Below are 57,671 nucleotides of genomic sequence, written 5' to 3' on the forward strand. Positions count from 1 at the left end.
GGGACCCTGTGGGAGAGTAGGACGCCGCCGAACAAATATTGAAGAAAACCCCCGTACCGGGGATACCGGTACGGGGGTTTTCTGCGTTGTACGTGCGCGATATTCAATAAAGGGGTGCCTCTGTCACAGAGGCACCCCTTTATCGCTTCTGTTGCTACAGGCGGCCGGCGGATTTCAGGGCCAGGTAGGCGTCGGCGAGAGTGGGGGCCAGGTCCTCCGGGGTGGCGTCGACGACCGTGACGCCGTGGCGGCGCAACTGGTCGGCGGTGCGACGGCGTTCCGTCTGGGCCTGAGCCGCCGCCGCTGCCTCGTACACGGCATCCGCTCCGCCTCTGGCGGTCGCCATTCGGGCGATGTGCGGGTCGGCCACGGAGGCAACGAGCAGCGTATGGCGCTGGGTGAGACGGGACAGTACGGGGAGCAGGCCTTCCTCGATGGGCGCCGCGTCGAGGCTGGTCAACAGGACGATCAAGGACCGGCGGGGAGCCGTACGGAGCGCTGTCGCGGTGAGGCCGCGGGCGTCAGTCTCGACGAGTTCCGGTTCCACGGTGGCCATCGCGTTGACCAGGGAAGGAAGGACGTCGCCCGCCGAGCGGCCCTGGACGAGGGCCCGTACGCGGCGGTCGTACGCGAGGAGATCCACGCGGTCGCCGGCACGGGAGGCCAGGGCGGCCAGGAGAAGGGCCGCGTCCATGGAGGCGTCGAGGCGCGGGGCGTCGCCGACGCGGCCGGCTGACGTGCGGCCCGTGTCGAGGACCAGAAGGATGTGACGGTCGCGCTCGGGGCGCCACGTGCGGACGGCGACCGTGGTCTGCCGGGCGGTGGCACGCCAATCGATGGAGCGGGTGTCGTCTCCGGGGACGTATTCGCGCAGGCTGTCGAACTCCGTTCCCTCACCGCGCGTCAGGACGCTGGTGCGGCCGTCGAGTTCGCGCAGTCGGGCCAGCTTGGAGGGCAGGTGCTTCCTGCTGGTGAACGGGGGCAGGACTCGTACGGTCCATGGGACCTGGTGGCTGCCCTGGCGGGAGAAGAGGCCCAGCGGGCCGAAGGAACGGATCGTGATCCGGTCCGCCTGACGGTCGCCGCGCCGGGTGGGGCGCAGCCGGGTGGTGACGCGGCGGCGTTCGCCCGCGGGGACCGTCAGGCGGTGCCGGGACGCCTCGACCTCGGTGCCGGGGGTCCAGCTGCTGGGGGGCCAGGCGTCACGGAGCTGGGCGCGCAGGGGGCGGCCGGACGGGTTGGTGACCGTGAGGGTGACGTCGGCGGTCTCCCCGAGGCGTACCGAGGTGTCGCCGGAGCGTGCCAGGCCCAGTTTGCGGACCGGCGCGGCGAGGGCGAAGTCGCACGCGCAGGCGAGGGCCAGCGGTGCGTTGACGGCGAGGATGCCCGTCCAGCCGGGTTCCCAGATGCCGACGGGCAGGGAGCCGAGAGCCGCCAGGAGCGCGGCGCGACCGGTGAGTGCCATCAGCGCGGGACGGGGACGTGGGTGAGGATCGCGTTGATGACGGAGTCGGCCGTCACACCCTCCATCTCGGCCTCGGGACGGAGCTGGATCCGGTGCCGCAGGGTGGGCAGGGCGAGAGCCTTCACGTCGTCCGGGATGACGTAGTCGCGGCCCGTCAGCCAGGCCCAGGCGCGGGCCGTGGCGAGGAGGGCCGTCGCTCCTCGGGGGGAGACACCGAGGGTCAGGGACGGCGACTCGCGGGTGGCGCGGCAGATGTCGACGACGTAGCCGGTGATCTCGGGGGACACGGCGGTCTTGGCGACGGCGTCGCGGGCGGCCTCCAGGTCGGCCGGGCCTGCCACGGGCCGTATGCCGGCGGCGCGCAGGTCGCGCGGGTTGAAACCCTCGGCGTGCCGGGTGAGGACGTTGATCTCGTCCTCGCGGGAGGGCAGCGGGATCGTCAGCTTGAGGAGGAAGCGGTCCAGCTGGGCCTCGGGCAGGGGGTACGTGCCCTCGTACTCGACCGGGTTCTGGGTCGCGGCGACCAGGAACGGCTCAGGGAGAGGGCGCGGCGTGCCGTCCACCGTGACCTGGCGCTCCTCCATGGCTTCGAGGAGGGACGACTGGGTCTTGGGCGGGGTGCGGTTGATCTCGTCGGCCAGGAGGAGGTTCGTGAAGACCGGGCCCGGCTGGAAGGAGAACTCTGCGGTGCGGGAGTCGAAGACGAGGGAGCCGGTGACGTCGCTCGGCATCAGGTCCGGAGTGAACTGGACGCGCTTGGTGTCGAGCTCCAGCGCGGACGCGAGGGCGCGGACGAGCAACGTTTTGGCCACCCCGGGGACTCCTTCGAGGAGAACGTGTCCACGGCAGAGGAGGGCGACGACGAGACCGGTCACGGCGGGGTCCTGGCCGACCACGGCTTTGGCGATCTCGGCGCGCAGGGCTTCCAGGGAGGAGCGGGCGGCGCCCGGGTCCCCGGCGTACCCGGCGTTGTCAGTGGTCGGGTCCATCATGAATGGCGTACCTCTCTTTCGAGGGCGTCGAGTTGGTCGGCGAGTGAGATGAGGGCCGCGTCGTCGCCGGGCGGCGGGCCGAAGAGCAGGGCGTGCAGGGTCTGTCCGTCGCCCAGGAGGTGGGCGGACAGAGCGGGGAGCAGGGCCTCGGGCGCGTGCGCCTGGGCGGGGGAGACACCGACGAGGGGGGCGAGGCGGGTGCGGGTGGTGGAGCGCAGAGCGTCGGCCGCGCGGTCGCGGGCGTCGGCCTTGCGGTAGAGGCGGGCGCGGCCTTCGACGGTCTCGGAGGCGCGGATCGCCACGGGGAGCCGCTCGGGTACGAGGGGGCCGAGCCGGCGTGCCCGCCAGAGGGCGGCGAGGGCTGCCGCGATGAAGAGCTGCAGTGTGCCCCAGAGCCAGCCCGAGGGGAGCAGGTCGAAGAAGCTGCGCTCGGCCTCGTCGTCGGCCGAGGTGTCCGAGAGTGAGGGGAGGTACCAGACCACATGGGAGCGGGAACCGAGCAGTTGCAGGGCGAGGGAGGCGTTGCCCTGCTCGTCGAGGCGGTCGTTGAGGAGGATGTCGGGGGCGCCGAGCAGGACGGTGTCGCCCTGGGCGGTCGACGGGACGCGCAGCAGGGTGGGCAGGCCCTCGCTGAGGTAGCAGGAGTCGGCGTCGAGATCGGTGCGGTAGCGCATCCCGCCGGTGTCGGCGGTGCCCGCGCGGCGGGCGGCGGGCAGGTCGCAGCCGGGGGAGAGCGTCGAGTCGAAGCTGGTCGCGAGGTCCGCGGTGACTCCGGGCACGAGGGTGCCGACGGAGGGCGGGCCGGGGGCGACCAGGACCGTGCGGCCACCGGAGTCCTCGGTCGCCCTGCGCAGCATGCTCTGCTGTTGCTCGGTCAGCAGGTCGGGGACGGCGACGAGGAGGGTGGTGTCGGGGCCGGCGGCGTCGCGGGCCTCACCCGCGGTGGTGACCACGCGCGTGGACACCCCGCGGTCGGCGAGGAGTTCGGCGACGGCGCGGCTGCCGTTGGTGTCTGCGGAGCGCGGGTCGAGGCGGCCGTGCTGGGCGTTCGAGCGGACGGCGGCGATCGCGACGGCTGCCACCAGGAGTGCCACGAGGGCGAGGACGACACCGCGCGAGCGGGTCCACACCTGGCTGGCGGTGGGCGAGACCGAGGTGGACGTGGGCATGGCCTCGGTGGTCATCCGGTGACCTCCTGGCCGGCGTCGTGGGCCGCGTTGCCGGCGAGGGCGGGTCTCGTGCGCTCCAGGTCGCCGTCGAGGGCCGCGAGCCGGCGGTACGTCGCTTCGGTGGCCGAGCGTCCGCCGTACGTGACGTCGTCGAAGTCCCGGGCGGCGGCGCGCAGTCGGTCGGTGTGCGAGGGCAGGGTGCGGCCCGCTTCCGCGGCGGCCTCGTCCGCGGTGCGGCCGGGGCGGGGGTCGAGCAGGGCGCGTTCCTCCAGGGAGCGGACGACGGCGCGCATGCGTTCCTGGACCGCCTGGTTCCAGTGGCCCTGGGCGGCGTGCGCCTCGGCGGCCGCGCGGTGTTCGGCGGCGCTGCGGGGACGGTCGTCGAAGAGCACGGCGGACGAGGTGGCGGCCCGGCGGGGGGTGCCCAGGCGCCACCACAGCGCGCCGACCACGGCCAGCACGGCGAGCACGATCACCACGAAGCCCAAGGCGCCTCCGGGGGTGGCGTCCGAGGTGGCGCCGAGCAGTTTGCCGAGCCACTCCCAGAAGGCGTCCAGCGCGCGCTGGAAGAGGCTCGGCTCGTTCTCGTGGTACATGCCCTTGGACAGCTCGCGCCGGGCGGCCTCCCGTGCGGGGTCCCGCTCGGTGGTCACCGGTGGTTCGCCGCCGGAGCGGGCCAGGGACAGGACGGCCCCCAGCCCGCCGCGCGGTGACGTGAGCACGCCCGTGTCGCCGGTGTGCGACAGGTACCGCAGGGCGGCGCCGGCGGTGCGTGGCAGCGCCGGCGCCGCTGTGAGAACTCCCCCCGTCGGACTCACCGCATCAGCTCCCCGCTGTCGCGCCGGGGGCGCCCGTGCCGTAGCCCTGGACGCCGGCCGCGCCGGCCAGGTGCATGTCGAGGGCCTCGCGGCGGATGCGCTGGTCGATGTACAGGAGCACCGTCACGCCTGCGGTGATCGGGAAGGTGAGCGTGGATCCGATCACCGCGCCGATGCCGCTGACGACGAGGAACGTCCAGCCGAGGTCACCGGTGCCGTTGACGAAGCCACCGATGCCGTCGCCGCTGAAGGCGGCGGCGAGGAGGGCGAAGGGGATCACGATGATCGAGGACACGATGTTCGCGATGACGCTCGCGAGGAGCTGGATGCCGAAGATCCGCCACCAGGAGCCGCGCACCAGCTTCACGGAGCGGTTCAGCGACTGCTTGACGGTGCCCTTCTCCAGCATCAGGGCGGGCGAGGCGAGCGAGAAGCGGACCAGCAGCCAGATGGCGAGGACGGTCGCCCCGAGGCCGCCGACGACGGCGAGAGCGGCGCCGGGTCCGGTGGCTCCGGCGACGGCGATCAGGATGCCGGGCAGGGTGCCCACGGCGACGATCCCGACTCCGATGAACAGCAGGAGGAAGACCAGGCCGAACAGCTTCGCCAGCCGGGGACGTGCATCGCGCCACGCCTCCGCCGTGGTCACCGACTTGCCGAGCACGGCGCGGCTGGTCACGGTCGTGAGCAGGGCCGTGGCGAAGACGGTGCCGACGAGGCTGATCAGGGCGACGGTCCCGGAGCTGAGCATGATGTCGCCGAAGGCGCGGCCGAGCTCCCCGGCGGTGGCGCTCGGGTCGTCCAGGACGTCGGAGCCGGCACTCTCGTCCAGGACGAGGCCCCGGAGCAGGACGACGATGATCTCGGTGACGACGGCGACGGTCAGGGAGATCCCGAGGACCGTGCGCCAGTACGTGCGCATGGTGGAGACGGCGCCGTCGAGGATCTCGCCGACGCCCAGCGGGCGCAGCGGGATCACCCCGGGCTTGGCCGCGGGCGGCGGGCCTCCCCAGCCGCCGGGTCCCGGGTAGCCGTAGGGGCTCCCGTAACCGGGGATGCCGTAGCCCGGGCCGCCGGGGCCGGGAGCGCCGTAGCCGGGGCCGCCGTGACCGGGACCGCCGTAGCCGCCGGGGCCCGCGGGGGGTGCGCCCCAGCCCTGGCCGGGCGGCGGCGGGGGCGGCGTGGGGCCCTGTGGCGGGCTCTGGGGGGCCGGAGCGCTCCACTGGCCGGGCGGGGGCTGCTCCTTGGACCAGTTGGACGGGGAGTCGCTCTGGTCCGCGCCGTTCTGGTCCGTGGGCCGCGCAGGGCCGGTACGGTCCGGCTCCTGCCCGTCGGAGGGGGCGGATCCGGGCGAGGCCCAGCCCGGAGTGTCGTTCATCGTCGCTCCTTCACGGTGCCCGTCCGCGGTCGCCGCGGCAGGTTGGCAGCCATCGTGCCACGGCGTGCGCGTCGGGGGACCGGGGGTCGTCTGGGCTGTACACCTTCAATAGTCGGCCGGGTACGGGGCAGACTGGGCGAATGGCTGATCAGTACGCGCACACCCGCGAAGACAACCGGCCGACGGAGATACCGGTGATCCGCTGGGAGGAACCACCGGAGGGCCCCGTGCTGGTCCTCCTCGACCAGACGAGGCTGCCGGCCGAGGAGGTCGAGCTGGTCTGCACCGACGCCCCCGCGCTGGTGGAGGCGATCCGTACGCTCGCGGTGCGCGGGGCGCCGCTCCTCGGCATCGCCGGGGCGTACGGTGTCGCGCTCGCCGCCGTACGCGGCTTCGACGTGGAGGACGCCGCCCAGGCGCTCGCCGGTGCCCGGCCCACCGCCGCGAACCTCGCCGTCGGGGTGAACAGGGCGCTGTCCGCGTACCGGGCCGCGCTCGCCGGTGGCGGCGGTCAGGTGCAGGCCGCCGACGCGGCGCTCACCGCGGCGCGGGCCGTGCACCAGGAGGACGCCCAGGCCAGTGCACGTATGGCCGCGCACGGCCTGGCGCTCCTGGAGGAGCTGCTGCCCGGCGGAGGGCACCGGATCCTGACGCACTGCAACACCGGGGCGCTGGTGTCGGGCGGGGAGGGCACGGCGTTCGCGGTCGCTCTGGCGGCGCACCGGGCCGGGCAGCTGCGGCGGCTGTGGGTGGACGAGACGCGGCCGTTGCTGCAGGGCGCGAGGCTGACGGCGTACGAGGCGGCGCGCAAGGACATGGCGTACACGCTGCTCACGGACAGCGCGGCCGGGTCCCTGTTCGCGGCCGGGGAGGTGGACGCGGTGCTGGTCGGGGCGGACCGGATCGCGGCGGACGGTTCGGTGGCGAACAAGGTGGGGAGTTATCCGCTCGCCGTGCTGGCCCGCTACCACCACGTGCCGTTCATCGTGGTGGCGCCGGTGACGACGGTGGACGTGGGGACTCCCGACGGTGCCTCCATCGAGGTCGAGCAGCGCGGGGGGCATGAAGTGACGGAGATCACAGCGCCGCAGGTGCCGGTGGCGGGCGTTGAGGCGGGAGGCGGGATACCGGTGGCGCCCCTGGGGACCCAGGCGTACAACCCCGCGTTCGACGTGACGCCGCCCGAGCTGGTGACGGCGATCGTCACCGAGGAGGGCGTGGTGTCGCCGGTGACGGGGGAGGCGCTCGCCGAGCTGTGTGCCCGCTCACGTCAGACGACGACCGGCTGAGGACGGCGCCGCGCTCGTCGACGTGTCCGGCCCTCCCTGTCGCGCTGCGGTGCCTCGCGGAGCGGGGGCCGGTCCGAGGGGGTGGGGCCGTCTGGCCCTAGGGGGCGAGTGCCCTACGGGGGCCGGGAGCGCGGCCGAAATCGGACTGTCGCGCGCGGAGAGGCGGGCCGGGCATGTTTGATCCGGTGCGGGTCGCCGGGGCCGGTGGCCGGGAGCGAGGGCAGACAGTGACGACCGGATACGACTATCGTCACAGGCCAGTGACCTTGTTCACCACTGCCTTCACCAATGTTACGAGAATGGGATGATGTCGTTTATGAAGGGACGAGTCCTTGTCGTCGATGACGACACCGCACTGGCCGAGATGCTCGGCATCGTGCTGCGTGGTGAAGGTTTTGAGCCGTCTTTCGTAGCCGACGGCGACAAGGCGCTGGCCGCTTTCCGTGAGACCAAGCCCGATCTGGTGCTCCTGGACCTGATGCTGCCCGGACGGGACGGCATCGAGGTGTGCCGCCTGATCAGGGCGGAGTCCGGGGTACCGATCGTGATGCTCACGGCCAAGAGCGACACCGTCGATGTCGTGGTCGGTCTCGAGTCGGGCGCCGACGACTACATCGTGAAGCCGTTCAAGCCGAAGGAGCTGGTGGCCCGGATCCGGGCGCGCCTGCGGCGTTCCGAGGAGCCAGCTCCCGAGCAGCTCACCATCGGTGACCTGGTCATCGACGTGGCCGGTCACTCCGTGAAGCGGGAGGGGCAGTCCATCGCCCTGACGCCGCTGGAGTTCGACCTCCTGGTGGCGCTGGCCCGCAAGCCCTGGCAGGTGTTCACGCGCGAGGTGCTCCTGGAGCAGGTGTGGGGCTACCGGCACGCGGCGGACACCCGCCTCGTCAACGTCCATGTCCAGAGGCTTCGCTCCAAGGTCGAGAAGGACCCGGAGCGGCCGGAGATCGTGGTGACCGTCCGTGGTGTCGGCTACAAGGCCGGACCGAGCTGACATGTCCAGGGACAGTGCCGCTTCGGCGCCCGGACAGCCGGGGGCTCGTGCGGAGCGGCCTGTCGGTCGGAGGACCGCCGGCTCCCGCTGGGGACGTCTCGTCCCGGGCGGGCTGCTCCAGGGCGGGGTCCAGGGCAGCCCGGTTCTCCGCCTGTTCATGCGCTGGGTGCGCAGGCCGCTGCTGCCGGTCATGCGGCTGTGGCGGCGCAACATCCAGCTCAAGATCGTGGTCACGACGCTGCTGATGTCGCTCGGCGTGGTGCTGCTGCTCGGCTTCGTCGTCATCGGGCAGGTGCGCAACGGCCTGCTCGACGCGAAGGTGCGGGCGTCGCAGAGCCAGGCCACCGGCGGGTTCGCCGTGGCCAAGCAGAAGGCCGACACGGCCGCGGCGTCGAGCGGTGGCGGCTCGGACGCCGAGGTCCGCTCCGCGCAGAGCGTCAGCCCGCAGTGGATGAGCAACCTCGTGGAGTCGCTGTCCAGCGGCGGCCAGGGTGCCTTCGACGTGGTGACGCTCAGCGCGTCCGGCGCGACCGGTGACGAGAGCGGGGGGCGCGGTCCGCGCGCGTCGGGCAACGTCGACCCGGCGGCGAGCGTGCCGGAGGACCTGCGGCGCCGCGTCGACACGAGCATGGTCGCCGCCCAGAGCTACACCCGTGTCGTCTACACGGACGAGAAGGACTCCCAGCCGGCGCTGGTCATCGGCAAGCAGGTCAACGACCCCAAGGGCGACCCGTACCAGCTGTACTACCTCTTCCCGCTGACGCAGGAGGAGAAGTCGCTGAGCCTGGTCAAGGGCACGCTGGCGACCGCCGGGCTGTTCGTCGTGGTGCTGCTCGGGGCCATCGCCTGGCTCGTGGTGCGCCAGGTCGTCACGCCGGTGCGGATGGCGGCGGGGATCGCCGAGCGGCTGTCGGCCGGGCGCCTCCAGGAACGGATGAAGGTCACCGGCGAGGACGACATCGCACGGCTGGGCGAGGCCTTCAACAAGATGGCGCAGAGCCTGCAGCTGAAGATCCAGCAGCTGGAGGACCTGTCGCGGATGCAGCGGCGGTTCGTCTCCGACGTGTCGCACGAGCTGCGTACGCCGCTGACGACCGTGCGGATGGCGGCGGACGTCATCCACGACGCGCGCGCGGACTTCGATCCGATGACCGCGCGCTCCGCCGAGCTGCTCGCCGACCAGCTGGACCGGTTCGAGACGCTGCTCGCGGATCTACTGGAGATCAGCCGCTTCGACGCGGGCGCGGCGGCCCTGGAGGCCGAGCCGATAGACCTGCGCGAGGTCGTGCGCCGGGTCATCAGCGGGGCCGAGCCGCTCGCCGAGCGCAAGGGCAGCCGCATACGCGTCGTGGGGGACCAGCAGCCCGTGGTCGCCGAGGCGGACGCCCGGCGCGTGGAGCGCGTGCTGCGCAACCTCGTCGTCAACGCCGTGGAGCACGGCGACGGCAAGGACGTCGTGGTCAAGCTCGCCTCGGCGGGCGGCGCGGTCGCGATCGCGGTGCGCGACTACGGCGTGGGCCTCAAGCCCGGTGAGGCGACCCGGGTCTTCAGCCGCTTCTGGCGGGCGGACCCGGCACGCGCGCGTACCACCGGCGGCACCGGACTCGGTCTGTCCATCGCCCTGGAGGACGCCCGGCTGCACGGCGGCTGGCTGCAGGCGTGGGGCGAGCCGGGCGGCGGCTCGCAGTTCCGGCTGACGCTGCCGCGGACGGCGGACGAGCCGCTCAGGGGGTCACCGATACCCCTGGAGCCCAAGGACTCGCGGCGCAACCGAGGACTGGTCGACGCCGGCCTGCCGCGCGGCGGGGGCGCCAAGCTGGCCACGGTGCCCGTCCAGCCGTCCGGCGAGAGCGCTTCGGCCCGTGCGGCCATGGCGGCGCGCCAGGGCGCAGCGACGCCCACCGCAGACCCGACGGCGCTCCCGGGCAACGGCGCGCGCGTGGTCCCGCGGCCCGCCCGCCGGCCGGACCCCTCGCGGCCGGCCGCGGGCGACGACGGGACAGCGTCCGGCGAGGGCCGCAGAACGGACGACGTCGAGGAAGGGAAGGCATTTCGTGGGCGCTGAGGGGGGAGGCCGCCGGCGCCCGCTGCGGGTCGGTGTGTACGTCGGCTGCGGTGCCGTACTGCTGGCCGGATGCGCCTCGATGCCGGACAGCGGGGACCTGCGCGACGTCGAGTCCACGCCGCGCCAGGAGGCGCAGGTGCGGGTGTTCGCCATGCCGCCGCGGGACGACGCCCGGCCCGAGGAGATCGTGCAGGGCTTCCTGGAGGCGCTGACCAGCGACGACCCGCAGTACGAGACGGCGCGCAAGTACCTGACCGAGAGCGCCCGGCGCACGTGGAAGCCGTACCAGTCGACGACCGTGCTGGCCGACGGCCCGAACACCGTGACGCAGCACAGCGGGGCCCGCGACGGCAGCCAGGACTACGTCTTCACGCTGACCGGTGCCAAGGTCGCGACCGTGGACGCGCAGCACGCGTACGCGCCCGACGGCGGCACGTACAAGAAGTCGGTGTACCTCACGCAGCAGAAGGACAGGCAGTGGCGCATCGACGGGCTGCCGCAGGGTGTCCTGATGGGCGCGTCCGACTTCCAGCGCAACTACCAGTCGGTCAACAAGTACTACTTCGCCTCGTCCGTGCCCGCCGGCTCGGGCGGCCGGCCGGGTGCCGTCGCCGACCCGATCTACGTGCGCAAGGAGGTCGACCCGATGACCGAGACGGTCCGGGCGCTCCTGCGGGGGCCCACGCGCTGGCTCGACCCGGTGGTGCGGTCGAGCTTCCCCTCCAGCACCGCCCTGAGGAAGGGCGTCCGCTCGCTCACGCCCGACGACCAGAACAAGCTGACGGTGCCACTGAACGCGAAGGCCGACCACGTCGGCCAGGCCCAGTGCACCAAGATGGCGGCGCAACTGCTGTTCACGCTCAAGAACCTGACGCCCACCGGGGTGGACGAGGTGGAGCTGGAGCGGTCCGACGGCTCGCAGCTGTGCGTGCTCGGTGACGACCGGGCCGGGACGGTCGCGTCGCACGGACCCGAGAAGCCGCCGGAGTACCAGTACTTCATCGACGCCAAGCAGCGGCTGGTGCGGCTCCTCGCCGCCGGAAGCGGCAAGGACCCGGAACCGGTGCCCGGCGCGCTGGGCGAGGGCGACAAGGCGCTGCGCGCCGCCGCGGTCTCGCGCGGCGAGGAGAGTGCGGCCGGAGTGTCGCTCGACGGGCGTTCGCTCTACGTGGGGTCGCTGGTGTCGGGCGGTTCGCTCGGCGAGGCGGTGCTGCGCAGCGAGGGCAAGACCGAGGACGAACGGCTGACGACGCCCAGCTGGGACGCGTCGGGCGACCTGTGGGTGGCCGACCGCGACCCGGAGAAGTCCCGGCTGTTCCTGCTGGAGGGCGGCGCGGGCGAGCCGGTCACGGTCAGGACGCCGCAGCTCGACGGTCGCATCAAGGCGGTGCGGGTCGCCGCCGACGGGGTGCGCATCGCCCTGATCGTGGAGAAGGACGGCCGGACGTCCCTGCAGATCGGCCGGATCGAGCGCGAGGGCAAGAACGGTGAGCGCCCCGGCGTCTCCATTCTCGAACTGCGTTCCGCGACCCCGCAGCTGGAAGAGGTCACGGCCATGTCGTGGGCCGCCGACAGCCAACTGGTCGTGGTGGGGCGGGAGTCGGGCGGAGTGCAGCAGATGCGCTACGTCCAGGTCGACGGGTCGACGCCGCTGCGCAGCCTGCCGTCGGCGCTGACCGGCGTGAAGGAGATCGCCGCGTCCGAGGACGAACAGCAGCCGCTGGTGGCGTACTCGGTGGACGGGATCGTGCGGCTGTCGTCGGCGTCGCAGTGGCAGAAGGTCGTCAAGGAGGGCTCGGCGCCCGTCTATCCCGGGTAGCGCACGCCGTCTCGTACCGGGCTGCGGACTCGTACGGGTGACGGCCGTGGACTGTCGCGCGACGTTGTCCACAGGGAGTTGTCCACAGAGCCCGCGGGCCCGCCCGGATGACGGCACAGTGGTGGGCATGCGGGGGTGGTGGCGGGATCTCACCGACCTGGTGCTGCCGGCCGAGTGCGGAGGCTGCGGACGACCTCGCACGGTGCTCTGCCCCGAGTGCCGTGCGACTCTCCGCGAGTCCGCGCCGTGCCGGGTGCGACCGGTGCCGGAGCCGGCGGGGCTGCCCGTGGTGCACGCGGCGGCTCCCTACGAGGACGAGGTGCGGGCCGTGCTCCTCGCCCACAAGGAGCGGGGCGCGCTCGCACTCGCGGGTCCCCTCGGGGCGGCGCTGGCGGCGGCCGTGCGGGCGGGGCAGGCGCAGCGGGAGCCGGAGGTGGGGCCCGCCGGGCTCCTGACCGGGCCGGGCGGCGCGCCGGCAGTCCAGGTCGCCGGCCGTCCGGGGGCGCTCCAGGGGCCCGTCCTGCTCGTTCCCGTGCCGTCCGCGCGCCGGGCGGTGCGGGCCCGGGGGCACGACCCCGCCCGGCGGATCGCGCTCGCGGCCGCGGGGGAGCTGCGCCGCGGCGGGACGGCGGCCAGGGTGCTCGGCGTGCTGCGGCAGCGGCGTCGTGTGGCCGATCAGTCGGGGCTCAACGCCAGGGAGCGGCTGGACAATCTGGCCGGTGCCCTGGAGGTGGTGCCCGGTGCCGCCGGGCTGCTCGCCGGGGCCGCCCGGGTCGTGCTCGTCGACGACCTGATGACCACCGGTGCCTCGCTGGCGGAGGCGGCGCGGGCGGTGCGGGAGGCGACGTCGGCGCGGGTGGGGGACGCACGCGCGTACGTCGCGGGAACACGGGCACGATCCGAAGTGCCGGTGATCCGCGAAAGGGCGGGGACGGCGGACCAGGAGGAAGATCGAAGGGTGAGCCGAAGAGAACCGACGGACGCCGGCCTGACCGCGGAACTCGCCGCGGGAGAGATCGGTGCGGCGGTGGTCGCGGCCTCACCGGACGCTTTCGAAATAAACCGGAACTGACTGGAAAGTTGCATCGTTGCAGCTAATGAGCAGGCCAATTCACCTGAACGGAGGTGTGCCGCAGTAGAGGGTGACGTCATCCGTCCGGGCGAGATATGTTCGGTTGTGAGGCAATGGCGCAGGCCGTACCTCGCCCATCCGAATGCCGTGCCGCGGGTTTTCCTCAATCACCCGCACCGGTGGGGTGGAGATCTTGTCCGCGGGGGAGGAGGAGGTGAAAGTCACCGAGTCCGAGGTTCCGGGACTTACCGGAGCCTGGTGCAAGAGGGAGAGGCTCCGCCGGCAGAGCGGGGCCATCCGGGAACGGAGTTCTGCGTGGACATCGTCGTCAAGGGCCGCAAGACCGAGGTGCCCGAGCGGTTCCGCAAGCACGTGGCCGAGAAGCTGAAGCTGGAGAAGATCCAGAAGCTCGATGGCAAGGTGATCAGCCTCGACGTCGAGGTGTCCAAGGAGCCCAACCCGAGGCAGGCAGACCGCTGTGACCGAGTGGAGATCACGCTCCGCTCGCGCGGTCCGGTCATCCGGGCGGAGGCAGCGGCAAATGATCCGTATGCGGCTCTCGATCTGGCGGCGGACAAGCTCGAGGCGCGGCTGCGCAAGCAGCACGACAAGCGCCACACGCGCCGTGGGGCCGGCAGGCTCTCGGCGGCCGAGGTCGCCGACACGGTGCCGGACGCGGCGACGTTGAACGGCGACGGCAGCGTCGTCCACGAGGAGCCGTCGGACGGTGTGCCGACCAAGAAGATCGGTTCGCTCGAGGTCATGGGCGAAGGCCCCCTCGTCGTACGCGAGAAGACCCACGTGGCCGCCCCGATGACGCTCGACCAGGCGCTCTACGAGATGGAGCTGGTCGGGCACGACTTCTACCTGTTCGTCGACTCCGAGACGAAGGAACCGAGTGTCGTCTACCGGCGGCACGCGTACGACTACGGCGTCATCCACCTCAACACGGACCCGATGGTCGCCCAGGCCGACTCGGCCGCGCCGGGCGGTGCGCTCGGCGGCTGACCTCCTCCGGTGACAGCCGATCCGGTGCCCCTGGTGAGCGCGTGCGCCCCCAGGGGCACCGGTGTGCGACCACTTCACGCCCCGCGCTGTGACCGCACTGCCGTCCGGGCATGGAATCATGGCCGGACCGGCCCAACCCGTGGGCCGCAGCCTTGGGTTGGCGATGGCACAGGAACGCAGGCCACGGCCTTCAGGGGGAGGATCGATGCCGGACAGCTTCGGACCGATGCGTGACGAGGACGCCGACGACGGCGTCGTCGGCATGGGCCCGGACGCGGGCCCTCCACGCAAGGAGCCCATCCGTGTCCTGGTCGTGGACGACCACGCCCTCTTCCGCCGCGGCCTGGAGATCGTGCTCGCGGCCGAGGAGGACATCCAGGTCGTCGGCGAGGCGGGTGACGGGGCCGAGGCGGTCGACAAGGCCGCCGACCTGCTGCCCGACATCGTGCTGATGGACGTCCGGATGCCCAAGCGCGGCGGGATCGAGGCGTGCACCTCCATCAAGGAGGTGGCGCCCAGCGCGAAGATCATCATGCTGACGATCAGCGACGAGGAGGCCGACCTCTACGACGCGATCAAGGCGGGCGCCACCGGCTATCTCCTCAAGGAGATCTCCACCGACGAGGTGGCCACGGCCATTCGCGCGGTCGCCGACGGGCAGTCGCAGATCAGCCCGTCCATGGCGTCGAAACTGCTCACCGAGTTCAAGTCGATGATCCAGCGCACGGACGAGCGGCGCCTGGTGCCCGCGCCCCGGCTCACGGACCGCGAACTCGAAGTCCTCAAGCTGGTCGCGACGGGAATGAACAACCGGGACATCGCCAAGCAGTTGTTCATCTCCGAGAACACCGTGAAGAACCACGTGCGCAACATTCTGGAGAAACTGCAGCTGCACTCCAGGATGGAAGCGGTCGTCTACGCGATGCGCGAGAAGATCCTCGAAATCCGCTGAGCCGACGGGCGCCGGGCCGGCGCCGCCCGCTCAGCCCAGTGCCCGGGCCAGCTCCGCCGCGAGCGGCGCCCGCAGCTCCGGTGCGTCGACCCGCTCCACCCGCACGTCCGTGCAGTCCACCCAGCTCGCGGCCTCCACCAGGGCCTGCGCCACCGACGGCACCGCTTTCGGGCCCTCCAGCGTCACCTGCTTGGCGACGAGGGTGCTGCCCGCGCGGGCCGGGTCCACGCGGCCGACGAGACGGCCACCGGCGAGCACCGGCATCGCGAAGTAGCCGTGGATCCGCTTGGGCTTCGGGACGTACGCCTCCAGGCGGTGCGTGAAGCCGAAGATCCGCTCCGTGCGCGCCCGCTCCCAGACCAGCGAGTCGAACGGCGACAGCAGCGTCGTGCGGTGCCGTCCCCGCGGGGATGTCTCCAGGGCGGCCGGATCGGCCCAGGCCGGCTTCCCCCAGCCCTCCACCGTGACCGGCACCAGCCCCGAGTCGGCGATCACCGCGTCGACCTGCTCGCCCTTGAGACGGTGGTAGTCGGCGATGTCCGCGCGCGTGCCGACGCCCAGGGAGCGGCCGGCGAGGCGGACCAGGCGGCGCAGGCACTCGGCGTCGTCCAGCTCGTCGTGCAGCAGTGCCTGCGGGACGGCGCGCTCCGCGAGGTCGTACACCCGCTTCCAGCCGCGCCGCTCGGTGCACACCACCTCGCCGTACATCAGCGCGCGCTCCACGGCGACCTTCGTGCCCGACCAGTCCCACCACTCGCTGGTCTTCTTGGCGCCACCCAACTCGGTGGCCGTGAGCGGGCCTTCGGTGCGCAGCTGCTTGATCACCTGCTCGTACGTGCCGTCCGGCAGGTCGTGGTTCCAGTGCGGGCGGGCGCGGTAGGCACGGCGGCGGAAGGCGAAGTGCGGCCACTCCTCGATGGGCAGGATGCACGCCGCGTGGGACCAGTACTCGAAGGCGTGCGTGTCGGTCCAGTACGCCTCGTCGACCGTCCTGCGCCCGACGGCTCCGAGCCGGGCGTACGGGACGAGTTCGTGGGAGCGGGCCAGCACCGAGATCGTGTCGAGCTGGACCGCGCCCAGGTGACGCAGCACGCCCCGCACTCCGCCCCTGCGGTCGGGGGCGCCGAGGAACCCCTGGGCGCGCAGGGCGATCCGGCGGGCCTCGTCGGCGGAGAGTGCGGTGGTGGGACGCGGCAGACTCGTCATGCCCCACACGGTAGGCGGTGCCACTGACACTCGTCCCGGGGGCGGGGCGGACCCGCCCCGCCCCCGGTCGCGGCCGCTACGACGGGGCGGGCAGGTAGGGGGCCGAGGACGCCAGCCCGAGGTCGGAGGGGAGCAGGGACGCCACCCAGCAGTCGCGCCGTACGCCCTTGTTGTTGAGGGCGGAGCGCAGGGTGCCCTCCACGGTGAAGCCCGCGCGTTCGGCGACCGCGCGGGAGGCCGCGTTGCCGACCTCGGCCCGCCACTCCACGCGGTCGATCGCCCGCTCGGTGAAGGCCCAGCGGGAGACGGCGAGGACGGCCTCCGTGATGTACCCGTTGCCCCGGTGCTCCTTGGCGGTCCAGAAGCCGATCTCGGCCACCCCCAGGGAGCGCATCGTGAGGCTGAGCATGCCCGCGAGGTCCCCGGCGGGGAGGAAGACCCCGAACGTGAACATCGAACCGTCCGCCCAGCCGTCCGGGACCAGCTGCGCGAGGAATCCCTCGGCGTGCTCGCGCAGATAGGGCGAGGGGATCGTCGTCCAGCGCTGGATGTCGGCGTCCTGCACGGCGGCGTACACGGTCTCGGCGTCCTGCGGGCCCACGGGGCGGAGCCGGAGACGGTCGGTGGTCAGCGTGACGGGTTCCATCGGCCGATTCTGCTCGGGCCGCCGCGGGGGCGCCATCGCTTTGGCGGCGCGTGCGGCCGGACGGGGACGAGGCGCCCGCGCGGGCGGCGGCCCCGGGACCGCCCGCACGGTCTTCCGGGGCAGGGGGCAGGCGGTCCCGGAACGGCCCGCACGGTGTGCCGGGACCGCCCGTACGGTGTGCCGGAACCGCCCCGCACGCTGCCCCCGGACCGCCTGCACTCTGCTCCGGGGCAGCGTGGGTGGGGCCGTGGGGCCGTCGGCGGTGGACGGTGGGTGAGGGTGCGGTCACATTTAGTTCATTTCGCGACCGGACGCGGCACCATCCGCGGTTCCCGCCCGTTGTCCTGGTAGCTGTCACGAGAGCAGACCTCCCGGCGTGGCGGGGTCCTCGCATACGATGGCCGTTGCTCAGTTGCATCAAGGAAAACCGACCGTCCCAGGCCCGACCGGCAAGGAGACCAACCCCCGTGTCCGTCCTCTCGAAGATCATGCGTGCAGGCGAAGGCAAGATCCTGCGCAAGCTGCACCGCATCGCGGACCAGGTCAACTCCATCGAAGAGGACTTCGTCGACCTCTCCGACGCCGAGCTGCGGGCCCTCACCGATGAGTACAAGCAGCGGTACGCCGACGGCGAGAGCCTCGACGACCTGCTTCCCGAGGCGTTCGCCACCGTCCGCGAGGCCGCCAAGCGCGTCCTCGGCCAGCGTCACTACGACGTGCAGATGATGGGTGGCGCCGCGCTGCACCTCGGCTACGTGGCCGAGATGAAGACCGGCGAGGGCAAGACCCTGGTCGGCACGCTGCCCGCGTATCTGAACGCCCTCTCCGGGAAGGGCGTCCACCTCATCACGGTCAACGACTACCTGGCCGAGCGCGACTCCGAGATGATGGGCCGCGTCCACAAGTTTCTGGGCCTGGACGTCGGCTGCATCCTCGCCAACATGACGCCGGCCCAGCGCCGCGAGCAGTACGCCTGCGACATCACGTACGGCACGAACAACGAGTTCGGCTTCGACTACCTGCGCGACAACATGGCGTGGTCCCAGGACGAACTCGTCCAGCGCGGCCACAACTTCGCCATCGTCGACGAGGTCGACTCCATCCTCGTCGACGAGGCGCGTACGCCGCTGATCATCTCGGGCCCCGCCGACCAGGCAACCAAGTGGTACGGCGACTTCGCCAAGTTGGTCACGCGCCTGAAGCGGGGCGAGCCGGGCAACCCCCTCAAGGGCATCGAGGAGACCGGCGACTACGAGGTCGACGAGAAGAAGCGCACCGTGGCGATCCACGAGCCCGGTGTCGCCAAGGTCGAGGACTGGCTCGGCATCGACAACCTCTACGAGTCGGTCAACACCCCGCTGGTGGGCTACCTGAACAACGCCATCAAGGCCAAGGAGCTCTTCAAGAAGGACAAGGACTACGTCGTCATCGACGGCGAGGTCATGATCGTCGACGAGCACACCGGCCGTATCCTCGCCGGCCGCCGCTACAACGAGGGCATGCACCAGGCGATCGAGGCGAAGGAAGGGGTGGACATCAAGGACGAGAACCAGACCCTCGCCACGATCACCCTGCAGAACTTCTTCCGCCTCTACGACAAGCTCTCCGGCATGACCGGTACGGCGATGACCGAGGCCGCCGAGTTCCACCAGATCTACAAGCTCGGCGTCGTCCCGATCCCGACCAACAAGCCGATGGTCCGCAAGGACCAGTCCGACCTGATCTACCGCACCGAGGTCGCCAAGTTCGACGCGGTGGTCGACGACATCGCCGAGAAGCACGAGAAGGGCCAGCCGATCCTCGTCGGCACGACGTCGGTCGAGAAGTCCGAGTACCTCTCGCAGCAGCTCAGCAAGCGGGGCATCCAGCACGAGGTGCTCAACGCCAAGCAGCACGACCGTGAGGCGCCGATCATCGCCCAGGCCGGCCGCAAGGGCGCCGTCACCGTCGCCACGAACATGGCCGGCCGCGGTACGGACATCAAGCTCGGCGGCAACCCCGACGACCTCGCCGAGGCGGAGCTGCGCCAGCGCGGCCTCGACCCCGAGGAGCACATCGAGGAGTGGGCCGCCGCCCTGCCCGCCGCCCTGGAGCGCGCGGAGAAGGCCGTGAAGGCCGAGTTCGAGGAGGTCAAGAGCCTCGGCGGGCTGTACGTGCTGGGCACCGAGCGCCACGAGTCGCGGCGCATCGACAACCAGCTGCGCGGTCGTTCCGGCCGTCAGGGCGACCCGGGCGAGTCCCGCTTCTACCTCTCCCTCGGCGACGACCTGATGCGGCTGTTCAAGGCGCAGATGGTCGAGCGCGTGATGTCGATGGCGAACGTCCCGGACGACGTGCCGATCGAGAACAAGATGGTCACCCGTGCCATCGCCTCCGCGCAGTCGCAGGTCGAGCAGCAGAACTTCGAGACCCGCAAGAACGTCCTGAAGTACGACGAGGTGCTCAACCGGCAGCGCGAGGTCATCTACGGCGAGCGCCGCCGCGTCCTGGAGGGCGAGGACCTGCAGGAGCAGATCCAGCACTTCATGGACGACACGATCGACGCCTACATCGAGGCGGAGACCGCCGAGGGCTTCGCCGAGGAGTGGGACCTGGACCGGCTGTGGAGCGCCTTCCGGCAGCTCTACCCGGTGAAGGTCACCGTCGAGGAGCTGGAGGACGCGGCCGGTGACCGGGCCGGTCTGACCGCCGAGTTCATCTCCGAGTCCATCAAGGACGACATCCACGAGCAGTACGCGGCCCGTGAGGAGCAGCTCGGCTCCGAGATCATGCGCGAGCTGGAGCGCCGGGTCGTGCTGTCGGTCCTCGACCGCAAGTGGCGCGAGCACCTCTACGAGATGGACTACCTCCAGGAGGGCATCGGTCTGCGCGCCATGGCGCAGAAGGACCCGCTGGTGGAGTACCAGCGCGAGGGCTTCGACATGTTCACCGCCATGATGGACGGCATCAAGGAGGAGTCCGTCGGCTACCTGTTCAACCTGGAGGTCCAGGTCGAGCAGCAGGTCGAGGAGGTCCCGGTGCAGGACGCCCCGTCGCTGCGGAAGGAGGACGCCGTCCCCGCGGGCGCGCGTCCCGAGATCCGCGCCAAGGGCCTCGACGCCCCGCAGCGGCCGGACCGGCTGCACTTCTCCGCGCCCACCGTGGACGGCGAGGGCGGCATCATCGAGGGCGACTTCGTGGACGGCGACGAGCCGGTGCGCTCGGAGGCGGACGGCCTCACGCGCGCGGAGCGCCGCAAGCAGCAGAAGGGCGGCCGTCGCCGCAAGAAGTAGCGGACTGGCGGACGTCCGTGCGGGCGTCGCGCGTGACCGCTGACGGTCGCTGAGGGCCGGGCACCCCGAGGGTGCCCGGCCTTCGCGTTGCCGCCCCGGGCGAGGGGGGGCGCGGGCTGGGCACTCGGGGTGGGCGAGGGGCCGGGCTCAGTTGTCGTCCGTGCGGTGACTCGGGGAGGGCGAGGGGCCGGGCTCAGTGGTCGTCCGGGCGGTGACTCGGGAAGGGTGAGCGGCCGGGCCCAGTTGTCGTCCGGGCGGTAACTCGGGGGAAGCCGGGCGGCCGGGTTCAGTCGTCGTCCGGGCGGGGCATCCGGGGGCCGCCCAGCTCCACGGCCGTGCAGCGCCAGCGCAGGTCGGGGCCCTGCTCCAGCCGGAAGGCCATGGCACGCAGTTGCTCACCCGCGCCGATGCGGGCGAAGACCTCGACGGCACCCGGGCGCGGCACGTAGTAGCCGAGGTCGCGGACGACGGGACGGGCACCGCGGGTGCGCAGCGGGTTGTGCTCCGCCAGCCAGGCCAGTTCGTCGTAGGCGCGGCCGGCGGTGTGGCGGAGCATCGAGTGCACCGGACGCCCGCCGCTGAGAACGGCCAGCAGCCGGTCGGCGAAGACGTCGGTCGGCCGCGGCCGGGGAGCGGGGGTGATCCCCGGCGGTCCGGCCGGTCGCGCGGAGGGCGTCGTCACGGGCACGGCCGCCGCTTGGCGGGAGGCGGCCCCGGCGGGCTCCGGGGCCTGCGGGCGGACGCCGCGGGGCAGGGCGCGCGGGGCGCCGCCACCCGGTGCGCGGGGCGGGGTGCCGCCGGGACGGCGCGTGTCGTGGCGGACGGGCGGACGGCCGCCGGCGCTGCGCCCGGCCCTGGTCATCACCTTGTTCATGTGGTGTCCCCGTTCCCTGGTACCCGGATGAATACCGGGCGGTAACTTGCTGGTGGGGATCTTGTACGGGCCGCCGGGACGCGGCGGCAAGGACCGGAAGAGCGCGTCGGCGGGGCCGGACCGGTTCACTTATCAGAGTGAGCGGGGGACCGCCGGAGCCCGGTACGGCCAGGGTGCTCCGGGTGAATCCCGGGACGCGGGTTGACAGCGGCCGGCGTACGGCCCGGACCCCGAAGGGGGACGCCCGCACGTATCCTGAAGACCCTCCCGGAGGCGCGGGAAGCGCCCTGGGGGCCCACCGACTACGAAAGCGGCCAGCCATGCGCGTCTACGTCCCCCTGACCCTTCCCGGTCTCGCCGAGGCGTACAAGACGGGAGAGCTGGGGACGGGACCGGTCACCGCGTACGCCGTCACCCCCGCGCTGCGCGAGTGGTACCTCTCGGACGACCTGGAGGAGCTGGAGTACGCGGCGCTGAACCGGGCCGCGCTCGCCTCCCTGCGGCTGATCGCGGTCGACCCGGGCGCTCCCCGGCGCCGGGTCGTCGTCGCCGTCGACGTGCCCGACGGGGCCGCGCAGGCCGACCCCGACCGGGGGCTCGACCCGGCGGCGCTCGGCGAGGTGCGGATCGCGGGGCCCGTACGGCTCTCCGACGCGGCCGCCGTGCACGTCGACTCCGACGAGGCCGAGGCGGACGTCGTCGCCGCCGCGCAGGCGCTGGGCGCGGCGGATCTCGGGGACGACGACGCCCAGTTCACCGTCGACGGCGCCGAGGACCACGAGCTGCTCTGGTACGCGACGCAGGAGATCCCCAACCTGGTGGGTCTCGGCGACTGACGGGCCGCGGGCGGCGTACGGAGGTTCGCCGCGTACATGTGTTCGTGGTCGGTTGTCGGTGCCGGCGGGTATTTTCTGGACATGGGGAAGCACGAAGCAGCGCACATCGTGTGGGACTGGAACGGGACGCTGTTCCACGACAACGCGGCGATCATCGGCGCGACGAACGCCGCGTTCGCCGAGCTGGGGATCCCGCCGATCACTCTGGAGCGGTACCGGTCGCTGTACTGCGTACCGGTTCCGAAGTTCTACGAGCGGCTGATAGGCAGGCTGCCGACGGAAGCCGAGTGGCTCGTCATGGACGAGATCTTCCACCGGTACTACGCCCAGCACCGGACGGCCTGCGCGCTCACCGAGGGGGTGCCGGACCTGCTCGCCGGCTGGCGGTCCACCGGCGGCAGCCAGTCCATCCTGAGCATGTACGGGCACGAGGAGCTGGTCCCGCTGGTGCGCGGCTTCGGCATAGAGCCGCACTTCCTGCGGGTCGACGGGCGCACCGGGCCGTCCGGCGGGAGCAAGGCGGAGCACATGGTGCGGCACATCGGCGCGCTCGCCCGGGTCGACCCCGCGCGCACGGTCGTGATCGGGGACGCCGCCGACGACGCGGTCGCCGCCCTGCACGTCGGGGCGCAGGCGGTCCTCTACACCGGCGGCTCCCACAGCCGCGCCAGCCTTGAGGTGGCCGGCGTGCCGGTGGTGGACACGCTGGAGGAAGCGGTCGAGGAGGCCCAGCGGATGGCCGCCTGACCTGCGGCGACGCGGCCTCCCGGAGACGCCGGGCGCCCTGACCGCGTCGGCTGGGTTGGCTGCGACCCGCGGGCCGACGTCCGCCTCCGTGTCCTGCGGCGGGGGACCAGGCGTCCGCTCCCGGGTGTTCCTTCGGAGACGCCGGGCGCACGGACCCGCGCCCGTCCCCGTGCGGGCTTCCGAGGCCGGGCAGCCCGCATCCGGCGACGATCGGACCTGCGTCCGGATCTCGTGGCGCGTGGCGGGGTGGCCGAGCCCCATCCCGGGGTTTCGCAACCGGCCGAGGCCGGCCGCGTAGCCCTGGGGCGGCTGGATTCCGCGCCGCCCACGTGGACCGGCATGCGACGATCGGACCCGCGTCCGGGTCTCGTGGCTCGTGGCGGGGTGGCCGAGCCCCATCCCGGGGTTTCGCAACCGGCCGAGGCCGGCCGCGTAGCCCCGGGGCGGCTGGATTCCGCGCCGCCCACGTGGACCGGCACGCGATGATCGGACCCGCGTCCAGGTCTCGTGGCGCGTGGCGGGGTGGCCGAGCCCGGTCCCGCGGTGTGCGACCGGTGACCCGAGGTCAGCCGGAGGTAGCCCTGGACGGCCGGATTCCGAGCCGCCCCCGGCCGGTGACGCGCCGGCCCGTGTCCGCTCCCCGGCGGGGTACGCCGCGTGCCGGAGCCCGCGCATGCGCAGGCGTACGGCTTTCGTCCCTGTGCAGAGTGTCAAAGTTCGACCCCCGCTTTTGTACACATACGGCTCATGACTCAGCCCGGGTGGGGAGCGATAGCCTGGTGGCGTGATCAGCGCGATATCTCGCGGGGGCATCGTCGCCCCTGCCCTGCGCCCGGAGAGCACGGACGACATCCGTGTCCGGGCGGCGCTCGCTGGTCCTCGCGGGCGGGTCGGGCGGGCCGGGACGGCAGAGGCGGCCAGGACGCCGTCCGCGCCCGGCGGCTCCCGTGCCCGGGGTACCCGTGGCGAACCGGCGCCGCCGAGAGCAGCGTCACACCCGGCAGGGGCGCCGAAAATGGCCGATAACCCCTCGCCCGTGTCTTCATGCGGCATAGCGTCGGAACAGACCGGACACCCCGCGTCTCGGCGTCACGTCGTAGAAGAGACCGAACTTCCTTCAACGTCACGCAACGGCGCGCGACAGGAGCCAGAGGACAATGCAGACCAAGCTGGACGAAGCAAAGGCCGAGCTGCTCGAACGGGCCGCCCGGGTAGCTGAGAACAGCCCGGTCGGGGGGCACCTACCGACCGGGACGACGGGCGAGGGCACCCCCGACCGGGACACCGTGCTCACGTTCCTCCAGCGCTACTACCTGCACACCGCCCCGGAGGACCTCACCGACCGCGACCCGGTCGACGTCTTCGGAGCCGCCTTCTCGCACTACCGGCTGGCCGAGAACCGCCCGCAGGGCACGGCCAACGTGCGGGTTCACACGCCGACCGTGGAGGAGAACGGCTGGACCTGCACCCACTCGGTGGTCGAGGTCGTCACCGACGACATGCCCTTCCTCGTGGACTCCGTGACCAACGAGCTCTCGCGCCAGGGCCGCGGCATCCACGTCGTGATCCACCCGCAGTTCGTCGTGCGGCGCGATCTGACCGGCAAGCTGGTCGAGGTGCTGCCGGGCCGCCCGGGCGGCGACCTCCCCCACGACGCCTCCGTCGAGTCCTGGATCCACGTCGAGATCGACCGCGAGACCGACCGCGCCGACCTGAAGCAGATCACCGCCGATCTGCTGCGCGTGCTGTCCGACGTCCGCGAGTCCGTCGAGGACTGGGAGAAGATGCGCGACTCGGCCCTGCGCATCGCCGAGGAGCTGCCCAAGGAGCCGACCGCGGACGACCTGCGCGACCAGGAGGTCGAAGAGGCCCGGGAGCTGCTGCGTTGGCTCGCCGACGACCACTTCACCTTCCTCGGCTACCGCGAGTACCAGCTGCGGGACGACGACTCCCTGGCCGCCGTGCCCGGCACCGGCCTCGGCATCCTGCGCTCCGACCCCCAGCACGGCGGCGACGAGAGCCACCCGGTCAGCCCGTCCTTCGAGCGGCTGCCCGCCGACGCCCGCGCCAAGGCCCGCGAGCACAAGCTCCTCGTGCTGACCAAGGCCAACAGCCGGGCCACCGTCCACCGGCCCTCGTACCTCGACTACGTCGGCGTGAAGAAGTTCGACGAGAACGGGAACGTCGTCGGTGAGCGGCGCTTCCTCGGCCTCTTCTCGTCCGCCGCGTACACCGAGTCGGTGCGCCGGGTGCCCGTCATCCGGCGCAAGGTCGAAGAGGTGCTCAAGGGCGCCGGTTTCTCGCCGAACAGCCACGACGGGCGCGACCTGCTCCAGATCCTGGAGACTTACCCGCGCGACGAGCTGTTCCAGACCCCGGTCGACGAGCTGCGGGCCATCGTCACCAGCGTCCTGTACCTCCAGGAGCGGCGCCGGCTGCGGCTCTACCTGCGCCAGGACGAGTACGGCCGCTACTACTCCGCCCTCGTCTACCTGCCGCGCGACCGCTACACGACCGGTGTCCGGCTGCGGATCATCGACATCCTCAAGGAGGAGCTCGGCGGCATCAGCGTCGACTTCACCGCCTGGAACACGGAGTCGATCCTCTCCCGCCTGCACTTCGTGGTGCGGGTCCCGCAGGGCACCGAGCTGCCGCAGCTGTCCGACAGCGACAAGGAGCGCATCGAGGCGCGGCTCGTCGAGGCCGCCCGCTCCTGGGCCGACGGCTTCGCGGAGGCGCTGACCGCCGAGTGCGGCGAGGAGCGCGCCGCCGAACTGCTGCGCCGGTACGGCAACGCCTTCCCCGAGGGCTACAAGGCCGACCACTCGCCGCGCGCCGCCGTCGCGGACCTGGTCCACCTCCAGCAGCTCACGCGGGAGCAGCGCGACCAGCCGAAGGACTTCGCGCTCAGCCTGTACGAGCCGGTGGGCGCCGCCCCCGGTGAGCGCCGCTTCAAGATCTACCGCACCGGTGAGCAGGTCTCCCTCTCGGCCGTCCTGCCGGCGCTCAACCGCATGGGCGTCGAGGTCACCGACGAGCGCCCCTACGAGCTGCGCTGCTCCGACCGGACGACCGCCTGGATCTACGACTTCGGCCTGCGCCTGCCCAAGTCGCAGAACGGCAGCGGCGACTACCTCGGCGACGACGGCCGCGAGCGGTTCCAGGAGGCGTTCGCCGCCACCTGGACCGGGCAGGCCGAGAACGACGGCTTCAACGCCCTCGTGCTGAGCGCCGGGCTGCACTGGCGCCAGGCGATGGTGCTGCGCGCGTACGCCAAGTACCTGCGCCAGGCCGGTTCCACCTTCAGCCAGGACTACATGGAGGACACCCTCCGCAACAACGTCCACACCACCCGGCTGCTCGTCTCGCTGTTCGAGGCGCGCATGTCGCCGGAGCGGCAGCGGGCCGGCGTCGAGCTGACCGACGCGCTGATGGAGGAGCTGGACGCCGCCCTCGACCAGGTCGCGTCCCTCGACGAGGACCGCATCCTGCGGTCCTTCCTGAACCTCATCAAGGCGACCCTGCGCACCAACTTCTTCCAGCACGCGGTCGGCGGCAAGCCGCACGAGTACGTGTCCATGAAGTTCGACCCGCAGGCCATCCCGGACCTCCCCGCGCCGCGCCCGGCGTACGAGATCTGGGTGTACTCGCCGCGCGTCGAAGGCGTGCACCTGCGGTTCGGCAAGGTCGCGCGCGGTGGTCTGCGCTGGTCCGACCGGCGTGAGGACTTCCGCACCGAGATCCTCGGCCTGGTCAAGGCGCAGATGGTGAAGAACACCGTCATCGTGCCGGTCGGCGCCAAGGGCGGCTTCGTCGCCAAGCAGCTGCCGGACCCGGCCGCGGACCGCGACGCCTGGCTGGCCGAGGGCATCCGCAGCTACCGGACCTTCATCTCGGCGCTGCTGGACATCACCGACAACATGGTCGGCGGCGAGGTCGTGCCCCCGGCCGACGTGGTCCGCCACGACGGCGACGACACCTACCTCGTCGTCGCGGCCGACAAGGGCACGGCCACCTTCTCGGACATCGCCAACGAGGTCGCCGAGGCGTACGACTTCTGGCTCGGTGACGCCTTCGCCTCCGGCGGCTCCGCCGGGTACGACCACAAGAAGATGGGCATCACCGCCCGCGGCGCCTGGGAGTCGGTGAAGCGGCACTTCCGGGAGCTCGGGCACGACACCCAGAGTCAGGACTTCACGGCGGTCGGCGTCGGTGACATGTCGGGTGACGTGTTCGGCAACGGCATGCTGCTGTCCGAGCACATCTGCCTGGTCGCCGCCTTCGACCACCGGCACATCTTCATCGACCCGAAGCCGGACGCGGCCACCTCCTTCGCCGAGCGGCGCCGCCTCTTCGAGCTGCCGCGCTCCAGCTGGGCCGACTACGACAGCACGCTGATCTCGGCCGGCGGCGGCGTCTTCCCGCGCACCGCGAAGGCCATCCCGGTCAACGCGCACATCCGCGAGGCCCTCGGCATCGAGGCCGGCGTCACCAAGATGACCCCGGCCGACCTGATGAAGGCGATCCTCACGGCGCCGGTCGACCTGCTGTGGAACGGCGGCATCGGCACGTACGTGAAGTCCGCCGCCGAGTCGCACGCCGACGTGGGCGACAAGGCCAACGACGCCATCCGCGTCGACGGCGCCGACCTGCGGGTCAAGGTCGTCGGCGAGGGCGGCAACCTGGGCCTGACCCAGCTCGGCCGGATCGAGTTCGCCCAGCACGGCGGCAGGATCAACACCGACGCCATCGACAACAGCGCGGGCGTGGACACCTCCGACCACGAGGTGAACATCAAGATCCTGCTCAACTCGGTGGTGGCGAACGGCGACCTGACCGTCAAGCAGCGCAACAAGCTGCTCGCCGAGATGACCGACGAGGTCGGACAGCTCGTCCTGCGCAACAACTACGCGCAGAACACGGCGATCGCCAACGCGCTCGCGCAGTCCGGCAGCATGCTCCACGCCCAGCAACGGTTCATCCGCCACCTGGTGCGCGAGGGCCACCTGAACCGGGCCCTGGAGTTCCTGCCCACGGACCGGCAGATCCGCGAGCGCCTGAACAGCGCGCAGGGCCTCACCGGTCCCGAGACGGCCGTCCTGCTCGCGTACACGAAGATCACCGTGTCCGACGAGCTGCTCGCCACCTCGCTGCCCGACGACCCGTACCTCCAGAAGCTCGGGCACGCCTACTTCCCGACGGCGCTGCGCGAGCGGTTCCGCGAGCAGATCGACGCGCACGCGCTGCGCCGCGAGATCGTCACGACGGTGCTGGTCAACGACACCGTCAACACGGGCGGGACGAGCTTCCTGCACCGGCTGCGCGAGGAGACCGGCGCCTCCCTGGAGGAGATCGTCCGGGCGCAGACCGCGGCCCGCGCGATCTTCGGGTCGAGCGCGGTGTGGGACGCTGTCGAGGCGCTCGACGCCGTCGTGGACGCGGACGTCCAGACCCGGATCCGGCTGCACTCCCGCCGGCTGGTCGAGCGCGGCACGCGCTGGCTGCTCAACAACCGGCCGCAGCCCTTGCAGCTGGCGGAGACCATCTCCTTCTTCAGCGAGGGCGTCAACCAGGTCTGGGGCGAGCTGCCCAAGCTGCTGCGCGGCGCGGACCTGGAGTGGTACCAGCAGATCTACGACGAGCTGTCGGGCGCCGGGGTCCCGGACGGTCTCGCCGAGCGGGTGGCCGGCTTCTCCTCGGCCTTCCCGACGCTGGACATCGTCGCGGTGGCCGACCGCATGGGCAAGGACCCGATGGCCGTCGCCGAGGTGTACTACGACCTCGCCGACCGGCTGAGCATCACCCAGCTCATGGACCGCATCATCGAGCTCCCGCGTGCCGACCGCTGGCAGTCCATGGCCCGCGCCTCGATCCGCGAGGACCTGTACGCGGCCCACGCGGCGCTCACGGCGGACGTCCTGGCCGTCGGCAACGGCACGTCGACTCCCGAGCAGCGCTTCAAGGCGTGGGAGGAGAAGAACGCCGCGATCCTCGGCCGCGCCCGCACGACGCTGGAGGAGATCCGCAGCTCGGACTCCTTCGACCTGGCGAACCTGTCGGTGGCGATGCGGACGATGAGGACGCTGCTGCGGACGCATTCGTAGTCCCCGGCCCAGCCGAGGGGGTGCCCCGGACCGCACGGTCCGGGGCACCCCCTTTTCCTTGCCGCCCGTCGGCCCCGGCGGGCCCGTGCGGTGCACGACCGGACCAGTTCGCCAGGGCCATAGTGGGCGGGACTAACTAGCATCAATGGGGTGAACCAGGATCAGCGCCCCGCGCCCGCCGTGTCCGTGGTCGTGATCGTCTACAACGACGCGGCCAGGCTGCCCACAGCCGTGCGGTCCGTCCTGGACCAGACGCTGCGCGACGTCGAGGTCGTCATCGTCGACGACCGCAGCACGGACGGCTCGTACGAGGTGGCGCGGGAGATGGCCGCCGAGGACCCCGGCCGCGTCCGCGCCCTCCGCCTGCCGGAGAACAGCGGCGGCTGCGGCGCCCCGCGCAACCGCGGGATCGAGGAGGCCCGCGGGGAGTACGTCGTCTTCCTCGACAGCGACGACGTCCTGGAGCGCAACGCCTGCCGCAATTTCCTGGAGGCGGCCGAGAGCACCGGCGCCGACCTCGTCTCCGGCCTCTGCGTGCGGGTGCACGTCGACTCGCGCACCCGCAAGGAGGTCAAGTGGTACCCCTGGCTGTACGCGCGCACCCGCACACTGGAGTCGGTCTCCGAGCTGCCCGACCTGCTGGTCTTCGACACCCTCTCGACGAACAAGTGCTACCGGCGCCGGTTCCTGCTCGACCGGGGGCTCCGCTTCCCCGTCGGCATCCACTACGAGGACCTGCTGTTCTCCGCCCAGGCGTACGTGGCGGCCCGCCGCATCACCCTCGTCCCGAACCGGGTCTACGACTGGAACGTCGTGGAGAAACCGGCGACGACCGCCGTGAAGTCGATCAGCAACCGGCGTGACGAGATCGCCAACTTCACGCACCGCATGGAGATCCACCGCCGCGTCGACCGGCTCCTCGCGGACAACGGCCTGCTGGAGCTGAAGTTCCGCAAGGACGTCAAGTTCCTCAAGCACGACCTCGTGCTGCACCTGCGTGAGCTGCCCTTCCGGGACGCCTCCTACCGCCAGGAGTTCGCCGCGATCGCCCGCCGGTACCTGGAGTCGATCGACCGCGCCGCCTTCGACGAGGCGGAACCGGTGCACGCCGTCTGCGCCTACCTCCTCCAGGAGGGCGACTGGGACAACCTCCTGCCCGCCGTCGACACCCTGACCAACCGGGACAAGATCTCCTCGCCCCTGGTCGAGCGCGACGGGCGCGTCTACTGGTGCGCCGAGCACCTCGACGACGACTTCGGCCGGCATGTCCTGGACGTCACCGAACTCGGCTACCACACCCGGCCGATCGAGCGGATGTTCCTGCGCAACGCGCTCACCGCGTACCGGCGGAGCGGCCGCACCGTCCGGCTCGCCGGGCGGGTCACCAACCCCCTGGGCATCGTCCCGCCCGGCGCCCGGCTCGGCGGCGAGCTGGAGTTCTACGCCCGCCGCAAGGGCGTGCGCCTGCGCACCTTCCGCTTCCCGGTGACCGCGCTGCGGCACGAGGGGGCGGCCGTCGCCTGGGAGGCCACCGCCGACCTCGGCGCCGTCCGGCCGCTCGGCATCGTGGACGCCGTGTGGGACGTACGCCTCCACCTCGACGTCGACGGCGTACGCACCTCGACCCGGCTCACCGTCACCGAACCGGCCCTGGACGGAGGGCCGTTGCCCGTGCGGCCCCGGCTCACCCGGCTGGTCGCCGACAGTGTGGAACCGGTCGTCTCCGCCCGCGGCCACCTCGCGTTCCGGCTCGTGCCGGACAAGAAGGCGAGCGAACTCGTCCTGCGCGGCGCCCGGGGACCGGCCGGCCGGCTGGCCAAGTCCGGCTACCGCAAGGCCAGGTCGGTACGGAAGAGGCTCACCTCGGGCGACACCAAACTCCGCGTGTACCACGAGGTGTTCAGCCGCCTGCCCAGGCGCCGGGGCCTCGTCGTCTTCGAGAGCCACCTGGGCCGGCAGTACAGCGACAGCCCCCGGGCGATCTACGAGGAGATGCGCCGCCAGGGCCTGCGGTTCGAGGCGGTGTGGTCGTACACCGGACGCCCGGACGGTTTCCCGGCCGACGCCACCCTGCTGCGCCGCTGGTCGCTGCCCTATCTGAAGGCCCTCGCCCAGGCCGAGTTCTGGATCGACAACCAGAGCTACCCGCTGAAGCTGACCAAGCGGCCGGGCACCACGTACCTCCAGACCTGGCACGGCTCGGCGCTGAAGCGGATGGGTTTCGACGAGGCCGAGTGGAAGCTCAGGTCCCGGGCCGAGCAGGAGGCGCAGCAGCGGACCCTGGACCGCTTCGACCGGTTCCTGATCCGCTCCGAGCACGACGTCCGCACCCTCGCCCGCGCCTTCCGGCTCCAGGAGAAGACGCTGCTGCGGGTCGGCTACCCGCGCAACGACGCGCTGGTGAGCGCCAGGCAGCGGGAGGAGGCGAACGGCGGGGTGCGCGAACGCGGCCCCCTCGCCGCCGAGCTGGGCATCCCGGACGACCGGACGGTGCTGCTCTACGCCCCGACGTTCCGCCAGCGCGGCGGGCAGAAGCGGTTCGAGCTGCCCTTCGACCCGGAGCGCTTCGCCGACGCGTTCGGCGACCGGTACGTCCTGCTCGTGCGCTCGCACTACCTGAACCACGTCGTGCTCCCGCCGTCCGTGCGGGGCCGGGTCCTGGACGTCACGTCACACCACGACATGACGCCGCTGCTGACCCTCGCCGACGGGCTGATCACCGACTACTCGTCCGTGATGTTCGACTACGCCCTCCTCGACCGGCCGATGTTCTTCCTCGTCCACGACTACGAGGAGTACGTGCACGAGGGCCGCGGCACCTACTTCGACCTGCTGGAGCGGGCGCCGGGCCCCGTCGTGCGCGCCGAGGACGAGCTGTACGCCGCCCTGGGGTCGCTCGACGAGCAGAGCGTGAAGTACGCGGCGGCGCGCGAACGGTTCGTCGCCGACTTCGGCGAGTACGACCGGGGGACCGCCGCCCGCAGCGTCGTCGACCAGTTCTTCTCCCAGTGGAGGCCCGCGTGAGCGTGCACATCGAGCCGGACGCGCCCGCCGCGTCCCGCACACCGGACGGGCACCTCGGACGCGACATCTTCTTCGTCTCCAACAGCGTCGACGAGCTGGGCGGCGTCACCAGCTGGTCGCACCAGATGGCCCGCCTGTTCACCGGCCGCGGCCACCGCGTCCACGTCGTCGGCATCACCGCGCCCGCCGTCTCCCAGGAGCTCGGCGACCTGCCGTACCCCACCACGACCCTGTACGACGTCCACCCGCCGCGCGTCGCGCCCGTGGGAAGCCTGGTGGCGCGGCTCAATCCGGCCGAGCGCAGGCTGCGGGCGGCCCGCGCGGACGGCGCGCGGCGACAGGCCGCCCGGCTCACCGCGCTGTTCCGGTCCGCCCGACCCGGGGCCGTCGTCATCGTCACGCAGGTGTGGGCCATGGAGTGGGTGGAGCTGGCCGACACCACCGGCATGACGGTCATCGGCATGAGCCACGAGTCCTTCGCGTACTCCCGGGCGACCTCGCGGTTCCGGCGGGTGCGCACGCACTACCGGGACGTCGACCGCATGCTGGCGCTCACCCGGGAGGACGCCGACCTGTGGATCGGGCAGGGCATGAACAACGCCTCCTTCATGCCGAACCCGCTGCCGTTCCTGCCGCGGGAGCCGTCGCCGCGCACCGCCAAGGCGGTCGTCAGCGTCGGCCGGCTGACCGACCAGAAGGGCGTCGACCTGCTCCTCGACACCTGGGCCGAGGTCGCGCCGCGCCACCCCGGCTGGACGCTGCGGATCTACGGCTCGGGCGAGGACGAGGAGGTCCTGCGGGGGCGGTGCAAGGCGCTCGGCCTCGACGACTCGGTGCGGTGGATGGGCCGGACCGGCGACGTGCCGGGCGCGCTGCGCACCGGCTCCGTCTTCGCGCTGTCCTCACGCGGCGAGGGTTTCCCGCTCGCCCTCATGGAGGCCATGGCGACCGGGCTGCCGTGTGCCGCCTTCGACTGCGCGCCCGGCGTCCGCGAGATCGTCCGCGACGGCGAGGACGGCCTCCTGGCCACGCTGGGCAACACCGGTGAACTGGCGCGCAGGCTGGACGTGTTGATGTCCGACAGGGAACTCAGGGACCGCATGGGGGACGCGGCCCGCGTGAACATCCAGCGCTACACGACCGAGGAGATCGTGCGGCGCTGGGAGGACCTGTTCACGTTCCTGGAGCGGTGACCCCCGGGGCCCGCCCGTCCCAGGGGCCCCGCTCGTCCCCGCGGGCCCCGCTCACTTCCCGGTGAACTTCTCGTACTCCTTCAGGACCTCCCCGGTGGGACCGTCCATGCGCAGTTCGCCGCGTTCCAGCCACAGCACGCGGTCGCAGGTGTCGCGGATCGACTTGTTGTTGTGGCTCACGAGGAACACCGTGCCCGCGTGCTTGCGCAGTTCCCGGATGCGCGCCTCGGAACGCTTCTGGAAGGAGCGGTCGCCGGTGGCCAGCGCCTCGTCGATCATCAGGACGTCGTGGTCCTTCGCGGCGGCGATGGAGAACCGCAGCCGCGCCGCCATGCCGGAGGAGTACGTGCGCATCGGCAGCGTGATGAAGTCGCCCTTCTCGTTGATGCCGGAGAAGTCGACGATCTCCCGGTAGCGCTCCTTCACCTGCTCCCGGGACATGCCCATGGCCAGGCCGCCCAGGAAGACGTTCCGCTCGCCGGTGAGGTCGTTCATCAGGGCCGCGTTGACCCCGAGCAGGGAGGGCTGGCCGTCGGTGTAGATCCGGCCGTTCTCCACCGGGAGCAGGCCCGCGACCGCCTTCAGCAGCGTGGACTTGCCCGAGCCGTTGGTGCCGATCAGACCGATGGCCTCACCGCGGTACGCCGTGAACGAGACGTTCCGGACGGCGTGCACCCGGCGGACACCGGCCGCCTGCTCGCTCTTCCTGCGGCGCAGCATCCGGTTCAGCGCGGCGGTGGCGGTGCCGCGGCCGGCCCCGGTGCCGTTGACGCGGTACACGATGTCGACGCCGTCGGCGATGACGGTGGGGACGGGGGCCGCGTCGCGCACGGCGGCGCCGGACGCGTCGGGTCGTACGGCTTCTTTCGTCAGGATGTCAGCCACGGCCGTAGGTCTCCTCAGCCTTCCAGAAGTAGATGAAGCCGCCGACGCCCGCGAGCAGCGCCCAGCCCGCCGCCAGCGCCCACACGTGGGCCGGGAGCCGGCTGCCGTGGAAGCTGTCGATGAGCGCGAACCGCATGAGGTCGATGTAGACGGCGGCCGGGTTGCACTGCAGGGCCACCAGCACCGCGTGCGGGATGTCCCGGTCGTGGAGCATCCGGTCGATGCTCCACATCACCCCGGAGACGTACATCCAGGTGCGCAGCAGGAACGGCATCAGCTGGGCGATGTCGGGTGTCTTAGCGCCCATCCGGGCGACGGCCATCGCGACGCCCGCGTTGAAGACGAACTGCAGGGTGAGCGCGGGGACGACGAGCAGCCAGGAGGCGGTGACCGGCACGCCGAAGCAGAGCAGGATCACCACCAGGGCGGCCATCGAGAAGAGCAGCTGCTGGAGCTGCTGGAGGCAGTACGACACCGGCAGCGCGGCCCGCGGGAAGTGCAGGGCGCGCACCAGTCCGAGGCTGCCGGAGATGGCGCGGGTGCCCGCCATGATCGAGCTCTGGGTGAACGTCCACACGAAGACGCCGGTGACCAGGAACGGGACGAAGTCGGGCACGCCGTGCTTGGTGCCCAACAGGATGCCGAAGATGAAGTAGTAGACCGCCGCGTTCAGCAGCGGGGTCGCCACCTGCCACACCTGGCCGAGTTTGGCCTGGCTGTACTGGGCGGTGAGCTTGGCGGTGGCGAAGGCGGTGATGAAGTGCCGCCGCGCCCACAGCTGACGCACGTAGGCCGGCAGGGAGGGGCGGGCGCCGCTGACGGTCAGGCCGTGCCGTGCGGCCAGCTGCGCCGGGGTCTCGGTCCGCGGGACGGTCGCGGGAGGCGGTGTGTGGAGGACCTGGCTCACATCCGCTGCTTTCGCTCGGGGGTCGGGGTGCGCGGGCCCCGCCACCGGCGGTTCACCGGGTGTTCACGTCGGGACGGGACCGTATCGTCGCAACGTGAGCGTAGGCCGGTCCCACGTCGGAACGCAACCGTTTCGTCGTCGCGGCTTATGCTGGTCGGCATGACGACGAACGCCGACTCGACCCGGCCCGGCGCGGACACGGCACCGCGCCGCAGGCCGCCCGCCGGTGCCGCCGTGCTCCGGGAGGACGTCACCGAGGCCATCCGGTCCGCCGTCTTCGAGGAACTCGCCGCCGTCGGGTACGCCCGGATGTCCATCGAGGGCATCGCCCGCCGCGCGGGTGTCGGCAAGACCGCGGTGTACCGGCGCTGGCGCTCCAAGCTGCACCTCGTCCTGGACCTGGTCTCGGCGGTCGCCGTCCAGGGGCTGCCCGCGCCGGACACGGGCACCCTCGAAGGCGACCTGCGCCTGCTGTACGAGGTCACCTCCCGCGCCCTGCGCCACCCGGTGGCCGGCCAGGTCATCCCCGACCTCCAGGCCGAGGCGGCCCGCAACCCCGAGATCGCCGAGGCCATGCAGAAGGCGCTGCGCGAGGGGCAGCAGGGCGTCGCGAGCGGCATCGTGGCGGCGGCGGCCGCCCGGGGCGAGATCCGTGCGGGCGTCGACGAGGAACTCGCCCTGGACCTGATGTCCGGCCCGCTGTACTGGCGCGCGGTCGTGGTCCGCGGCCCCAGGCCGCCGAAGGACTACCTCGCCGGACTGGCGCGAGCGACCGCGGCGGCGCTCAGGGCGCTGTGACCCCGGCTTTCCCGAGCCCGCGGGCCAGGGCGGCCAGGTCGCCCGCCCGCAGCACCCGGCCGCCGGAGCCCGGCAGCGGCACGTGCAGCGCCTCGGCCCAGCGCGCGGGAACGGCGTCCGCCCCGTACACGGCACCCGCGAGGCCGCCCGTGACGGCCGCGACGGTGTCGGTGTCCCCGCCGAGGTCGATCGCGGCGCGCAGTGCCCCCTCGAACGAGTCCGTGCTGCGCAACGCCCACACGGCGGACCCGAGGCAGGGCCAGACGGCGCCGTTGAACTCGGTGGCGAGGCCCGGGTGCCAGTCCGGGGCGAGGACGGCGCCGTAGCGGGCGCGGTGCCCGGGATCGACGGCGGCCAGGGCCCCGGGGACGGCGGTGAGCGGGTCCCGGCCCTCCAGCGCGACGCGGACCAGCTCGTGGAAGAGCGCGGTGCCCTCCCAGGCCGCCCGGTCGCCGTGGGTGAGCGCGGCGATCCGGCGGGCGGCGTCCATGGTGGCCTCCCGCCCGAGGGGTGCGAAGCGGACGGCGGACGTCGCGGCCCGCATCAGCGCCCCGTTGCCCGCGGCCCGCTGACTGATCTGGAAGTGCAGGGCGGCGGCCGAGTCCCACGGGTCGCCCGACGTCAGCACGGCCTCCGTCTGCAGCCCGATGTCCTTGGGGTCGGCGGCGGCCCAGCGCCGGAAGCGGCCGAAGAGGTCGGGCAGGTCGAGGCCGTCCCGCTCCAGCAGCGACTCGCCGACCAGCACGGCCATCTGCGTGTCGTCGGTCGCCTCGCCCGGGTCCCAGCCGCCCCCTCCGCACATCTCCCCGCCCTGTCCGGGGGCGGGGAAGCGGGCCGAGAACGCGCCCTCGGGACCGAACTCGAAGGGCGCGCCGAGGGCGTCGCCGACGGCGGAGCCGAGGACGGTGCCGGTGATCCGGAGCTCGCGGGGGACGGTCATCGGGGCAGCGTACGGCCCGTGGCCCTCGGCCCCGGCGTCCAGTGTCCGACCCGAGCGTCCGCCGTCTGCCCTCGGCGTCCAGCTCCCGTCCCCGAGCCCTCGCGGCCGGCCCTCGGGCGCGGCGCGGGATGTGCCGGGGGTCCGGTCCGCCGGGCCCGCGGCGCCGCCGGGGCCGGGCCGGAGTGTGGTGCGGTCAGTCGCGGGCCGCGGACGGGTGCAGGTGGGTCCAGCCGTCCCAGGCCGACGTGATCATGTCCTGGACGTCGTACTTCGCCTTCCAGCCCAGTTCCGCGGCGGCGCGGTCGGCGGAGGCCACGACGCGCGGCGGGTCGCCGGGGCGGCGGGCGGTGACGGTCGGGGGAGCGTCGTGACCCGTGATGGCGTTGATGCGGTCGACCATCTCGCGCACCGAGACCCCTTCTCCGCGCCCGATGTTGAGGGTCAGGTCCGTGCCGGGCGACGCCCGCAGCACCCGGGCGGCGGCCACGTGCGCGTCGGCCAGGTCGACCACGTGGATGTAGTCGCGGACGCAGGTGCCGTCCGGGGTCGGGTAGTCGTCGCCGAAGATCCGCGGCGGCGCGGCCTGCGTCAGCCGTTCGAACACCATCGGGACGAGGTTGAAGACACCGACGTCGGCCAGCTCGGGAGCCGCCGCCCCCGCCACGTTGAAGTAACGCAGCGACGCCGTGGACAGGCCCGTGGCCCGGCCGGTCGCGCGGACCAGCCACTCGCCCGCGAGCTTCGTCTCGCCGTACGGGCTCATCGGCGCGCACGGGGTCTCCTCCGTGACCAGGTCCACGTCCGGCATGCCGTAGACGGCGGCGGACGAGGAGAACACGAAGGACGGGACGGCCGCCTCGGTCACCGCCTCCAGCAGCACCCGCAGCCCCTCCACGTTCTCGCGGTAGTAGCGCAGGGGCTGTTCCACCGACTCCCCGACCTGCTTCTTCGCCGCGAGGTGGACCACGCCGGTGATCCGGTGCTCGGTGCAGGTCCGCGCCAGGAGCTCGCCGTCGAGCGTGGAGCCGACGACGAGCGGGACGTCCGCGGGGACGCGCTCGGCGATGCCGGTGGACAGGTCGTCGTAGACCACGGCCCGTTCGCCCGCCTCGGTCATCGCACGCACCACGTGCGCCCCGATGTAACCGGCGCCGCCGGTGATCAGCCAGGTCATGTCGGCCGTCCCCTCGTCAGTGAGCCATGGGTCGGTGAGCGTCCGGCCACGGGGCCGGACGGTCGGTCGCGTATCAGTGAAGCAGGCGGGCGAGCCTGCGGCGGACCACCGCGGCCGCTCCCCGCCGGCCGGGTGCCAGCCGCAGCGCCAGCGCACCCGCGTGGGTGGCGTACGGCTGGACCAGCAGGACGCCGTGCCGGAGGCTGGGGACGGCCGAGCGGCGCAGCAGCCCCGGCCCGGTGACCGCGTGGGCGGTGGTGTGCCGGCTCGTGCCGTCGTCGAAGCGCAGCCGCAGCCGCAGGTCCCAGGTGCCCGAGCCGAGCGCCGCCAGGTCCACCGGGGTCTCCGCGGACCAGGTGCCGTGGCCGGCGTCCGCCCGGAGGGGACTCGTGCGGCGCAGCCCCACCCGTCCGGTCTCCCGGTGCGTGAACTCGACGTCCACGGACCGGGGCCCGGCCTCCCGCATCCGCCCGTACAGCTCGTGCAGGCGCAGTCGCAGCCGTGTTCCGCGCGCGCGGGGACGCAGTTCCGCGTCCACGGCGACCGGCAGCAGCCGCACCGGCCGCTCCAGCAGGTGGTCCAGCTCGACCTGCGGCAGATCGGCCGACCAGACGGGCGTGCCGTCGGGGGCGCGCGCGTAGGGCGGGCGCAGCCGCGCGGGGCGGGCCGCGAGTTCCCGGAGGCGGGGCAGGTCGCGCGGTGCGGCGGAGGCGAGGACGACCCGGCCGACGACCCGGCCCGGCGCGGGGGCCCGCGCGAAGTCGGCCGCGTCGAAGGCGGCGAGGTACGCGCGCGTGTGCTCCCACCACGCCCGCCGGTAGCCGGGGTCGCGCAGTTCGATCTCACGCGCGTACATCCGCAGTTCGTGGTCGAGGAACTTGGCGCGCACCGCCCGGGCGAGCCGCTTCTCGCCGGCGCCGAGGAGGATCTCGTACGCGGCGCGGTTCGCCTCCGTGCGGGCACGCCAGTTCTCGATGCCCGCGCGGTCGAGCGAGATGGACAGGTGGGCGGCCGACCTGCGGACGTGCCACACGTACACCCGGTCGGGGACGAGCGCCACGCGCGGTCCGGCGGCCAGGACGCGCGCGGTGAACACGAAGTCCTCGTAGGTGAAGCGTCCTTCGGGGAAGCGGATGCCGTGGGCTCGCAGGAAGTCGGCGCGGTAGAGCTTGTTGACGCAGAGCGTGTCGTGGACCAGCCGGGTGCGCAGGGCGGGGCGGGCGACGACGGCGGGGCGGGCGTACAGCTCCGCCTGCCAGGGCACCTCGCGCCCGGAGGGCAGCTCGCGCCGGACGCACAGGCCCGCCGCGACCTGCGCGCCGTGTCCGGCGGCGGCCGTGAGCAGGGCGTCGACGGCGCCGGGCGGCAGCACGTCGTCGCTGTCGAGGAACATCACGTACGGCGCTGTGGCGGCGTCGATCCCGTCGTTGCGGGGGCTGCCGCAGCCTCCGCTGTTGACGGCGCGGCGCAGCACCGTCAGGCGCGGCTCGCCGGCGGCCAGCGCGTCGAGGAGGTCCGGGCTGCCGTCCGTTGAGTGGTCGTCGACGGCGATCACCTCACGGACGCCCGGCCCCTGGGCGAGGGCCGAACGCACGGCGTCCGGCACGTGCGGGGCGTCGTTGTAGCCGATGACGACGACGCTGACCTGGGCGGGATGAGGATGCATGGATTCCACGGCCGGAGTGGTAGGGATCGCGGTCTGTTCTCCGTTATGAGGCATTCACGGTGTTGTGCGGAAGACGACCGGAATCGGGGGAAAGTTCCGCCGGGGCGGGTCCGGTCCGGTCGGGTGCGGGGAGCCCGGCTCGCCACAGGCGCCGGAAGGACAGCGCCGCCGCGGTGACGAGCAGCCCGTTGCGGACGACCATCAGCAGGCAGCCCGTCCAGGTGCTGTCCACGACCTCCCCGTACATCCCGGGGTACGCGACCGCGCTGACCGCGGTCGCCGCCACGACGAGCGCGGCCACCGGGCGCTGGGTGGTGTGCCGGGCGGTCAGGCACACGGCGGACAGGCCCAGCAGCCACACCATGTACTGAGGGCTGATCACCCGGCTGGTGACGGTGAACAGCAGGACGGCGCTGAGCGCGGCGTCGTACGGCGTCGACGGCGTCCAGCGCCGGGCCCGCATCCGCCAGAGCAGCAGCAGCCCGAACGCGGCCACGGTGAGCGCGAGCGAGGCGGCGGCGACCAGCGGCACGTGGCGGCCGGTGAACTCCATGGCGCCGTACTGGTAGCGCACCTGTCCCGGCCAGCCGGCGTGGCGGGCGAGGCCGAGGACGGTGCCGCCGAGCGACTCGATCTGCACCCCCCGACCGCCCTGTTGACGCAGGAAGTCGAACGGATTGTCGAAGAGGGTGGTGAGCACGGTGAGCATGACGGCCGCCGTGACGGCGGCCGACGTCCACGCCTCCCGCGTCGTCCGGCCCCGCGGGGTGCCGATGAGGGCCAGGGCGGGCCAGACCTTCACCAGGGCCCCCATGGCGGCGAGCGCGCCGCACCCGCGCGGGGAGCGCGACAGCGCCAGCAGCGACAGGACGGCGAAGGCGGTGACCTGCACGTCGTAGCGGGCCAGCGGGATGTGCAGCAGCAGCGGCAGGCTGCCCGTCCACAGCCACGCGCCGGCCGTGCTGCGGCCCGGCCGCGTGCCCGCGCGTGCGAGCGCCGCGAGGATCACCGCGTCCGTGAGCAGCGTGAGCGCCACGAACGCCTGGAAGTACGTCAGCCCCGGCAGCAGCGCGGGCGACAGCAGCACCGGGCCGGCGCCGGGCGGGTACTGCCACAGGTGGTCGCCCGACGGGTAGGCGCCGTGCGCGAGGACGCCGTACCAGCGGAAGTACAGGTTCTCCACCTCGCGCGAGACCCCGCCCCGGCCGAGTGCCACGAGGTCGTCGTGGGCCAGCATCCACAGCATCAGGGCGCGGGCGGCCGCCCAGGCGACGGCGAGCGGGACCAGGCGGCGGTGATTCGTCGAGGCGCTCATCAAGACGGGATCGTAAGCCGCACGGATGGGGAATACCGTCCGATACGCCGTCAATACGCACGCATGCTGAGCTAATAGCACAAGCTCGGCCCATGGTCAGCGAGTGCGTGCGTCGGTGGCGGATCGGACACGCGGAGGCGGCGGTGCTCGGGCCGGTGCTCGCCATGCTGGCGATGGGCCTGTGGGGACTCGACCGGGGCGGCATGTGGCGCGACGAGGCGGTCACCTTCCAGGTGGCCCGGCGCTCGGTGCCGCAGATCTGGCACCTGTTGCACGAGGTGGACGCCGTGCACGGCCTGTACTACCTCCTCATGCACCCCGTGCTGGCCGTGCACCCCGGCGAGGTGCCCCTGCGGCTCCCCTCGGTCTGCGCCGCCGCCGCGGCCGCCGGTCTGGTCGCGGCCCTGGGCAGCCGCCTGTGCCGCCCGCGCGTCGGCCTGTGGGCGGGCCTGCTCTACGCGGCCGCTCCCGCCGTCGGCCACTACGCGCAGGAGGGCCGCTCCTACGCGATGGTCGCCGCCGGCGCCGCCTGGGCGACGCTCCTGCTGGTCCGCGCGGTCACGGCGCCCCCGCGCCCGGCGGAGGCGGGGGCACGCGCGCGGGTGGGCGGCTGGTGGGGGTACGGCGCCGTCGTCGCCGTCACGTGCCTGCTGCACGAGCTGGCGGTGCTGCTGCTCCTCGCGCACGCGGCGACGCTGGCACGCGCGCGGGTGCCCGGCCGGATCTGGCGGGGCTGGCTCTGCGCCGCCGGCGCGGCACTGGCCGTCCTGCTGCCGCTCGCGCTGGTCTCGCACGGACAGGCCGCGCAGGTCGCGTGGCTGGTCCCGCCGGACGGACGGAGCGTGGAGCGCCTGGCCGAGGGGTTCGCCGGACCCTCCCGGGCCGTCCTGGCCGCGTACCTGGTGCTGGCCGCCTGCGCCCTGTCGCCCGGGTCCGCGCCCCGCGGGAGGCTGTCGCTCACGGCGGTCGCCCTGCCGCTCGCGCTGGTGCCGCCCGCGGTGCTGATGGGCGTCTCCCACGCCGTGCCGCTCTACGACGAGCGCTACGTGCTGTACGCGCTGGCGGGCGTGCCGCTGCTGGCCGCCGCCGGACTGGAGCGGGTGGTCGGCCTCGCCGCGGCCTGCCCGGCTCGCGTGCTCCGCCTCGCCGCGGCCGGCCCGGCGCGGACGGTCCGTCCCTCCGTGATCCGCCGGGCGTGGGTGGTCCGCGTCTTCGCGGCCCGCCCGGCGCGAGTGCCGCGGGCGGCGGCGGTCCGGTGGGCGCGGGTGGCCGGGGCCGTCCGCCGGGGCACCAGGCCGCCGTTCGCCGCGCTGTGCGGCGTCCTGCTCGTCGCGCTCTTCCCGCTGTGCCAGGTCCCGCTGCTCCAGCGGGACCGCAGCGCCGACCACCGCCCGGACGACCTCGCCGCCGTCTCCGAGGCCGCCGCGCGCCGGCTGCGCCCCGGTGACCCGGTGCTGTTCCTGCCGGCGATCGGAAGGCGCGCGGCGCTGGCGTACCCGCGCGGGTTCCGGGGCACGCGGGACGTCGCGCTCGGGGTGCCGGCGCCCGCGTCGGGGACCCTGTACGGGCGGGAGACCGGTCCGGCGGAACTGCGGCGGCGGCTGGCGGGCCTCGACCGGGTCTGGCTCGTCGCCGAACGGTTCACGGTGCGGCCGTCCTGGTACCCCGAGGAACCGACCGAGCGGGTCAAACTCGCCGTCGTGGACGAGCAGTTCGTGCCGCGCGAGACGTACGCCCGGCGCGGTGTGACCCTGCGGCTGTACGTGCGCCGCCCGCCCGTTCCGCTGTGGACGCCCCGGACGGACGCCCCCGGGGTCCGGCCCGCCGGGCACCCTGACGGGTCGTAGGAACTAGACGCAGCCCGGAGTCTCCCCGAGGGGTGTCCCGTCCAGCGCCGCCTCGTCCAGAGCCGAGGTCAGCCGGTCAAGACGGGTGCGGAGTTCGTTGATCTCGTCCAGCTCGAAGCCCGTCGCCGCCGCGATCCGGCGCGGCACGAGCAGCGCGCGCTCGCGCAGCGCCGTCCCCTCAGCGGTCAGCCCGACGTGCACCGACCGCTCGTCGCGGACGCTGCGCTCACGCCGTACGAGACCCGCCGCCTCCAGCCGCTTGAGCAGCGGCGACAGCGTCCCGGAGTCGAGTCGCAGATGCTCGCCGACCTTCTTGACGGGCAGCTCGCCGTGCTCCCACAGCACCAGCATCACCAGGTATTGCGGGTAGGTGAGCCCGAGGTCCTTCAGGAGCACGCGGTAGACGCCGCCGAAGGCGCGCGAGGCGGCGTTCAGGGAGAAGCAGATCTGCTGCTCCAGGCGGAGCCAGTCGCCGTCGGGCGCGGCCTCGGGGCTCGGAGCGGGCTTGGCGGTCATGCCTCCAGGATAGCTCTTGCCCACCATTAGGTTGTGCGCAATTGAATTGCGTGCTCTACTTATGGACGTGAGGCGGCCGGACCGGCCGCCCCGGGCAACACCTTTGACTTGAGAGGGATGGTCTCCATGGACGCGCTCTACACCGCTGTCGCCACCGCCACCCACGGCCGCGAGGGCCGCGCCGTCAGCTCCGACGGACGCCTGGACCTCCAGCTGGCCGTCCCGGTGCAGATGGGCGGCAACGGCGAGGGCACCAACCCGGAGCAGCTCTTCGCGGCCGGTTACGCCGCCTGCTTCGCCAGCGCCCTTGGCCTCGTCGGCCGCCAGGCGAAGATAGACGTCACGGACGCCGCGGTGACCGGCGAGGTCGGCATCGGCAAGCAGGGCGAGGGCTTCGGCCTGGCCGTCACGCTGCGCGTGGAGCTGCCCGAGTCCGTCGACGCCGCGACGGGCCGCAAGCTCGTCGACCAGGCCCACCAGGTCTGCCCCTACTCCAACGCGACCCGCGGCAACATCCCGGTCGAGATCGTCGTCGAGTAACCACCCTCACCACCGCACGACCGCACGACCGCACGGCTGAGCGCCCGGGGCCCCAGGCCGTGTCCGCGAAGTCCCTCCTGCCCCGCGACGCCTGGCACGCACTCTCGCCGCACCGGACACAGCCCCGAGTACGCCCAGTACGAGGGACTGCGTCCGGCACCCCGAGAGCACGCACCGGACGCCGCGGGGCCCGCCCTCCGGGCGGACGGAGGGACGTTGCGGACACGGCCTCGCCCCGGGCGCTCACGCGACCCGGGCCAGCACCTCGCCCGTCGCCGGGCTCCACGCCACCACCACGGCCTCCGGCGGCACCCGCTTCCAGCGGGTCAGCAGCAGCCACCGCACGTGGTAGCGCCGGACCACCGCGGCGCGCTCCGCCCGGGTCGACGCCGGATCGAGGTAGGCGCGGACCGCCGCCAGCCGCCGCAGCCGCGCCCGCTCGTCGAGCGCGGCGTCGGGCCAGGCCGGCGCCGCGAGGTTCGGCCCGTACCCGGCGATGGAGTGGACGGCGTAGTACCCGTCGGTGATGACGACCTCGCCCGGCCCGATGTGCCGCGCCGCCCAGGCGTACGTCGGCCAGTTCGGCGGCTGCGCGAAGCCGACCGGGTCCAGCGGGCGTGGCACGACCGCCCCGGCCTGGACGGTCAGGAAGCCGACGCAGGCCCCGACGGCCGCGGTCCCGCCGAGCGCGCGCCGCCACAGCGGCCAGGGCCGCGGCGCCGCCAGCTCCACCGCCAGGGCGAACTGGAGCGGCACCAGCGTCAGCCCCAGGATCCTGCCGTACGTGTAGTGCCCGCTGACCCAGCCGTACGCCACGACCAGGCACTCCAGCGCGAACATCAGCACCAGCGGATCGCGGACGCCCCGCCACCGGCGTCCGTCCGGCGGGGCGAGCCGCGCCCGCCGCGCCCGCAGCCACAGCGCCGGCAGCCCGACGAGCGCCAGCCAGAACTGTCCGGGCAGTCCCCGGTAGAGCCGCCGGTGCATCGCGTCGACGCTGGTGTCACCGGTCAGCGCGAACACGTCGAAGTACGGCCAGCAGGCGGCGACCAGCAGGGCCGCCCCGGCCGCCACGGTCCACCGGCCCACGACCGCCCCGCGCCACCCGCGCTGCCACGCCGCCACGAACGCCACCGCCCCGGTCACCGCGGCCACCGAGGTGATCGGATGGACGAGCAGGATCAGGCCGTACAGGGCGCCGACCGCGGCGTACCCCGAGAAGCCCCGGAGGCCGCTCGGGCCGACGTAGCGGACGGGTCCGCCGAGGCCGGCCGCGCGGGAACCCGTCAGCGCCCACGCCCAAAAGGCCAGCCCGATGGCGAACGTCGACGGGTAGCCGAGGTTCCCCGTCATCGACATCAGCCCGAGGTAGCCGCTCCACCAGGCCCGCTCGGTGCCCCAGAGCAGCACCATCGCCGCCAGCGCCCACACCGGGGCCCAGGGGCGGCGCGGCGCCAGCACCCGCACGAAGCGGCCGATGCCGGTCAGCAGCACCAGCAGGTTCACCGGCGCCGACAGCCGGACGACCTCCCAGCCCGCGAGCCCCGTCACCCGCGCGAAGGCGCCCTGCGCGACGGCGTACGGCGAGTAGTACGGGCTGCCCGCGCCCGGCAGGTCGGCCATCGGGTGGCGGGGGTCGAGGAGCCGTGCCTTGAGCCGCTCGACGACCGCCGCGTGCTGGCCGAAGTCGCAGCACATCGGCACCCGCCAGTGGGCGAGCGACATCACCAGCCAGAACAGGCCGCCGAAGACCTGGTACGGAGTCGGACGCCAGGTCGCGCCGCCGCGCAGCGCCGTGGCGCCGTGCACGGCCCGCCGGACGAGGAGGTCGGCGCTCACCGGGCGCGGGGGGTCGAGCGGGGCGAAGCGATTCGGAGCATTTGACGTATGTTCCCGCGGGAGTCAACGCCCTAGCGGTGCGTCACCTCAACGGGGGACGCGCTCCTGCTCATCCGCCGCGGTCCCGGCGCGCTCACGCCGGGACCGTGCCCGGGTGCCGTGTGCCGCGGCGCGCCGCTAGCGGGAGACGGGCGCGTCCCTGCGCAGCGGTCCCGGGACCGTGCCCGAGAGCGCGGTCCGGGGCCGGGCGGCGCGTTCCAGGAGCAGCGGCAGCCCCAGCACCGGCAGCAGCCAGGCCAGCACGATGAGCCGGTCCCCGTAGATGTTGATGTCCGGGTGCCCGGCCTGGTTCAGCACGCCGGTGAGGGCGGCCGCGAGGACGAGGACGCCGAAGGCGGGCCGCTGCCTGAGCGCGCCCCAGGCCCCGGCCAGCATCGCCGCCAGGAACAGGGGCTCCCACAGCCGGCGCCGCAGCCACTCCAGCCAGAAGTTCGTCTGGAGGTGGAGGAACTCCGGCCACGGCCGGCTCCGGTCGGGGTGGCCGAAGTGCCCGGTCAGCAGGTCCTGGAGGCTCTCCGACTCGGACGGGTAGCGCAGCAGGCGTGCCGCGAGGACCGTGGCCACGGCGGCACCGCCCCCCAGCACGGCGACCGTCCGCAGCGGCCGCCCGAGCGCCTTCCAGGCGCCCGGCAGCGACGCGCCCGCCCGGCGCACGCCGATCACCGCGCACCCGCCCGCCAGGCACAGCCCCAGGAACAACGCCTGCGAGTGCTTCACCGTGAACAGCAGCAGCAGGGAACCGCCGACCAGGGCCGCCGCGGGGCGCGTCCGGCCGTCCAGGGCCAGCGCGCAGCCCCACAGCGCGGCGAGGGTCAGGGCGAGCAGCAGCCCCTCGGTCATGGGGCGCATGGCGGTCGTGCCGCACGGCAGGACGAGGAAGAGGACCTGCCCGCACAGCGCCGTCGGGGCAGGCGCGCGCAGGGTGCGCAGGACGAGGAAGGCGAGGACCCCGCCGGCGACGGTGACGACGACGCCCGCCGCCCACAGGCCCCACGTCACGCCGAGCACCGTCACGAAGGGCAGCAGGAACACCGGATAGCCGGGCCGGGCCTCGAAGATCCGCATGAAGCGGGCCGGCATGAACGGCACCGTGTGCCCGGACGTCTGCCCCGCCCGCAGCCGCTGGTCCACCTGCCGCCACTGCTCGCGCCGGCACTCCCCGGCGACCCGCGGGGCGGGACTCGCGCGGTGGAAGCGGACCACGTCGACGCTCTGGTTGCGGCGCGCGATGGACGCCTTCCCGGCGCACACGTAGTCGATGGTCGCCGCCGCCGCCTCGCGCTTGCCCTCGCCGCGCAGGCTCAGCGCGTACGACAGGTAGTTCTTGGTGTCGGGGGTGTCCCGGCCGGTGACGTTGGCGAGCTGGAGCACCGCGAAGACCAGCGCGATCAGAGCCACCCAGTGCCGGGTCCGCACCGGGCGGACCGCCCACCCGCGCCCCGGCCTCCGGAGCACCGGCCGGCCGCCGGGCCGCGGGCGAGGGGCCCCGCCCGGGGCCCCCGGGGCGTCCGGTGTCACGAGGACACCCGGACGTCGTGCCCCGCGGGCGCGGGCACCCGGACCGGGGCCGGCGCGTCCGGCTCGCCCAGCATCAGCGTCCGCACGACCCGCTCGGCGGCCCGCCCGTCGTCGAACTCGCAGAACCGCGCCCGGAACCCCGCCCGCAGCCGCGCCGACTCCTCGTCCCGCCAAGCCCCGGACGCGAACAGCCACGCCAGTTCCCGGTAGGAGGCGGACACATGGCCCGGCGCGTCGGCCGTGATGTCGAAGTAGGCGCCCCGGCTCGCCGTGTACGCGCCCCAGTCGTCCGCGTGGACCACGATCGGCCGGTCGAGGTTGGCGTAGTCGAACAGGAGGGCCGAGTAGTCCGTGACCAGCACGTCGGAGGCCAGCATCAGCTCCTCCACGTGCGGCTCGTCCGTCCCGTCGACCAACACGCCCCGCCGGTGCAGCTCGGTGAGGCCGAGACCGCGCGCCGGACCCTCCGCGAGCGAGGGGTGCAGCCGTACGACGAGGGTGTGGCCCGCGCCCAGGTCGTCGGCGAACCGGGCCAGGTCCACGCGGTCGACGTGCCCGCCCCGGACGTAGTCGCGCCGCGTCGGCGCGTACAGCACCACCGTGTGGCCGGCCGGGATGCCGAGCCGGGCGCGGACCGCGGCGCCGTCCTCGGGGCGCGCCCGCACGAGGACGTCGTTGCGGGGGCTGCCGGTGCGGAGCGAGGTGAAGTGGCAGGGGTAGGCGCGGTCCCAGACCAGCTCGGAGTGCCGGTTGGCGACCAGGCTGTAGTCCCAGCGGTCCGCGCGGCGCAGCATCTGCGGGACGTCGAAGCCGTGCCGGGCTCCCGGCTTGCCCAGCAGGTCGGCCGCCATGTACTTGAGCGGAGTGCCCTGGTGGGTGTGGACGTGGACGCTCCCGGGCCGTTTCACCAGCGTGCCGGGCCAGTTGACGTTGTTGACGAAGTACGTGGCCCGGGCCGTCACCTGCCGGTAGCGCAGGGAGTCCGGCGTGACGTGGTCGATGCCGGGCGGCAGCAGCGGCACCTGGTCCTCGCGCACCACCCACACCGCCCTGATGTGCGGGGCCAGTTCACGGGCGGCGCGGTGGACGGCGGCCGGATCGCCGAGCACCCCGCGGTGCGAGAACGCCGAGTACACCGCGAGATCCGGGTCCAGCGGCCGGTGTTCCTGCACGGCGGACCAGCCGCGAAGGACCCGGCCGGCGGCCGCCGCGCGCAGCCGCTGTCCGCGCTCGTCGAGCGCCTTCCCGGCCAGCGCGGTCCGCCGCCGCACCCGGTAGTGGGCGTAACCGCCGCGCAGGACCCGCAGTTCGGCCGGCACCGGCCCGTCGCCGTACCTGCGGAACAGCTCCGCCGTGCGCCGGAAGAACTCGCTCTTGTCCGCCTCCGGCAGCCGGTCCGGCTTGCCGAGGACGTCCAGGCAGTGCTCGCCCATCTTGCGGTGCAGGTACGGCCGCCAGTGCGCCAGCTCCGGGTGCGCCTCCAGATACGCGAAGACCCGCTCGTACTGCGCGTGGATGTCGAAGTGCTTGCGGCTGGTCGTGGACAGGATGTTGCCCTGGCGGCGCTGGCGGTAGGCGAGGCAGATCCGGTCGAGGGTGGCGATCCGCTCCGCGCTGAGCAGCACCGGGAACGTCCACGGCGTGTCCTCGTAGTAGCCGGGCGGGAACTGGAAGCCGTGCTTGTCGACGAAGTCGCGGCGGTAGACCTTGTTCCACACCACCATGAGCAGTTCGAGGATCTCGGGGTGCTCGGCGGCGGTGAAGGTGCCGTCGCCGCCCTCGGCCAGGACCCGCGCCAGCACGTTGCGGCGCGTGCCGCCCCACCAGTAGGTCCGCGCGTAGTCGAAGACCAGCACGTCCGGGTCGGCGGTCTCGTCGAGCCGGTCGGCCATGGCGCGCAGGGCGCCCGGCGTGAGCGTGTCGTCGCTGTCGAGGAAGAACAGGAAGTCGCCGGTGGCGTGCGGCATCCCGGCGTTGCGGGCCCGGCCGAGGCCCACGTTCTCGGGCAGGTGCAGCACCCTCACCCGCGGGTCGCGGTCCGCGTACTCGTCGAGGATCGCCGCGCAGCCGTCCGGTGAGCGGTCGTCGACGGCGATCACCTCCAGGTCCGGGTACGACTGCTCCAGGACCGAGTCGAGGCACTCGCGCAGAAAGCCCTGCACCTTGTAGACGGGGACGATGACGCTGAAGCGGGGCACGTCAGCTCCTAACGAGGGTGGGGGCCGGGGTGCGCTCGGCGAGGGGGAGCACGGGCGGGATCGCCTCGGGAGGTTCGCCGAGGAGCACCCGCCGCACGACGCGCTCGGCGGCCCGCCCGTCGTCGAACTCGCAGAACCGCTCACGGAACCGCGCCCGCAGGGCCGCCGACTCCCCGTCCGCCCAAGTGCCGTCGAGGAACAGGCCCGCCAACTCCTTTGGTGTGCGCGCCACATGACCGGGCGGGCTCTCCATCAGGTCGAAGTAGCTGCCCCGCGTCTCCCGGTAGACGTCCCAGTCGTCGGCGTACACCACGATCGGCCGGTCCAGGTTGGCGTAGTCGAACATGATCGACGAGTAGTCCGTGATCAGCCCGTCGGCGGCCAGGCAGACGTCCTCGGAGGAGCGGTGGCGGGTCACGTCGATGATCCGGCCGCTGCTCCGGGAGCGGCCCTCGTCGTAGAAGTAGTGGGCTCGCAGCAGGATGACGAAGTCGTCGCCGGCCGCCTCGCAGAACGCCTCCAGGTCGAGCCGGGTCTCGAAACCGGTGCTGTGGTCGCGGTGGGTGGGCGCGTACAGCAGGGCCGTGCGGCCCTCGGGGACGCCCAGCGCGCGCCGGACCCGGGCGACGTGATCGGCGTCCGCCGTGTAGTAGACGTCGTTGCGCGGATAGCCGTACTCCAGCGCCTCGTAGCCGCCGGGGAAGGCGCGCTCCCACATCTGGGTGGAGTGCCGGTTGGCGGACAGGTTGTAGTCCCAGCGGTCCACGCGGTTCAGCAGCTTGGCGAAGCTGCCGGTCGCCGCGGCCACCACCGGGTACGTCGACTGGTCCACGCCCATCTTCTTCAGCGGGGTGCCGTGCTGGGTCTGCAGGTGCACGCTGCCGGGGCGCTTGACGACCGCGTCGGCGAAGTTGGCGTTGTTGACCAGGTACTTGGCGCGGGCCAGCACCTCCCAGGAACGGCGGCTGCCGATCACCGCGTGGTCCAGTCCCTCGGGCAGCGCGTCCACCGCGTCCGGCTCGACCAGGAACACCGAGCGGATGTGCGGGGCGAGTTCGCGGGCCTTGGCGTGGATCGCCGCCGGGTTGCAGGCGTAACCGCGGCCCCAGTAGGCGCAGTACACGGCCAGGTGCTCGTCGAGGGGCCGCCGCAGGTTCAGCGCGTACAGCGCGCGGGTGCGCAGCATCCGCGGCCGCGGCACCCGTCGGCCCGCCGCCGCCAGCCGGTTGGCGCCCCGCAGCGCCCGGAACGCGCTGTAGGCACCGGACGCGAGGAGCCGGTGCTGCACGCCGAGACTGCCCGCGGGCGGCCGGTGACCGGCCGGGCGGTGGCGCCGGTAGAGGCCGCCCGCCCGGCGGAAGAAGGCCCGGCGCCGGCGCGCGGGCAGCCGCTCCGGATGGGCCGCCGTCTTCAGCACCAGGGTGAACAGCTGGTCGAACAGCGGCTTCGACCGCTCGGCCGGCAGGTCCTGTGCGGCGGCCCGGGTCAGCACCAGCTCCACCTGGTCGAGGAGGTCGAGCTGGTGAGGGCCCGGGGCGTTGAGCCGGCTGCCCTGGCGCCGCAGCAGGTGCCGTACGACGACCGTGCGCACCACGGCCACCCGGCGGGCCGCGAGGGTCACCAGGCCGCCCCAGCCGACATCCGTGAAGTGCGGCGCGGGGAACGCGAGCCGGTGCTCGGTGAGGAAGGCGCGCCGGTAGGCGGCGCTCCAGGCGGGCAGCGCGACCCCGGTGAGCCGGGGAGCCCGCTCCGGTTCGAAGGCGCCCGCGGGCGTCCTGGGCAGCGGGGGCGTGCTCGTCTCCACGTCCCACCAGTGCACCCGCTCGTGCTCGAAGTACAGGACGTCGACCCCCTCCTCCCGCAGCCCCGCGTCCAGGGCCGCCAGGGCGCCCGGCGCCAGCTCGTCGTCGCCGTCGAGGAACAGCACGTACGTGCCGGTGGCGGCCGCCGTCCCGGTGTTGCGGGCCGCGCCGAGCCCTGCGGACGGCGGGGACTGGACCGGGGCCACCCGGGTGTCCCGCCCGGCGTACGCGGCGGCGACGGCACCCGCGGGCGAGTCCGGCGCGTCGCAGACGGGGATCAGCTCGAAGTCGCCGAAGGACTGGGCGAGGACCGAGTCCAGCGCCTGGGACAGGCGCCCGGCGACTTCGTGGGTGGGGACGACGATGCTGAAGCGGGGCATTCTGCTCTTTCTGTCGAGGGGTGCGGAGCCGGTCAGCGCCCCGGCCGGCCGGCGGGACGCCAGGTGGCGGGCCGGGTCGGCGTGGGCCGGGACGAACCGCGGGGCATGCGCACTCCGGTTCAGAGGCCGTCGGGGGTGACGGGAGCGGCGGCCCCCGCCCCGGGTGACGGCACGGACGTGAGGGGCGGGACGTCCGAGAGGGGGACCTCTCCGGACGGCGACGTGGTGAGCGGGACGGCGGGACGGGCCGACGCCGCCGACGGCACCGGGCGGCGCTCGGCGAGCGGCACCACCGCCGGGAGTCCGGACCGCTCGCCCAGGACGACCCGGCGCACCACCCGCTCGGCGGCGCGGCCGTCGTCGTGCGGGCAGAAACGCTGGCGGAACGCGGACCGCAGCTGGGCCGAGCGCGAACCCCGCCAGTGACCGGTCGCGAAGATGTCGATCAGCTCGTCCTCGCTGCGGGCGACCGCCCCCGGCGGGAAGGACCGCAGGTCGAAGTAGGTGCCGCGGGCCGCCTCGTACGCCTCCCAGTCGTCCGCGTACACGACGATCGGCCGGTCCAGGTTGGCGTAGTCGAACATGATCGACGAGTAGTCGGTGACCAGGGCGTCCGCGGCCAGGCACAGGGACTCGACACTCGGGTGGCCGCTCACGTCGATGAGGCGGCCGCCGGAGCCCTCGGCGAGCGGGCCGCCGTAGGAGGGGTGGGCCCGGGTCAGCAGCACGAAGCGCGGGCCGAGCCGGCGCAGCACCCGTTCCAGGTCGAGGGTGCGCAGCTGCCCGCGGCGGTAGTCGCGGTGGGTCGGCGCGTACAGGACGGCCACGGACGACTCGGGGATGCCGAGGGACTCCCGCAGCCGGGCCACGTCCGCCGGTGTCGCCTGCTGGAACACGTCGTTGCGCGGCTGCCCGTACTCCAGCGTCGTGTAGCCGGACGGCAGGACGCGCTCCCAGACCAGGGTGGAGTGGCGGTTGGCGGAGAGGCAGTAGTCCCAGGTGTCGGCGGAGCGCAGCAGCGCGGCGAAGTCCGTGCCGCGGGCGGCCGCCGGACGGTCCTGGAGGTCGAGCCCCATCCGCTTCAGCGGGGTGCCCTGCTGCGTCTGGATCACCACCTGGCCGGGGCGCTTGACCAGCCGGAGGCCCAGCCCGGCGTTGTCGACCAGGTAGGCGGAGCGGGCGAGGGCCGTCCAGTACGCGGCCGACCCGGGCCGTACCCGGCGGGTCGCCGGCGGCACGGTGTGGTGGTGCTCGGCGTCCGCGATCCACGTCGTGCGGATGTGCGGGACGAGCGTGCGGAACGCGGACTCCAGGGCGCCCGGATTGCAGCCGTACCCGCGGCCGTCGTGGCTGGAGAACACCGCGCGGTCCGCGCGCAGCGGGAGCCTCAGCTGGACGCGGTAGTGCAGCCGGAGCGCGGCCTCCCGCACCCGGCGGCGCAGGCCCGCGGCCGACCGCAGCGCCCGTCTCCGCAGCCGCGAGCCGAGCGAGAGCAGCCGGTAGGTGCGGTGGCTGCCCAGGCGGACCAGGGCGTGCCGGAGCCGGACGCGCGGTCGCACCGGCGCGCCCGGGGTGCGGTGCCGGGCGCAGTGGGCGCGGGCCCTGCGCAGGAACTCGGCACGGCTGCCGCGCGGCAGGCGCCCGCGCCGGGTAAACACCGTGGCGATGTGGTCGAGCATCCGCCGGAACAGCAGCGGCCGCCAGTGCGCCAGCTCCGGGTGCGCGTCCAGGTACGCGAAGACCCGGTCGTACTGGTCGAAGACGTCGAAGTGCCCCCGGCCGGTCGTGCCGAGGATGCTGCCCCGGCGCCGCTGCCGGTAGTGGACGCAGACCCGGTCCAGGGTGGCGATGGACTCGGCCGACATCAGGGCCGGGTAGGTCCAGGGGGTGTCCTCGTAGAGCCCGGGCGGGAAGGTCAGGCCCGTCCGCTCGACGAACTCCCGCCGGTACGCCTTGTTCCAGACGACCATCAGCATGGTGAGGAGGCCCGGCCGGTCGTCGAGCCGGAAGGGCGCCGGGCCCTGCTCGGTGAGCTGTCCCGCCAGCCGGTTGCGGACGGCGTCGCCCGACCAGAACGTGCGCGCGTAGTCGTAGACCAGGACGTCCGGCTCGGAGGTCTCCTTCAGCCGGTCGGCGATCGACCGCAGGGCGTCCGGGGTGAGGGTGTCGTCGCCGTCCAGGAAGAGCAGGTAGTCGCCTTGCGCGTGCTGGAGACCCGCGTTGCGCGCGCGGCCCAGACCCACGTTCTCGGGCAGGTGCAGCGGGCGCAGGCGGGCGTCGCGGGCCGCGAACTCGTCGATGATCGCGCCGCAGGCGTCGGGTGAGCAGTCGTCGACCGCGATGACCTCGAGGTCCGGGCAGGACTGCTCAAGCACGGATTCGAGGCACTCATGCAGGTACGCCTGAACCTTGTACGCGGGGACGATGACACTGAACCTGGGCAAGGGACATCCATGGGTCGGCGCGGGCATACTGCCCGGGAACGGCCGAAGGGGTGACCTGGTTACGCCGGATGCGGCATCCGGGGGACGACGGCCGCGTGAGCCCGGCGAACGCTCCGGCGCCCGCGCCCCCAGGACGTCCCGCGCTGGACCGGCGTACGCGTGACGGAGGGCGGACCGGAACCGGCCCGCCCTCCGACTGCCCTGCCGGCGCGGCTACTTCACGGCGCCCGCCATCACGCCGGACACGAACTGCCGCTGGAACGCGAAGAACACGGCCACCGGGATCACCATCGAGATGAAGGCGCCGGGCGCCAGCACGTCGATGTTGTTGCCGAACTGCCGTACCTGCGTCTGCAGGGCGACCGTGATCGGCTGGGTGCCGGCCTTGGTGAACACCAGCGCGACCAGCATGTCGTTCCACACCCACAGGAACTGGAAGATGCCGAGCGAGGCGATCGCCGGCCCGCCCAGCGGCATCACGACCCGCAGGAACAGGCGCAGTTCACCCGCCCCGTCGAGCCGGGCCGCCTCCAGGAGCTCCCGCGGGATCTCCGCGAAGAAGTTCCGCAGCAGGAACACCGCGAACGGCAGGCCGAAGCCGACGTGGAAGAGGATGACTCCGAGGATCGTCCCGAACAGGCCCAGTTTGCCGAAGAGTTCGGCGATCGGGATGAGCGCCACCTGCACGGGCACCACCAGCAGACTGACCACGCCGAGGAACCACCAGTCGCGGCCCGGGAACTCCATCCAGGCGAACGCGTAGCCGGCGAGCGAGCCGATCACCACCACCAGCAGCGTCGCCGGGACCGTGATCAGCACCGTGTTCACCAGGGAACCGGTGATGTCGCTGTTCTCCAGCAGCTTCTGGTAGCTGTCCACGGTCAGCTGCGAGGGTTCGCTGAGGACCTTCCACCAGCCGCTCGCGCTCATGTCCTCGGGCTTGCGCAGCGACGACAGCAGCAGCCCGAGGGTCGGCACCAGCCAGAACAGGGCGACCAGGATGAGGAACAGCTGCAGCACACCGCCGCTGACCCCGCTCACCAGCCGGGACCCGAGCGACCGTTTCGGCCTGACGGTCTCGACGGGCGCCGCCTTCACCGACGTGCCGGTCCGCGCGGTCTGCGTGGTCATCGTCGTACCTCCCGCCGCAGCCTGCGGACGTTGAACAGCATCACGGGGATGACCAGGAGCAGCAGGAACACGGCGATCGCGCTCGCGACGCCGGGCTGGTCCTCGGAGAAGCCCTTGCGGTACAGCTCCAGGGCCAGCACGTTCGCGTCGTCCTGGGACGAGCCCGGCGGGATGATGAAGACCAGGTCGAAGACCTTCAGCACGTTGATCATCAGCGTGACCGTGACGACCGCGAGGACCGGCGCCAGGAGCGGCACCGTGACCCTGCGGAACACCTGCCACTCGGTGGCGCCGTCCACCCGCGCCGCCTCCAGGAGTTCGCGCGGCACGCCCGCCAGCCCCGCGGCGATGAGCACCATCGCGAACCCGGCCCACATCCACACGTACGAGCCGATGACCGCCGGGGTCACCAGGGAGGGGCCCAGCCAGTCCACGCCGTTGTACGGCTCGCGGAAGTTGCTCGCCGGCAGCCGCAGCAGCGCCCCGTCCGCCTCGCCGGACAGCGTGAAGGTTCCGTCGGCGCCGACCTCCGCGGAGTCCACGACCTTGCCGTCCTTCACCGCCTCGACCCGCATGCCCGCGTAGCCGAGCTCCGTGCCGTCGACGGCGCCGAGTTCGCCGACGCCCTTGCCGCGGGTGAAGTCCTGCCAGGCCGTACCGGTGACCTTGCCGGGCTCCGCCTTCGCCTGTACGGCGTTCTTCGCACCGTCGGGCATCTTGTCGGGGGCGACGCCGACCAGCGGCAGCGTCACGGGTTGACCGGCGCTGACCGGCGTCCGGGTGACGAACCCGCCGTCGTCCGCCTTGAGGGGCGACTTCCGGCCCGGGTGCGCCTTCGGGAAGGCGGACGACTCCGCGAAGGTGTCGTGCACGCCCACCCAGACCGCGTTGGCGACCCCCTTCTCCGGGTCCTCGTCGTAGACCAGCCGGAAGATGATGCCGGCGGCGAGCATGGAGATCGCCATCGGCATGAAGACGACCAGCTTGAACGCCGTTCCCCAGCGCACCCGTTCGGTGAGCACCGCGAAGATCAGGCCGAGGGCCGTCGAGATCGTCGGGGCGAACACCACCCACAGCACGTTGTTCTTCAGCGCGGTGCGGATGCCGTCGTCCGTGAACAGCGCTTCATAGTTGTCGACGCCGGCGAAGCCGTCGCCGCTCTGGTCGAAGAAGCTGCGGACCAGCGAGTACCCGATCGGGTAGACCACGAGCGCGCCGAGCAGCACCAGGGCGGGCAGCAGGAACAGCGCTGCCACCGCCTTGCGGGTGCCGGTCACGCTCTTGCGGTTGCGAGCCGCGGGACGAGTCGGGGTGACTCCTCCCGCCGATGCCGACGTCATCCCCGGATCAGTCCTTGTACGCCTTGGCGGCGGCCGACTCCAGCCTCTGCTGCGTACCCGCGACGTCCTTGGGGTTCTTCAGGAAGTCCTGGAGCTCCTTCCACTCGCCCTTGCCGGGGGTGCCGCCGAACGCCTGCGGCGCCTGGTCCGACATGTCGAAGCGGAAGTCGTCGCCGGCCGAGACCAGGGCCTGCGCCATCTTGCGCTGCACCGCGTTCGGGTACGCCGACGCGTCGACGTTCTTGTTGGGGGAGAGGTAGCCGCCGAGCTTCGCCTGGATGCTCGCCGCGTCGGAGGAGGCGAGGAACGTGGCGAGGGCCTGGGCCGCCTTGGAGTCCTTCAGGATGACGGCCGCGTCGCCGCCGCTGACGACCGGGGCCTCGTCGCCCACCGCCGGGAACGGGAACACCTTCGCGCCGGTGCCGACCTTCGCCTTCGTCTCCGCGATGTTGACCTGGACGAAGTCGCCCTCGAAGACCATGCCGGCCTTCGGCTGGTCGCCGCCCTGGAACGTCTGCGTCACGGAGTCGGGGAACTCCGTCTGCAGGGCCCCGCTCGCGCCGCCCGCGATGTAGTCCTTCTTGCCCCACAGCTGCGCGAGGGTGGTCAGCGCGTCCTTCACGGACGCGTCCGTCCACTTGATCTTGTGCTCGGCGAGCTGGTCGTACTTCTCGGGGCCGGCCTGGGAGAGGTAGATGTTCTCGAACCAGTCCGTGAGGGTCCAGCCGTCCGCGCCGCCGACGGACACGGGTGTGACGCCCGAGTCGTAGACGGTCTGCGCGGTGTCCAGGAACTCGTCCCAGGTCTTGGGCTCCTTGGCCCCCGCGTTCTCGAAGACCTGCGTGTTGTACCAGACCAGCGACTTGTTGGCGGCCTTGTAGTACACGCCGTACTGCTCGCCGTCGACCTTGCCGAGGTCCTGCCAGCCCTGGGAGTAGTTCTTCGCCAACTGCTCCTTGGCGGCCGCGCCGACGGGCTTGGCCCACTTCTTCTCGACGGCCTGCTTGATGGCGCCGACCTGGGGCAGCATCGCGATGTCCGGCGGCTCCCCGCCCGCGATCTTCGACCCCAGGAAGTTGATGATCGGGTCCTGTGCCGGTACGAAGGTGACCTTGGCGCCGGTGCGCTTCTCGAACTCGGCGAGCACCTTCTTGAAGTTGGCCTGCTCGGGGCCGGTCCAGACGGCGGCGACCTCCAGGTTCTCGCCGTCCAGCTTGGGGAGCGAGACGGACGATCCGCCGCTCTCCTTGTCCTTGCCGCCGTTGCCGTCGCCGCCGTCGTCGTCGCCGCCGCACGCGGTGAGCGCGAGGGCGAGAGCACCGGCCGTGAGGGCCGCGGCCGCGTTCCGTGCGGTCCTGCCCGTCTTGCGTGAATGAACAGTGCTGCGCATCTGTGCCCCGTTCTTCGTTCCTCGTCGAACGTCTGAGCGGTGTCTTGAGTGGTGTCTT

Annotated in this window: 39 protein-coding genes; 16 read left to right on the forward strand and 23 right to left on the reverse strand. The window is 72.8% G+C overall.

Annotation, left to right across the window (positions count from 1 at the left end):
- Nucleotides 1–154: 154 nt before the first annotated feature.
- Genes ACWGIS_RS27985 through ACWGIS_RS28005 form a run of 5 tightly spaced genes read right to left on the reverse strand, consistent with a single transcriptional unit; the run spans nt 155 to nt 5,822 of the window.
- A complete protein-coding gene (locus ACWGIS_RS27985; RefSeq protein WP_453365223.1) occupies nt 155–1,465 on the reverse strand; it encodes a DUF58 domain-containing protein in 1,311 nt (436 codons plus the stop codon).
- Nucleotides 1,465–2,454 (reverse strand): AAA family ATPase, encoded by a 990-nt coding sequence (locus ACWGIS_RS27990; RefSeq protein WP_453365259.1) that lies wholly within the window; start codon nt 2,452–2,454, stop codon nt 1,465–1,467. The genes ACWGIS_RS27985 and ACWGIS_RS27990 overlap by 1 nt, the downstream gene beginning before the upstream one ends.
- Nucleotides 2,454–3,641, reverse strand: coding sequence for a DUF4350 domain-containing protein (locus tag ACWGIS_RS27995; protein WP_453365224.1), 1,188 nt, complete (start codon nt 3,639–3,641; stop codon nt 2,454–2,456). Before ACWGIS_RS27995 ends, ACWGIS_RS27990 begins: the two co-directional genes overlap by 1 nt.
- Complete coding sequence (locus ACWGIS_RS28000) at nt 3,638–4,444, reverse strand: DUF4129 domain-containing protein (RefSeq protein WP_453365225.1); 807 nt, start codon at nt 4,442–4,444, stop codon at nt 3,638–3,640. Before ACWGIS_RS28000 ends, ACWGIS_RS27995 begins: the two co-directional genes overlap by 4 nt.
- A 4-nt stretch (nt 4,445–4,448) precedes the next feature.
- Nucleotides 4,449–5,822: a hypothetical protein gene (locus tag ACWGIS_RS28005; RefSeq protein ID WP_453365226.1), complete on the reverse strand. Its 1,374-nt coding sequence runs from the start codon at nt 5,820–5,822 to the stop codon at nt 4,449–4,451.
- 140 nt (nt 5,823–5,962) lie between these two features.
- On the opposite strand from ACWGIS_RS28005, the gene mtnA reads away from it, so the two are divergent.
- The 7 genes from mtnA to ACWGIS_RS28040 all read left to right on the forward strand — a co-directional run bounded on the left by mtnA (nt 5,963) and on the right by ACWGIS_RS28040 (nt 15,021).
- On the forward strand, nt 5,963–7,111 hold the full coding sequence (gene mtnA / locus ACWGIS_RS28010) for an S-methyl-5-thioribose-1-phosphate isomerase (protein ID WP_453365227.1): 1,149 nt from the start codon (nt 5,963–5,965) through the stop codon (nt 7,109–7,111).
- 304 nt (nt 7,112–7,415) lie between these two features.
- The gene (mtrA, locus tag ACWGIS_RS28015) at nt 7,416–8,105 is read left to right on the forward strand and encodes a two-component system response regulator MtrA (RefSeq protein ID WP_220784158.1); all 690 of its coding nucleotides are present in this window, start codon (nt 7,416–7,418) and stop codon (nt 8,103–8,105) included.
- 1 nt (nt 8,106) lies between these two features.
- Nucleotides 8,107–10,170 carry an MtrAB system histidine kinase MtrB gene (mtrB, locus tag ACWGIS_RS28020; protein ID WP_453365228.1) on the forward strand — a complete coding sequence of 688 codons (2,064 nt, stop codon included), beginning with the start codon at nt 8,107–8,109 and terminating at the stop codon, nt 10,168–10,170.
- Nucleotides 10,160–11,989, forward strand: a complete 1,830-nt coding sequence (locus tag ACWGIS_RS28025; RefSeq protein WP_453365229.1) for an LpqB family beta-propeller domain-containing protein — start codon at nt 10,160–10,162, stop codon at nt 11,987–11,989. The genes mtrB and ACWGIS_RS28025 overlap by 11 nt, the downstream gene beginning before the upstream one ends.
- Before the next feature lie 127 nt (nt 11,990–12,116).
- Nucleotides 12,117–13,061 carry a ComF family protein gene (locus ACWGIS_RS28030; RefSeq protein ID WP_453365230.1) on the forward strand — a complete coding sequence of 315 codons (945 nt, stop codon included), beginning with the start codon at nt 12,117–12,119 and terminating at the stop codon, nt 13,059–13,061.
- Nucleotides 13,062–13,376: 315 nt separating this feature from the next.
- On the forward strand, nt 13,377–14,069 hold the full coding sequence (gene hpf, locus ACWGIS_RS28035; protein WP_453365231.1) for a ribosome hibernation-promoting factor, HPF/YfiA family: 693 nt from the start codon (nt 13,377–13,379) through the stop codon (nt 14,067–14,069).
- A gap of 205 nt (nt 14,070–14,274) precedes the next feature.
- Nucleotides 14,275–15,021 (forward strand): response regulator, encoded by a 747-nt coding sequence (locus ACWGIS_RS28040; protein ID WP_121402578.1) that lies wholly within the window; start codon nt 14,275–14,277, stop codon nt 15,019–15,021.
- Between the two features lie 30 nt (nt 15,022–15,051).
- Here the strand turns inward: ACWGIS_RS28040 and ACWGIS_RS28045 are convergent, their stop codons facing one another.
- Both ACWGIS_RS28045 and ACWGIS_RS28050 read right to left on the reverse strand, forming a co-directional pair.
- Nucleotides 15,052–16,227: a winged helix-turn-helix domain-containing protein gene (locus ACWGIS_RS28045; RefSeq protein WP_453365232.1), complete on the reverse strand. Its 1,176-nt coding sequence runs from the start codon at nt 16,225–16,227 to the stop codon at nt 15,052–15,054.
- A 76-nt stretch (nt 16,228–16,303) separates the two neighbouring features.
- Nucleotides 16,304–16,873, reverse strand: a complete 570-nt coding sequence (locus ACWGIS_RS28050) for a GNAT family N-acetyltransferase (protein ID WP_453365233.1) — start codon at nt 16,871–16,873, stop codon at nt 16,304–16,306.
- Between the two features lie 467 nt (nt 16,874–17,340).
- Between ACWGIS_RS28050 and secA the strand changes: the two genes are divergently transcribed.
- Nucleotides 17,341–20,145 carry a preprotein translocase subunit SecA gene (gene secA / locus ACWGIS_RS28055; protein WP_453365234.1) on the forward strand — a complete coding sequence of 935 codons (2,805 nt, stop codon included), beginning with the start codon at nt 17,341–17,343 and terminating at the stop codon, nt 20,143–20,145.
- Nucleotides 20,146–20,431: 286 nt separating this feature from the next.
- Here the strand turns inward: secA and ACWGIS_RS28060 are convergent, their stop codons facing one another.
- Nucleotides 20,432–21,019 carry an Rv3235 family protein gene (locus ACWGIS_RS28060; RefSeq protein ID WP_453365235.1) on the reverse strand — a complete coding sequence of 196 codons (588 nt, stop codon included), beginning with the start codon at nt 21,017–21,019 and terminating at the stop codon, nt 20,432–20,434.
- A 320-nt stretch (nt 21,020–21,339) separates the two neighbouring features.
- Here ACWGIS_RS28060 and ACWGIS_RS28065 point away from each other — a divergent pair, with 320 nt between their 5' ends.
- The 5 genes from ACWGIS_RS28065 (at nt 21,340) to ACWGIS_RS28085 (ending at nt 32,923) form a co-directional block, all read left to right on the forward strand.
- Nucleotides 21,340–21,855 (forward strand): DUF6912 family protein, encoded by a 516-nt coding sequence (locus ACWGIS_RS28065; RefSeq protein WP_453365236.1) that lies wholly within the window; start codon nt 21,340–21,342, stop codon nt 21,853–21,855.
- Between the two features lie 81 nt (nt 21,856–21,936).
- Nucleotides 21,937–22,602, forward strand: a complete 666-nt coding sequence (locus ACWGIS_RS28070) for an HAD family hydrolase (protein WP_453365237.1) — start codon at nt 21,937–21,939, stop codon at nt 22,600–22,602.
- A gap of 1,157 nt (nt 22,603–23,759) precedes the next feature.
- Entirely contained in the window at nt 23,760–28,706 is a 4,947-nt protein-coding gene (locus ACWGIS_RS28075) for an NAD-glutamate dehydrogenase (RefSeq protein ID WP_453365238.1), read from the forward strand.
- 150 nt (nt 28,707–28,856) lie between these two features.
- Nucleotides 28,857–31,730, forward strand: a complete 2,874-nt coding sequence (locus tag ACWGIS_RS28080) for a bifunctional glycosyltransferase/CDP-glycerol:glycerophosphate glycerophosphotransferase (protein WP_453365239.1) — start codon at nt 28,857–28,859, stop codon at nt 31,728–31,730.
- A gap of 2 nt (nt 31,731–31,732) precedes the next feature.
- Nucleotides 31,733–32,923: a glycosyltransferase gene (locus ACWGIS_RS28085; protein ID WP_453365260.1), complete on the forward strand. Its 1,191-nt coding sequence runs from the start codon at nt 31,733–31,735 to the stop codon at nt 32,921–32,923.
- Between the two features lie 51 nt (nt 32,924–32,974).
- Here the strand turns inward: ACWGIS_RS28085 and ACWGIS_RS28090 are convergent, their stop codons facing one another.
- Complete coding sequence (locus ACWGIS_RS28090) at nt 32,975–33,754, reverse strand: ABC transporter ATP-binding protein (protein WP_453365261.1); 780 nt, start codon at nt 33,752–33,754, stop codon at nt 32,975–32,977.
- A 46-nt stretch (nt 33,755–33,800) separates the two neighbouring features.
- On the reverse strand, nt 33,801–34,715 hold the full coding sequence (locus tag ACWGIS_RS28095) for an ABC transporter permease (RefSeq protein ID WP_453365240.1): 915 nt from the start codon (nt 34,713–34,715) through the stop codon (nt 33,801–33,803).
- 147 nt (nt 34,716–34,862) lie between these two features.
- Here ACWGIS_RS28095 and ACWGIS_RS28100 point away from each other — a divergent pair, with 147 nt between their 5' ends.
- Nucleotides 34,863–35,513, forward strand: coding sequence for a TetR/AcrR family transcriptional regulator (locus ACWGIS_RS28100; RefSeq protein ID WP_453365241.1), 651 nt, complete (start codon nt 34,863–34,865; stop codon nt 35,511–35,513).
- On the opposite strand, the gene ACWGIS_RS28105 is transcribed toward ACWGIS_RS28100, so the two are convergent.
- The 4 genes from ACWGIS_RS28105 to ACWGIS_RS28120 all read right to left on the reverse strand — a co-directional run bounded on the left by ACWGIS_RS28105 (nt 35,500) and on the right by ACWGIS_RS28120 (nt 40,608).
- Nucleotides 35,500–36,453, reverse strand: a complete 954-nt coding sequence (locus tag ACWGIS_RS28105) for an ADP-ribosylglycohydrolase family protein (RefSeq protein WP_453365242.1) — start codon at nt 36,451–36,453, stop codon at nt 35,500–35,502. The two genes, ACWGIS_RS28100 and ACWGIS_RS28105, sit on opposite strands and share 14 nt — an antisense overlap.
- Nucleotides 36,454–36,646: 193 nt before the next feature.
- On the reverse strand, nt 36,647–37,627 hold the full coding sequence (gene galE, locus ACWGIS_RS28110) for a UDP-glucose 4-epimerase GalE (RefSeq protein WP_453365243.1): 981 nt from the start codon (nt 37,625–37,627) through the stop codon (nt 36,647–36,649).
- A 73-nt stretch (nt 37,628–37,700) separates the two neighbouring features.
- Nucleotides 37,701–39,293, reverse strand: a complete 1,593-nt coding sequence (locus ACWGIS_RS28115) for a glycosyltransferase family 2 protein (protein WP_453365244.1) — start codon at nt 39,291–39,293, stop codon at nt 37,701–37,703.
- A gap of 43 nt (nt 39,294–39,336) precedes the next feature.
- On the reverse strand, nt 39,337–40,608 hold the full coding sequence (locus ACWGIS_RS28120) for a glycosyltransferase 87 family protein (protein ID WP_453365245.1): 1,272 nt from the start codon (nt 40,606–40,608) through the stop codon (nt 39,337–39,339).
- 92 nt (nt 40,609–40,700) lie between these two features.
- Between ACWGIS_RS28120 and ACWGIS_RS28125 the strand changes: the two genes are divergently transcribed.
- Nucleotides 40,701–42,455, forward strand: a complete 1,755-nt coding sequence (locus tag ACWGIS_RS28125) for a glycosyltransferase family 39 protein (RefSeq protein ID WP_453365246.1) — start codon at nt 40,701–40,703, stop codon at nt 42,453–42,455.
- Nucleotides 42,456–42,458: 3 nt separating this feature from the next.
- On the opposite strand, the gene ACWGIS_RS28130 is transcribed toward ACWGIS_RS28125, so the two are convergent.
- Nucleotides 42,459–42,971 carry a MarR family winged helix-turn-helix transcriptional regulator gene (locus tag ACWGIS_RS28130; RefSeq protein WP_453365247.1) on the reverse strand — a complete coding sequence of 171 codons (513 nt, stop codon included), beginning with the start codon at nt 42,969–42,971 and terminating at the stop codon, nt 42,459–42,461.
- A 126-nt stretch (nt 42,972–43,097) separates the two neighbouring features.
- Between ACWGIS_RS28130 and ACWGIS_RS28135 the strand changes: the two genes are divergently transcribed.
- The gene (locus ACWGIS_RS28135) at nt 43,098–43,511 is read left to right on the forward strand and encodes an organic hydroperoxide resistance protein (RefSeq protein WP_453365248.1); all 414 of its coding nucleotides are present in this window, start codon (nt 43,098–43,100) and stop codon (nt 43,509–43,511) included.
- Between the two features lie 243 nt (nt 43,512–43,754).
- Here ACWGIS_RS28135 and ACWGIS_RS28140 read toward each other — a convergent pair whose 3' ends face one another.
- From ACWGIS_RS28140 to ACWGIS_RS28175, 8 genes are all read right to left on the reverse strand, one after another.
- Nucleotides 43,755–45,350: a hypothetical protein gene (locus ACWGIS_RS28140; protein WP_453365249.1), complete on the reverse strand. Its 1,596-nt coding sequence runs from the start codon at nt 45,348–45,350 to the stop codon at nt 43,755–43,757.
- A 177-nt stretch (nt 45,351–45,527) separates the two neighbouring features.
- Nucleotides 45,528–46,826, reverse strand: coding sequence for a hypothetical protein (locus ACWGIS_RS28145; RefSeq protein WP_453365250.1), 1,299 nt, complete (start codon nt 46,824–46,826; stop codon nt 45,528–45,530).
- A gap of 98 nt (nt 46,827–46,924) precedes the next feature.
- Nucleotides 46,925–49,126 (reverse strand): bifunctional glycosyltransferase/CDP-glycerol:glycerophosphate glycerophosphotransferase, encoded by a 2,202-nt coding sequence (locus tag ACWGIS_RS28150; RefSeq protein ID WP_453365251.1) that lies wholly within the window; start codon nt 49,124–49,126, stop codon nt 46,925–46,927.
- Nucleotide 49,127: 1 nt separating this feature from the next.
- A complete protein-coding gene (locus ACWGIS_RS28155) occupies nt 49,128–51,308 on the reverse strand; it encodes a bifunctional glycosyltransferase/CDP-glycerol:glycerophosphate glycerophosphotransferase (protein ID WP_453365252.1) in 2,181 nt (726 codons plus the stop codon).
- Nucleotides 51,309–51,427: 119 nt separating this feature from the next.
- A complete protein-coding gene (locus ACWGIS_RS28160; protein ID WP_453365253.1) occupies nt 51,428–53,752 on the reverse strand; it encodes a bifunctional glycosyltransferase/CDP-glycerol:glycerophosphate glycerophosphotransferase in 2,325 nt (774 codons plus the stop codon).
- A 213-nt stretch (nt 53,753–53,965) separates the two neighbouring features.
- A complete protein-coding gene (locus ACWGIS_RS28165) occupies nt 53,966–54,883 on the reverse strand; it encodes a carbohydrate ABC transporter permease (RefSeq protein ID WP_453365254.1) in 918 nt (305 codons plus the stop codon).
- Nucleotides 54,880–56,160, reverse strand: coding sequence for a carbohydrate ABC transporter permease (locus ACWGIS_RS28170; protein ID WP_453365262.1), 1,281 nt, complete (start codon nt 56,158–56,160; stop codon nt 54,880–54,882). The genes ACWGIS_RS28165 and ACWGIS_RS28170 overlap by 4 nt, the downstream gene beginning before the upstream one ends.
- Nucleotides 56,161–56,230: 70 nt before the next feature.
- Nucleotides 56,231–57,613, reverse strand: coding sequence for an ABC transporter substrate-binding protein (locus tag ACWGIS_RS28175; protein WP_453365255.1), 1,383 nt, complete (start codon nt 57,611–57,613; stop codon nt 56,231–56,233).
- Nucleotides 57,614–57,671: the final 58 nt, after the last annotated feature.

The organism is Streptomyces sp. NPDC054842 (assembly GCF_053611025.1).

What these genes read in the sequence shown, in the direction of transcription:
- ACWGIS_RS28165 (WP_453365254.1), bottom strand. Translation starts at nt 54,883, where the DNA reads ATGACCACGCAGACCGCGCGGACCGGCACGTCGGTGAAGGCGGCGCCC.
- ACWGIS_RS28135 (WP_453365248.1), top strand. Translation starts at nt 43,098, where the DNA reads ATGGACGCGCTCTACACCGCTGTCGCCACCGCCACCCACGGCCGCGAG.
- ACWGIS_RS28120 (WP_453365245.1), bottom strand. Translation starts at nt 40,608, where the DNA reads ATGAGCGCCTCGACGAATCACCGCCGCCTGGTCCCGCTCGCCGTCGCC.
- mtrB (WP_453365228.1), top strand. Translation starts at nt 8,107, where the DNA reads ATGTCCAGGGACAGTGCCGCTTCGGCGCCCGGACAGCCGGGGGCTCGT.
- ACWGIS_RS28175 (WP_453365255.1), bottom strand. Translation starts at nt 57,613, where the DNA reads ATGCGCAGCACTGTTCATTCACGCAAGACGGGCAGGACCGCACGGAAC.
- ACWGIS_RS28155 (WP_453365252.1), bottom strand. Translation starts at nt 51,308, where the DNA reads ATGCCCCGCTTCAGCATCGTCGTCCCCACCCACGAAGTCGCCGGGCGC.
- mtnA (WP_453365227.1), top strand. Translation starts at nt 5,963, where the DNA reads ATGGCTGATCAGTACGCGCACACCCGCGAAGACAACCGGCCGACGGAG.
- ACWGIS_RS28030 (WP_453365230.1), top strand. Translation starts at nt 12,117, where the DNA reads ATGCGGGGGTGGTGGCGGGATCTCACCGACCTGGTGCTGCCGGCCGAG.
- ACWGIS_RS28005 (WP_453365226.1), bottom strand. Translation starts at nt 5,822, where the DNA reads ATGAACGACACTCCGGGCTGGGCCTCGCCCGGATCCGCCCCCTCCGAC.
- galE (WP_453365243.1), bottom strand. Translation starts at nt 37,627, where the DNA reads ATGACCTGGCTGATCACCGGCGGCGCCGGTTACATCGGGGCGCACGTG.
- ACWGIS_RS27990 (WP_453365259.1), bottom strand. Translation starts at nt 2,454, where the DNA reads ATGGACCCGACCACTGACAACGCCGGGTACGCCGGGGACCCGGGCGCC.
- ACWGIS_RS28105 (WP_453365242.1), bottom strand. Translation starts at nt 36,453, where the DNA reads ATGACCGTCCCCCGCGAGCTCCGGATCACCGGCACCGTCCTCGGCTCC.
- ACWGIS_RS28130 (WP_453365247.1), bottom strand. Translation starts at nt 42,971, where the DNA reads ATGACCGCCAAGCCCGCTCCGAGCCCCGAGGCCGCGCCCGACGGCGAC.
- ACWGIS_RS27995 (WP_453365224.1), bottom strand. Translation starts at nt 3,641, where the DNA reads ATGACCACCGAGGCCATGCCCACGTCCACCTCGGTCTCGCCCACCGCC.
- ACWGIS_RS28115 (WP_453365244.1), bottom strand. Translation starts at nt 39,293, where the DNA reads ATGCATCCTCATCCCGCCCAGGTCAGCGTCGTCGTCATCGGCTACAAC.
- ACWGIS_RS28075 (WP_453365238.1), top strand. Translation starts at nt 23,760, where the DNA reads ATGCAGACCAAGCTGGACGAAGCAAAGGCCGAGCTGCTCGAACGGGCC.
- ACWGIS_RS28040 (WP_121402578.1), top strand. Translation starts at nt 14,275, where the DNA reads ATGCCGGACAGCTTCGGACCGATGCGTGACGAGGACGCCGACGACGGC.
- ACWGIS_RS28100 (WP_453365241.1), top strand. Translation starts at nt 34,863, where the DNA reads ATGCTGGTCGGCATGACGACGAACGCCGACTCGACCCGGCCCGGCGCG.
- mtrA (WP_220784158.1), top strand. Translation starts at nt 7,416, where the DNA reads ATGATGTCGTTTATGAAGGGACGAGTCCTTGTCGTCGATGACGACACC.
- ACWGIS_RS28070 (WP_453365237.1), top strand. Translation starts at nt 21,937, where the DNA reads ATGGGGAAGCACGAAGCAGCGCACATCGTGTGGGACTGGAACGGGACG.
- ACWGIS_RS28065 (WP_453365236.1), top strand. Translation starts at nt 21,340, where the DNA reads ATGCGCGTCTACGTCCCCCTGACCCTTCCCGGTCTCGCCGAGGCGTAC.
- ACWGIS_RS28060 (WP_453365235.1), bottom strand. Translation starts at nt 21,019, where the DNA reads ATGAACAAGGTGATGACCAGGGCCGGGCGCAGCGCCGGCGGCCGTCCG.
- ACWGIS_RS28045 (WP_453365232.1), bottom strand. Translation starts at nt 16,227, where the DNA reads ATGACGAGTCTGCCGCGTCCCACCACCGCACTCTCCGCCGACGAGGCC.
- ACWGIS_RS28125 (WP_453365246.1), top strand. Translation starts at nt 40,701, where the DNA reads ATGGTCAGCGAGTGCGTGCGTCGGTGGCGGATCGGACACGCGGAGGCG.
- ACWGIS_RS27985 (WP_453365223.1), bottom strand. Translation starts at nt 1,465, where the DNA reads ATGGCACTCACCGGTCGCGCCGCGCTCCTGGCGGCTCTCGGCTCCCTG.
- ACWGIS_RS28050 (WP_453365233.1), bottom strand. Translation starts at nt 16,873, where the DNA reads ATGGAACCCGTCACGCTGACCACCGACCGTCTCCGGCTCCGCCCCGTG.